The sequence below is a fragment of the Pseudomonas sp. GW821-FHT09E12 genome (assembly GCF_059416085.1).
Window position 1 is genome coordinate 24201 of the sequence record NZ_JBWKOM010000014.1, and the last position, 56666, is coordinate 80866.

The 56666-nt window shown below is 63.6% G+C and carries 50 protein-coding genes (1 of these 50 only partly in view); 19 read left to right on the top strand and 31 right to left on the bottom strand.

Going from position 1 to position 56666, the window contains the following annotated elements:
• Window positions 1-279 precede the first annotated feature (279 nt).
• From AC07PQ_RS30030 to aceK, 5 genes are all read right to left on the bottom strand, one after another.
• A complete protein-coding gene (locus tag AC07PQ_RS30030; RefSeq protein ID WP_007926855.1) occupies window positions 280-513 on the bottom strand; it encodes an anti-sigma factor family protein in 234 nt (77 codons plus the stop codon).
• On the bottom strand, window positions 507-1121 hold the full coding sequence (locus AC07PQ_RS30035) for an RNA polymerase sigma factor (protein ID WP_007926857.1): 615 nt from the start codon (window positions 1119-1121) through the stop codon (window positions 507-509). Before AC07PQ_RS30035 ends, AC07PQ_RS30030 begins: the two co-directional genes overlap by 7 nt.
• A 65-nt stretch (window positions 1122-1186) precedes the next feature.
• The gene (locus AC07PQ_RS30040) at window positions 1187-2308 is read right to left on the bottom strand and encodes a beta-ketoacyl-ACP synthase III (RefSeq protein ID WP_007926866.1); all 1122 of its coding nucleotides are present in this window, start codon (window positions 2306-2308) and stop codon (window positions 1187-1189) included.
• A 333-nt stretch (window positions 2309-2641) separates the two neighbouring features.
• Entirely contained in the window at window positions 2642-6553 is a 3912-nt protein-coding gene (hrpA, locus tag AC07PQ_RS30045) for an ATP-dependent RNA helicase HrpA (RefSeq protein ID WP_493186725.1), read from the bottom strand.
• Window positions 6554-6776: 223 nt separating this feature from the next.
• Window positions 6777-8498 (bottom strand): bifunctional isocitrate dehydrogenase kinase/phosphatase, encoded by a 1722-nt coding sequence (gene aceK, locus AC07PQ_RS30050; protein ID WP_007926870.1) that lies wholly within the window; start codon window positions 8496-8498, stop codon window positions 6777-6779.
• 199 nt (window positions 8499-8697) lie between these two features.
• Between aceK and AC07PQ_RS30055 the strand changes: the two genes are divergently transcribed.
• Window positions 8698-9612: a DMT family transporter gene (locus tag AC07PQ_RS30055; protein ID WP_007926872.1), complete on the top strand. Its 915-nt coding sequence runs from the start codon at window positions 8698-8700 to the stop codon at window positions 9610-9612.
• 711 nt (window positions 9613-10323) lie between these two features.
• A complete protein-coding gene (locus tag AC07PQ_RS30060; protein WP_495072397.1) occupies window positions 10324-14067 on the top strand; it encodes an autotransporter family protein in 3744 nt (1247 codons plus the stop codon).
• 179 nt (window positions 14068-14246) lie between these two features.
• Here the strand turns inward: AC07PQ_RS30060 and AC07PQ_RS30065 are convergent, their stop codons facing one another.
• From AC07PQ_RS30065 to cysK, 4 genes are all read right to left on the bottom strand, one after another.
• A complete protein-coding gene (locus tag AC07PQ_RS30065) occupies window positions 14247-14633 on the bottom strand; it encodes a type 1 fimbrial protein (protein ID WP_492569587.1) in 387 nt (128 codons plus the stop codon).
• A gap of 232 nt (window positions 14634-14865) precedes the next feature.
• The gene (locus AC07PQ_RS30070; protein ID WP_492569585.1) at window positions 14866-15729 is read right to left on the bottom strand and encodes a DMT family transporter; all 864 of its coding nucleotides are present in this window, start codon (window positions 15727-15729) and stop codon (window positions 14866-14868) included.
• Between the two features lie 345 nt (window positions 15730-16074).
• Window positions 16075-17013 carry an aspartyl/asparaginyl beta-hydroxylase domain-containing protein gene (locus AC07PQ_RS30075; protein WP_007926880.1) on the bottom strand — a complete coding sequence of 313 codons (939 nt, stop codon included), beginning with the start codon at window positions 17011-17013 and terminating at the stop codon, window positions 16075-16077.
• Between the two features lie 262 nt (window positions 17014-17275).
• Window positions 17276-18250 (bottom strand): cysteine synthase A, encoded by a 975-nt coding sequence (gene cysK, locus AC07PQ_RS30080; RefSeq protein ID WP_007926882.1) that lies wholly within the window; start codon window positions 18248-18250, stop codon window positions 17276-17278.
• Between the two features lie 133 nt (window positions 18251-18383).
• Between cysK and AC07PQ_RS30085 the strand changes: the two genes are divergently transcribed.
• From AC07PQ_RS30085 to AC07PQ_RS30095, 3 genes are all read left to right on the top strand, one after another.
• Window positions 18384-19457: a DUF748 domain-containing protein gene (locus AC07PQ_RS30085; protein WP_493186727.1), complete on the top strand. Its 1074-nt coding sequence runs from the start codon at window positions 18384-18386 to the stop codon at window positions 19455-19457.
• A gap of 143 nt (window positions 19458-19600) precedes the next feature.
• Window positions 19601-20446: an AAA family ATPase gene (locus AC07PQ_RS30090; protein WP_007926885.1), complete on the top strand. Its 846-nt coding sequence runs from the start codon at window positions 19601-19603 to the stop codon at window positions 20444-20446.
• 12 nt (window positions 20447-20458) lie between these two features.
• Window positions 20459-21637 (top strand): vWA domain-containing protein, encoded by a 1179-nt coding sequence (locus AC07PQ_RS30095; RefSeq protein ID WP_007926886.1) that lies wholly within the window; start codon window positions 20459-20461, stop codon window positions 21635-21637.
• Window positions 21638-21691: 54 nt separating this feature from the next.
• Here AC07PQ_RS30095 and AC07PQ_RS30100 read toward each other — a convergent pair whose 3' ends face one another.
• The 4 genes from AC07PQ_RS30100 to AC07PQ_RS30115 all read right to left on the bottom strand — a co-directional run bounded on the left by AC07PQ_RS30100 (window position 21692) and on the right by AC07PQ_RS30115 (window position 25414).
• Window positions 21692-22609, bottom strand: coding sequence for a 5-oxoprolinase subunit C family protein (locus AC07PQ_RS30100; protein ID WP_007926887.1), 918 nt, complete (start codon window positions 22607-22609; stop codon window positions 21692-21694).
• Entirely contained in the window at window positions 22606-23313 is a 708-nt protein-coding gene (locus tag AC07PQ_RS30105) for a 5-oxoprolinase subunit B family protein (RefSeq protein ID WP_493186728.1), read from the bottom strand. The genes AC07PQ_RS30100 and AC07PQ_RS30105 overlap by 4 nt, the downstream gene beginning before the upstream one ends.
• The gene (locus AC07PQ_RS30110) at window positions 23310-24059 is read right to left on the bottom strand and encodes a 5-oxoprolinase subunit PxpA (RefSeq protein ID WP_007926891.1); all 750 of its coding nucleotides are present in this window, start codon (window positions 24057-24059) and stop codon (window positions 23310-23312) included. Before AC07PQ_RS30110 ends, AC07PQ_RS30105 begins: the two co-directional genes overlap by 4 nt.
• Window positions 24060-24127: 68 nt before the next feature.
• Entirely contained in the window at window positions 24128-25414 is a 1287-nt protein-coding gene (locus AC07PQ_RS30115) for an MFS transporter (RefSeq protein WP_007926893.1), read from the bottom strand.
• A 134-nt stretch (window positions 25415-25548) separates the two neighbouring features.
• Here AC07PQ_RS30115 and AC07PQ_RS30120 point away from each other — a divergent pair, with 134 nt between their 5' ends.
• Entirely contained in the window at window positions 25549-26463 is a 915-nt protein-coding gene (locus AC07PQ_RS30120) for a LysR family transcriptional regulator (protein ID WP_007926895.1), read from the top strand.
• A gap of 141 nt (window positions 26464-26604) precedes the next feature.
• Here the strand turns inward: AC07PQ_RS30120 and AC07PQ_RS30125 are convergent, their stop codons facing one another.
• From AC07PQ_RS30125 to AC07PQ_RS30135, 3 genes are read right to left on the bottom strand one after another with little or no spacing between them, the layout of a single operon-like run.
• Window positions 26605-27147, bottom strand: a complete 543-nt coding sequence (locus tag AC07PQ_RS30125; RefSeq protein ID WP_007926897.1) for a DUF2937 family protein — start codon at window positions 27145-27147, stop codon at window positions 26605-26607.
• Between the two features lie 10 nt (window positions 27148-27157).
• A complete protein-coding gene (locus AC07PQ_RS30130) occupies window positions 27158-27934 on the bottom strand; it encodes a class II glutamine amidotransferase (RefSeq protein WP_007926899.1) in 777 nt (258 codons plus the stop codon).
• Window positions 27935-27959: 25 nt separating this feature from the next.
• On the bottom strand, window positions 27960-28454 hold the full coding sequence (locus AC07PQ_RS30135) for a hypothetical protein (RefSeq protein WP_007926901.1): 495 nt from the start codon (window positions 28452-28454) through the stop codon (window positions 27960-27962).
• A gap of 101 nt (window positions 28455-28555) precedes the next feature.
• Between AC07PQ_RS30135 and AC07PQ_RS30140 the strand changes: the two genes are divergently transcribed.
• Together AC07PQ_RS30140 and AC07PQ_RS30145 are read left to right on the top strand one after the other, a co-directional pair.
• Window positions 28556-30610, top strand: coding sequence for a S9 family peptidase (locus AC07PQ_RS30140; protein ID WP_101337106.1), 2055 nt, complete (start codon window positions 28556-28558; stop codon window positions 30608-30610).
• Window positions 30611-30713: 103 nt separating this feature from the next.
• Complete coding sequence (locus AC07PQ_RS30145) at window positions 30714-31187, top strand: cyclic nucleotide-binding domain-containing protein (protein ID WP_007926904.1); 474 nt, start codon at window positions 30714-30716, stop codon at window positions 31185-31187.
• Here AC07PQ_RS30145 and AC07PQ_RS30150 read toward each other — a convergent pair.
• Entirely contained in the window at window positions 31184-31489 is a 306-nt protein-coding gene (locus AC07PQ_RS30150; protein ID WP_493186729.1) for a hypothetical protein, read from the bottom strand. The genes AC07PQ_RS30145 and AC07PQ_RS30150 overlap by 4 nt on opposite strands.
• A gap of 75 nt (window positions 31490-31564) precedes the next feature.
• Between AC07PQ_RS30150 and AC07PQ_RS30155 the strand changes: the two genes are divergently transcribed.
• From AC07PQ_RS30155 to AC07PQ_RS30170, 4 genes are all read left to right on the top strand, one after another.
• On the top strand, window positions 31565-32251 hold the full coding sequence (locus AC07PQ_RS30155) for a spermine/spermidine synthase domain-containing protein (RefSeq protein WP_493186730.1): 687 nt from the start codon (window positions 31565-31567) through the stop codon (window positions 32249-32251).
• A 49-nt stretch (window positions 32252-32300) separates the two neighbouring features.
• Window positions 32301-32666, top strand: a complete 366-nt coding sequence (locus tag AC07PQ_RS30160; protein WP_007926907.1) for a YajD family HNH nuclease — start codon at window positions 32301-32303, stop codon at window positions 32664-32666.
• 184 nt (window positions 32667-32850) lie between these two features.
• Window positions 32851-33318, top strand: a complete 468-nt coding sequence (locus tag AC07PQ_RS30165) for an RNA methyltransferase (RefSeq protein WP_007926908.1) — start codon at window positions 32851-32853, stop codon at window positions 33316-33318.
• An 88-nt stretch (window positions 33319-33406) separates the two neighbouring features.
• Window positions 33407-33784: a YgaP family membrane protein gene (locus AC07PQ_RS30170; protein ID WP_007926910.1), complete on the top strand. Its 378-nt coding sequence runs from the start codon at window positions 33407-33409 to the stop codon at window positions 33782-33784.
• Between the two features lie 125 nt (window positions 33785-33909).
• On the opposite strand, the gene AC07PQ_RS30175 is transcribed toward AC07PQ_RS30170, so the two are convergent.
• Both AC07PQ_RS30175 and AC07PQ_RS30180 read right to left on the bottom strand, forming a co-directional pair.
• A complete protein-coding gene (locus tag AC07PQ_RS30175) occupies window positions 33910-35148 on the bottom strand; it encodes a hypothetical protein (RefSeq protein ID WP_007926911.1) in 1239 nt (412 codons plus the stop codon).
• A gap of 46 nt (window positions 35149-35194) precedes the next feature.
• Window positions 35195-35644, bottom strand: coding sequence for a YcgN family cysteine cluster protein (locus tag AC07PQ_RS30180; RefSeq protein WP_007926912.1), 450 nt, complete (start codon window positions 35642-35644; stop codon window positions 35195-35197).
• A gap of 279 nt (window positions 35645-35923) precedes the next feature.
• Here AC07PQ_RS30180 and AC07PQ_RS30185 point away from each other — a divergent pair, with 279 nt between their 5' ends.
• Window positions 35924-36517, top strand: a complete 594-nt coding sequence (locus tag AC07PQ_RS30185) for a nitroreductase family protein (RefSeq protein ID WP_007926913.1) — start codon at window positions 35924-35926, stop codon at window positions 36515-36517.
• A gap of 127 nt (window positions 36518-36644) precedes the next feature.
• Here AC07PQ_RS30185 and AC07PQ_RS30190 read toward each other — a convergent pair whose 3' ends face one another.
• From AC07PQ_RS30190 to AC07PQ_RS30210, 5 genes are all read right to left on the bottom strand, one after another.
• Window positions 36645-37577 carry a D-2-hydroxyacid dehydrogenase gene (locus AC07PQ_RS30190; protein WP_007926914.1) on the bottom strand — a complete coding sequence of 311 codons (933 nt, stop codon included), beginning with the start codon at window positions 37575-37577 and terminating at the stop codon, window positions 36645-36647.
• Window positions 37578-37704: 127 nt separating this feature from the next.
• The gene (locus AC07PQ_RS30195) at window positions 37705-37998 is read right to left on the bottom strand and encodes a YcgL domain-containing protein (protein ID WP_007926915.1); all 294 of its coding nucleotides are present in this window, start codon (window positions 37996-37998) and stop codon (window positions 37705-37707) included.
• On the bottom strand, window positions 37995-39128 hold the full coding sequence (gene rnd, locus AC07PQ_RS30200) for a ribonuclease D (protein ID WP_007926916.1): 1134 nt from the start codon (window positions 39126-39128) through the stop codon (window positions 37995-37997). Before rnd ends, AC07PQ_RS30195 begins: the two co-directional genes overlap by 4 nt.
• 123 nt (window positions 39129-39251) lie before the next feature.
• Complete coding sequence (locus AC07PQ_RS30205) at window positions 39252-39935, bottom strand: class I SAM-dependent methyltransferase (RefSeq protein WP_007926917.1); 684 nt, start codon at window positions 39933-39935, stop codon at window positions 39252-39254.
• Between the two features lie 84 nt (window positions 39936-40019).
• Window positions 40020-41669, bottom strand: a complete 1650-nt coding sequence (locus AC07PQ_RS30210; RefSeq protein ID WP_493186731.1) for a phosphoethanolamine transferase — start codon at window positions 41667-41669, stop codon at window positions 40020-40022.
• Window positions 41670-41931: 262 nt separating this feature from the next.
• On the opposite strand from AC07PQ_RS30210, the gene AC07PQ_RS30215 reads away from it, so the two are divergent.
• Window positions 41932-42714 carry a transporter substrate-binding domain-containing protein gene (locus tag AC07PQ_RS30215; protein ID WP_493186732.1) on the top strand — a complete coding sequence of 261 codons (783 nt, stop codon included), beginning with the start codon at window positions 41932-41934 and terminating at the stop codon, window positions 42712-42714.
• On the opposite strand, the gene cynR is transcribed toward AC07PQ_RS30215, so the two are convergent.
• Window positions 42687-43601 carry a transcriptional regulator CynR gene (gene cynR, locus AC07PQ_RS30220; RefSeq protein ID WP_007926920.1) on the bottom strand — a complete coding sequence of 305 codons (915 nt, stop codon included), beginning with the start codon at window positions 43599-43601 and terminating at the stop codon, window positions 42687-42689. The two genes, AC07PQ_RS30215 and cynR, sit on opposite strands and share 28 nt — an antisense overlap.
• Window positions 43602-43724: 123 nt before the next feature.
• Between cynR and AC07PQ_RS30225 the strand changes: the two genes are divergently transcribed.
• The 5 genes from AC07PQ_RS30225 (at window position 43725) to AC07PQ_RS30245 (ending at window position 48425) form a co-directional block, all read left to right on the top strand.
• Entirely contained in the window at window positions 43725-44384 is a 660-nt protein-coding gene (locus AC07PQ_RS30225) for a carbonic anhydrase (RefSeq protein ID WP_493186733.1), read from the top strand.
• Between the two features lie 74 nt (window positions 44385-44458).
• Window positions 44459-44929, top strand: a complete 471-nt coding sequence (gene cynS / locus AC07PQ_RS30230; RefSeq protein WP_009042607.1) for a cyanase — start codon at window positions 44459-44461, stop codon at window positions 44927-44929.
• A 260-nt stretch (window positions 44930-45189) separates the two neighbouring features.
• A complete protein-coding gene (locus AC07PQ_RS30235; protein ID WP_493186734.1) occupies window positions 45190-46374 on the top strand; it encodes a cyanate transporter in 1185 nt (394 codons plus the stop codon).
• 16 nt (window positions 46375-46390) lie between these two features.
• The gene (locus AC07PQ_RS30240; protein ID WP_007928854.1) at window positions 46391-47302 is read left to right on the top strand and encodes a DMT family transporter; all 912 of its coding nucleotides are present in this window, start codon (window positions 46391-46393) and stop codon (window positions 47300-47302) included.
• A 184-nt stretch (window positions 47303-47486) separates the two neighbouring features.
• Complete coding sequence (locus AC07PQ_RS30245) at window positions 47487-48425, top strand: LysR family transcriptional regulator (RefSeq protein WP_007928853.1); 939 nt, start codon at window positions 47487-47489, stop codon at window positions 48423-48425.
• A 24-nt stretch (window positions 48426-48449) separates the two neighbouring features.
• Here AC07PQ_RS30245 and AC07PQ_RS30250 read toward each other — a convergent pair whose 3' ends face one another.
• The 6 genes from AC07PQ_RS30250 to AC07PQ_RS30275 all read right to left on the bottom strand — a co-directional run.
• Window positions 48450-48812 (bottom strand): 5-carboxymethyl-2-hydroxymuconate Delta-isomerase, encoded by a 363-nt coding sequence (locus tag AC07PQ_RS30250; protein ID WP_007928850.1) that lies wholly within the window; start codon window positions 48810-48812, stop codon window positions 48450-48452.
• Window positions 48813-48905: 93 nt separating this feature from the next.
• A complete protein-coding gene (locus AC07PQ_RS30255) occupies window positions 48906-49835 on the bottom strand; it encodes a LysR substrate-binding domain-containing protein (protein WP_007928849.1) in 930 nt (309 codons plus the stop codon).
• A 94-nt stretch (window positions 49836-49929) separates the two neighbouring features.
• Entirely contained in the window at window positions 49930-51165 is a 1236-nt protein-coding gene (locus AC07PQ_RS30260) for a fimbrial protein (protein WP_007928847.1), read from the bottom strand.
• Between the two features lie 123 nt (window positions 51166-51288).
• Window positions 51289-54324 (bottom strand): two-partner secretion domain-containing protein, encoded by a 3036-nt coding sequence (locus tag AC07PQ_RS30265; RefSeq protein ID WP_493186735.1) that lies wholly within the window; start codon window positions 54322-54324, stop codon window positions 51289-51291.
• A gap of 74 nt (window positions 54325-54398) precedes the next feature.
• A complete protein-coding gene (locus AC07PQ_RS30270; RefSeq protein WP_493186736.1) occupies window positions 54399-56084 on the bottom strand; it encodes a ShlB/FhaC/HecB family hemolysin secretion/activation protein in 1686 nt (561 codons plus the stop codon).
• A 79-nt stretch (window positions 56085-56163) separates the two neighbouring features.
• A protein-coding gene (locus AC07PQ_RS30275) for a fimbrial biogenesis chaperone (RefSeq protein ID WP_052034493.1) crosses the window boundary here: on the bottom strand, window positions 56164-56666 show its 3' portion. 277 nt of this gene lie beyond the right edge of the window; the window shows 503 of its 780 coding nt (coding positions 278-780); the start codon falls outside the window, past its right edge; the stop codon is at window positions 56164-56166.

Below are 56666 nucleotides of genomic sequence, written 5' to 3' on the forward strand. Positions count from 1 at the left end.
GGCCTTATCGCAGCCTGCGGCAGCGGCTACAGGAACTCGTACACCTTGCAGGCGTTGGTGTAGCCGCTGGCGAAGCCCGCGATCGGCCGAACGGCCGCAGTGACTTCAAGATTGCTGAAGGCCTTCGGCCTTATCGCAGCCTGCGGCAGCGGCTACAGGAACTCGTACACCTTGCAGGCGTTGGTGTAGCCGCTGGCGAAGCCTGCGATCGAGCGCGAAGCGGTCGCGCTCTTGAGGACCTTGAGGCTTCAGCGACTACGGGAGGATTGTCGGGTGAAATCAGGCGTTGCGCTTGCGCTCGGCGGCCAGGCGTTCGGCCAGCGCATCGATATCGGCGATGGGCGCTTGCGGCATCTTGCGCAAGGTGGCCTGCATCAGGCGCATCTGCCGCAGGAAACGCCGGCAATTGGGGCAGAACAACAGGTGATGGCGCTGGATCAGGCGCTGGCGAAAGCTCAGCTGACCATCAAGATAGTCGCTGGAACGTGCCACTTGTTCCTTGCAGGTCAGCATTGGCCGGTCTCCTCGAAGTGCTCCACCGTGGCAAAAATCTTCAGCCGCGCCCGGTGCAGCAGCACCCGGACATTGGAGAGGGAAATGTCCAGAAGATTACAGATCTCCTCCAGCTCCAGGCCCTGGCGCTCGCGCAGGGTCAACACGCTGCCTTGCAGTTCCGACAGGCTCAGCAAAGTGTGCTCCAGGCATTCGCGCAGTTCGGCCTCGGTAAGCAGGGCTTCCGGGGTGTCGGCGTGCCAGGCGAACGGCGCCACCAGCCAGTGCCCGTCAGAGGAAGAAAAACGCTCGTCGCCGATGGTGCCGTGGGGTGCCGGCAAGTCATCCAGCAGGACTTCCCGACGATTCTGTTTGTAGCGGCTTTTCGCCGAGTTGGCGGTGATGGTCAGCAGCCAGGTCTTGAGGCTGGAGCGCCCCTGGAAACCGGCCAGGTTGCGCACCACCGACAGCCAGGCATCCTGCACCACTTCGTCGGCGTGGCGCTGGCCGACAATGGCGTAGGCCACGGCGCGCATGGCGCTCTGGTAGGTGCCGACCAGTTCCTTGTAGGCCTTTTGCTCACCGGCCAACAGGCGTTCAAGCAGTTGCGTGTCGTCAGCTGCGGACATTCATGCCTCGTAATCGGAATCCAGGATCGCAACCGCTGAAGCAGCGGCTGCGATCCATAAGACTGTCAACGCTTGCGCAGAAGCACACTGCCAATCGAATAACCGGCGCCGAACGAGCTGAGCACCGCCAGCGAGCCGCTGCTCAGGTCGTCCTGATTCTTGTGGAACGCGATCACCGAACCGGCCGAACTGGTGTTGGCATAGGTGTCGAGAATCACCGGTGCTTCTTCTTCGGTGGCCTCGCGGCCCAGCAGCTTCTTGACGATCAGGTGGTTCATGCTGAGGTTGGCCTGGTGCAGCCAGAAACGCTTCACGTCGCTGACGTTCAGCTGGTTTTCCTGCAGGTGCTCGGCAATCAGTTCCGCCACCATCGGGCAGACGTCGCGGAACACCTTGCGGCCTTCCTGCACGAAGAGTTTGTCCGGCGCGCCGATACCCTCTTCCGCGGCGCGGTTGAGGAAGCCGAAGTTGTTGCGGATGTTGTTGGAGAACTTGGTCAGCAGCTTGGTGCTGATGATGTCGAACTGGTACGGCGAGGTGGCCAGGTCAGCCCGTTCGATGATCACCGCGGTGGCCGCGTCGCCGAAGATGAAGTGGCTGTCGCGGTCACGGAAGTTCAGGTGGCCGGTGCAGACTTCCGGGTTGACCATCAGGATCGCCCGGGCCTGGCCCAGTTGCACGCTGTTGCAGGCCGCCTGGATGCCGAAGGTGGCCGAGGAGCAGGCCACGTTCATGTCGAAACCGAAACCTTCGATGCCCAGGGCTTCCTGGACTTCGATGGCGATGGCCGGGTAGGCGCGTTGCAGGTTGGAGCAGGCGACGATCACCCCGTCGATGTCCGCGGCGGTCTTGCCGGCGCGTTGCAGGGCCTGCTCGGCGGCGCCGATGGCCATCTGGCAGAGCACCGACCATTCGTCGTTGGAACGCTCGGGCAGGCGCGGGGCCATGCGCTGCGGATCGAGGATGCCGTCCTTGTCCATGACAAAGCGGCTTTTGATGCCGGAGGCCTTCTCGATGAAGGCCGCGCTGGATTCGGTCAGGGCCTGAACGTCGCCGCGCTCGATCGCTTGCGCGTTGTCGGCGTTGAACTGATGCACGTAGGTGTTGAAAGACTCCACCAGCTCTTCGTTGGAGATGCTGTTGGCCGGGGTGTACAGGCCAGTGCCGCTGATGACGACGTTATGCACGGTCGTTCCTCTATTCTGTTCAGGCAGAAGGTATTGGCACCGTCGTACCAAACCGTAAATGGTCTATCCCGACTGGCGGAATAGGACCTGACATCGCTTTATTCCGCTTTGCCCGGGCGGCGAACGCTCAAAACCGCGGGGCCGGCATTTATAACGGCGAAGTTTGCCATAAACGCCGGCGTTTAGCCCCATCGGCAAGCGTAATCGCCCCCATCACAGATCGCTGTAGCCGCTGCCGCAGGCTGCGATCGACCTCGAAGAGGGTGTGCCCTTGAGATCGCGGGAAGGTCCTGCGGACCTTATCGCAGTCGGCGGCAGCGGCTATAGATCGCGTCAGGCTTCCACCTGGCTCCACTGCTTGTTCAGGCGCTTGTCGGAAATCGGCGCCTTGGTGCCCAATTGCTGGGCGAACAGCGACACCCGATACTCCTCCAGCCACCAGCGGTACAGCTCCAGCTGCGGGTCGCGCTTGCCTTCCTGGGCATGTTTGCTCGCCCGCGCCTGGTACTGGTTCCACAGGCCGGCCAGTTCGGTGCTCCAGACCCGGTCCTTCTGCACCTGGCTGCCGAGCTTCTCAAAGCGCAGCTCCACGGCCTTGAGGTAACGCGGCAGTTCCTTGAGCCACTGCGCCGGGGTCTCGCGGACAAACCCCGGGTACACCAGATGGCCGAGCTGCGACTTGATGTCGTTCAGCGCCACCGCCTGGGCCAGGTCGATCTTGCCCTTGAAGCGCTTTTGCAGGCCATGCCAGAGCTTGAGGATCTCCAGGGTCAGGCGCGCCAGGCGCTCGGCGTGCTCGGTCCAGCTGCCGCGCTTGCGCTCGGCCAGCGAGGCCAGGCCGGCGCCATCGCGCGGCAGGCTGTCCTCGCCTTCCAGCACGCAGCTGTCGAGGCTGGCCAGCAGGATGTCTTCTACCAGGGCATCGACGCGCCCCAGTTCGCGATACAGCAGGCCCAGCTCGGTCAGCCCCGGCAACTTGTTGCGCAGGAACTTGGCCGGCTCGGCCAGCTGTTGCAGCAACAGGCGCTGCAAGGCGCGGCGATGCTGGAATTCGGCTTCGGCCGGGGTCGAGAAACGCCCCTCCTTAACCGTGCCACCCTCTTCCACCAGCGCCGGATACACCGTCATCGACAGCCCGGCGATCTTCTGCTGGGTTTTCTCCGCCACCGCGGCGAACACCTTGGCTTCCACCGGCTGCTGGCTTTTCGCGGTTTGCGGCACGGCCAGGGCGGCCTGGCTGGCCTCGGCGAAACGCGCGGTCAGCTCGGCCAGGTCGCGGCCTTCGCCGAGAAACTTGCCCTGGGCATCGACGATTTCCAGGTTCATCCGCAGGTGGCCTTCCACCTGTTGCGCCGACTCGGCCCAGGCCTCGTCGCTGACCCGCGCCCCGGTCATGCGCAGCAGTTCGCGGCCCAGGGCCTGGGGCAGCGAGCCCTGGGCGAAATCGATACGTGCCAGGGCCGCCTTGACGAAGTCCGGCACCGGTACGAAGTTCTTGCGCAGCGCCTTGGGCAGGTTGCGCACCAGGGCGATGCACTTGGCCTCCACCAGCCCCGGCACCAGCCATTCCAGGCGCTCGGCAGGCAAGGCCGGCAGCAGCGGCGCCGGCACCCGCAGGGTCACGCCGTCCCGTGGATGGTTGGGCTCGAAGTGGTAACTCAGGGCCAGTTCCAGATCGCCGATCTGCAAGGTGTCCGGGTACTGCATGGCGGTGACTTCGCTGGCCTCGCGGGCCAGCACGTCTTCCTCGCGCATGATCAGCAACTGCGGGTCTTTCTGGCTATGCACCCGGTACCAGCTGTCGAAGGTCGCGGTCTGGTGGATCTCCGCCAGCAGGCGCGCGTCGTAGAAGGCGAACAGGGTTTCCTCGTCGGCGAGGATGTCGCGGCGCCGGGCCTTGGCTTCCAGTTCGTCGAGCTGCTCCAGCAGCCGCGTATTAGCGCTCAGGCACTTGGCTTTCGACTGGATTTCGCCACGCACCAGGCCCTCGCGGATAAACAGCTCGCGCGACACCAGCGGGTCCACCGGGCCGTAATGCACCGGGCGACGACCGACCACGATCAGGCCGAACAGGGTGATCTGCTCGTAGGCCACCACCTGCCCGCGCTTCTTCTCCCAATGGGGTTCGAAGTGATTTTTCTTGATCAGGTGCCCGGCTAGCGGCTCGATCCAGTCGGCGTCGATCTTCGCCACCATGCGCGCGTAGAGCTTGGTGGTTTCCACCAGTTCGGCGGTCATCAGCCATTGCGGGCGCTTCTTGCCGATCCCCGACGACGGGTGAATCCAGAAGCGCCGCTGGCGGGCGCCGAGGTAATCGCCTTCCTCGGTCTTCTGGCCGATCTGGCTCAACAGGCCGACCAGCACTGCCTTGTGCAGCTTCGGGTAATCGGCCGGCTCCTTGTTCAGGCTCAGCTGCAGATCTCGGCAGATCAGGCTCAGTTGGCGATGGGAGTCGCGCCACTCGCGCAGGCGCAAGTAGTTGAGGAAATTCTTGCGGCACCAGTTACGCAACGGGCTGGCGGTCAGCGCCTGGCGCTGCTCTTCGAAGCCGCGCCACAGATTGACCAGCCCGGCGAAATCCGAGTCGGCGTCTTTCCATTGCGCGTGGGCCTGGTCGGCCGCCTGCTGGCGCTCCGGCGGCCGCTCGCGCGGGTCCTGGATCGACATGGCGCTGGCGACGATCAGCACTTCCTGCAGGCTGCCCAGCTTTGCCGCTTCCAGCAGCATGCGGCCCATGCGCGGGTCCACCGGCAGCCGTGCCAACTGGCGGCCCAGCGGCGTCAGTTGGCTGTTGCGGTCCACCGCCGAGAGTTCTTGCAACAGGTTGAAACCGTCGCTGATGGCCTTGCCATCCGGCGGTTCGATAAAGGGGAACGCGGTGATTTCACCGAGACGCAGATGGAGCATCTGCAGAATCACCGCCGCCAGGTTGGTGCGCAGGATTTCCGGGTCGGTGAATTCCGGACGGCCGTTGAAATCCTCTTCGCTGTACAGGCGCACGCAGATGCCCGGCTCGACCCGGCCGCAGCGGCCTTTGCGCTGGTTGGCGCTGGCCTGGGAAATCGCCTCGATGGGCAGGCGCTGGACCTTGGCCCGGTAGCTGTAGCGGCTGATGCGCGCGGTGCCGCTGTCGATCACGTAGCGGATGCCCGGCACGGTCAGCGAGGTCTCGGCGACGTTGGTCGCCAGCACTACCCTGCGGCCCGGATGCGACTGGAAAATCCGCTGCTGCTCGGCCGGCGACAGGCGCGCGTACAGCGGCAGGATCTCGGTGTGCTTGAGCTGGGCCTTGCGCAGCATTTCGGCGGCGTCGCGAATCTCCCGCTCGCCCGGCAGGAACACCAGCACGTCACCCGGGCTGCGGCGCTCGCTGCGCTCATGGGCGGCGATTTCATCGAGGGTGGCGAGGATCGCCTGGTCCACCGTCAGGTCGTCCTCGACCCGGTTGCCCTCTTCGTCCTGCTCCAGGGTCAGCGGGCGATACCAGGTTTCCACCGGGAAGGTACGGCCGGAGACCTCGACGATCGGCGCGTCGTCGAAGTGCTTGGAGAAGCGCTCCAGGTCGATGGTCGCCGAAGTGATGATGACCTTGAGGTCCGGACGCCGCGGCAGCAGGGTCTTCAGGTAGCCCAACAGGAAGTCGATGTTCAGGCTGCGCTCGTGGGCTTCGTCGACGATGATCGTGTCGTAGCGTTCCAGGTAGCGGTCGTTCTGGGTTTCCGCCAGCAGGATGCCGTCGGTCATCAGCTTGATCAGGGTGTTGGAATCGCTCTGATCTTCGAAGCGCACCTGATACCCCACCAGGGCACCCAGCGGCGTCGCCAGCTCTTCGGCGACCCGGCTGGCCACGCTGCGCGCGGCGATCCGCCGGGGCTGGGTGTGACCGATCAGGCCGTGCTGGCCGCGACCGATTTCCAGGCAGATCTTCGGCAACTGGGTGGTTTTGCCCGAGCCGGTTTCGCCAGCGATGATCAGCACCTGGTGCTTTTGCAGCGCCGCCTTGATCTCGTCGCGCTTGGCGGCGATCGGCAGGCTGTCGTCGTAGCGAATCGACGGCACGCTGGCGCGCCGCGTCAGCACCTGGGCGCAGGACGCCTGCATGCGCTCGACCCACTGCACAAGCTTGGCCTCGTCGGGCTTCTTGCGCAGCTCAAGCAGCTGCCGACGCAACCGGTGGCGGTCGGCAAGCATGGCGTGGTCGAGGTTTTTCAGCAGTTGGTCGATTGCAGGCGATTCGGAAGTCATCGGGTACGCAAGGGTCGTCTTAATTTATGCAGGGGGCGGATTGTCGCAGATTTAACGAGCGAACGAGATCCTTGTAGCCGCTGGCGTAGCCTGCGTTCGGCTGCGAAGCAGTCGTAAAACCTGCTTCCCGAGTATTGCTGATGTACCGCGAGCAGCGGTTTTGCGAGGACTTCGTCCTCGGACGCAGGCTTCGCCAGCGGCTACAGAGGCGCGCGGTGCAGGCTTATTCGTTGTCCCGGTCCTTGCGCCGGTACGGGAACACATCGATCACCTTGCCGGCGCGAATGGCGTCCTGCAGGCCTTTCCAGTAATCGGCGTTGTACAACTCGCCGTGCAACTGGTCGAACAGCTTGCGCTGCCCGGCGTCGGCGAACAGGAACGGTGGGAACTCCTCGGGGAACACGTCCAGCGGGCCGATGGAATACCAGGGCTCGGAGGCCATCTCGTCCTCCGGGGTTCGCGGCGCCGGGATGTGGCGGAAGTTGGCTTCGGTGAGGAAGCAGATCTCGTCGTAGTCGTAGAACACCACCCGGCCATGGCGGGTGACGCCGAAGTTCTTCAGCAGCATGTCGCCGGGAAAGATGTTGGCCGCGGCCAGTTGCTTGATCGCCAGGCCGTAGTCCTCCAGCGCCTCGCGCACCTGGGCCGGGTTGGCGTGGTCCAGGTAAAGGTTGAGCGGGGTCATGCGCCGCTCCGTCCAGCAGTGGCGGATCAGCACCGTATCGCCTTCCACCGACACCGTGGACGGCGCGACTTCCAACAGTTCCTCCAGGCACGCGGGGTCGAACTTGCCCAGGGGAAAGCGGAAATCGGCGAACTCCTGGGTATCGGCCATGCGCCCGACCCGGTCGACGCTTTTCACCAGGCGGTACTTCTCGATCACCGTGGCGCGGTCGACGTTTTTCGACGGCGAGAAGCGGTCCTTGATGATCTTGAACACGGTGTTGAAACCCGGCAGGGTGAACACGCTCATGACCATGCCGCGCACGCCCGGGGCCATGATGAACTGATCGTCGGTGTTGGCCAGGTGGTTGATCAGCGCCCGGTAGAACTCGGACTTGCCGTGCTTGTAGAAACCGATGGAGGTGTACAGCTCGGCGATGTGCTTGCCCGGCAGGATGCGCTTGAGGAAACCGATGAACTCCGCCGGCACCGGCACGTCGACCATGAAATAGGAGCGGGTGAAGGAAAAGATGATCGACACATCGGCTTCGTCGGTGATCAGCGCGTCGATCTGGATGCCCCGCCCTTCGCGGTGCAGCAGCGGAATCACCAGCGGCCACTGCTCGTCGTGGGTGTAGATGCGGCCCACCAGGTAGGCGCCCTTGTTGCGGTACAACACCGAGGAAAACAACTCCACCGCCAGCTCCGGGTCCTTGCACACCCAGTCCGGCAGGTTCTCCCGCAGCTGCGACTCCAGGCGCCGCAGGTCGCCAGGCAGATCGGCATAGGCCTCGCTGAAGCTGTAGTCGACGAAGATCTGTTCGAGCATCGTCGACAGATGACCTTGCGGCCGGTAGGTGCGGGTCTGCGCGGCCCGGGCGCGGCGCAGGCTCGGCCGCGTGGTGTGGATGAACATGCAGCCGTCGCTGATCAGGTCATGGCTGAACAGGCCGCAGAAGGCCGAGTTGTACCAGGTCTCGGACAGCTCATCGTCGAAGCGCAGGTCGATCAGGCTGATATAGGCGCTTTTCACCAGCGGCCACTGATTGACGTCGAGCAGGGTCTCCAGGTCGAAGGTCGTACGCAGCCGCTGCACGGTCTCGCTGACCTTTTCCTCGTACAGGTTGATCCGTGCCGCCGAGGCGGTCTGCGCCTCCTGCCACTGCGCCTGCTCGAAGCGCGCCCGGGCACCGTCGGTGATCTGGCGAAAGTGCTCGCGGTAATCGTCGAAGCCATCGAGGATCGTTCGAGCGATATCGGCGGCGGGCCATTTCTGCGGCATGGTGAGACCTCTGCGGGAATTCGGAAAGGCCTGAGCTTAGCCAGTGAACCGGGTGCAGGAGAAGTGCAATTTTCCACAGATAGCGAAGGCGGCCGCCAATTCAACCGCAAGATAGCGATTGCCCGCGCCCCGTCTCTCGGCAACACTCTCGCCCTGCTGAAAAAAGGGCCGTTGAACGGCCTATTAAAGGAGTTGCGCCGTGAGACTTGTCGATACCCTGCGTTTGTTGTCCCTGGCCGCGATCTGGGGCGCGAGTTTTCTGTTCATGCGCATCATCGCTCCTGTGATCGGCAGCATTCCCACGGCCTTCTTTCGTGTCTCCATCGCCGCCACCGGCCTGCTGGTGATCCTCGCGCTGATGCGCATCAGCTGGGACTTCCAGGGCAAGTTCAAGACCGTGCTGCTGCTCGGGGTAATCAACTCCGGCATCCCCGCCACTATGTATTCGGTGGCGGCCCTGGTGCTGCCGGCCGGTTATTCGGCGATCTTCAATGCCACCACGCCGTTGATGGGCGTACTGATCGGCGGGCTGTTCTTCCATGAAAAACTGACCCCGCCAAAAATCGCCGGGGTCAGCCTGGGCCTGTTCGGCGTGGGTATCCTGACCCGCGCCGGCCCCATGGCATTCGACCTGGAACTGCTGCTGGGCGCGCTGGCCTGCCTGCTCGCCACCACCTGCTACGGCTTCGCCGGCTTCCTCGCGCGACGCTGGCTGGACCAGGCCGGCGGCCTCGACAGTCGCCTCTCGGCCCTGGGCAGCATGCTCGGTGCCAGCCTGTTCCTGCTGCCGGTCTTCGCCTACAGCGCCATCAGCCAGCCGCCCGCCAGCTGGGGCGGCTGGAACGTCTGGCTGTCGTTGCTGGGCCTGGGCCTGGCCTGCACCGCCTTCGCCTACATCCTGTATTTCCGCCTGCTGAGCTCGATCGGCCCGGTCAAGTCCATGACCGTGACCTTCATGATCCCGCCGTTCGGGGTGCTGTGGGGCGCGTTGCTGCTGGACGAGCCGCTGTCCATGGCTCACCTGTATGGCGGCGTGCTGATCGCCGCGGCCTTGTGGCTGGTCCTCAAGCCAGGGGCCCGGGTCGCCTCGCCCCGGGAACTGGCGGATCGCTGATCGCGTCGATTCCCCGGCATTGCGAGCGGTCCTGAAACATGGGCGCGCTCGCCACTTGCATGACAGTCTCGATCAGGCTTGAGCGGAATCGAACTGCCTATCGGACACCGTAACTTCCGCCCTTCGGCAAAAGAACTTAAAACAATAAAAATCATCTCCTTCTAAAAACAAATACTGCTCTCTCAACAAAAACATCCCCTCAAGAAAAAAATCATTAGCCCGCCGTCTTTATTTTTTGCCCCCCTTCTTTCACCCCCTCGTCAAAACCCCATAAAACTTGAACACAATTCGCAAAAGAAGCCCGCGCCAGACAGTTCCACTGATAACAACAACGAACTAACCATAACCAACAAAGATTATTCTCGATCACCATAAAGATATTTCTGAAAAGCTTCAAAAAAGTTCCAAACCTCTCTCCCCACGTATATTCCCGCCTTCTTCTTTATTAAGTTACCGGCCCGCTCACAACTTCCCCGGACAACTTGATCAGTTATTCAACGCTTATGAACAGATCACTCAGGCCGCACTGTTACAGCACCGGCCCTACTGCACTTCATAGCCAGAAAACTCCTCTCCCGGCCAAAAGGCGCTTCGCGCTTCCGTGCGGCCATCGAACGCTTTCAACCCCCGGCGCGCGCCGCTGATCCATAGCGCACTCAACGCCATCTCCACCCCTCCGACCACACAGGCACCGCCTTGGAAAAGAAAACCATGACACCCCACAGCTTCAGACCCTCCAGCACCGCGCTCGCCGTCGCCCTGGCGTTGAGCTCCTTCGCCCCGGCCGTACTCGCTACGACGAACTGGACCGGAGACGCCCATCACATTGCCTATGACCAGGACGGCAACCCCTATCGCGTCGACGACAGCAACGCCTGGGAAAACAGTGGCAACTGGAGCAACGGCGCTCCTGCCAGCGATGAGGCGGTCAACATCGACCGGCCGCTCGCCGGGCGCAACAACCAGGTCGCGCAACTGGACAGTGCACGAACGGTCGGCAGCCTGAACGTCGGCACCGCCAACAATGGCCTGGGCCAGTTGAATGTCGGCGCCAACGGCAAGCTGAACATCGGTGACAGCTTCACCCTGGGCACCGTCCAAGGCGCCACGGGCAAGGCCACCTTCAACAACGGCGCGACAGTGAACACCGGCGGCGACCTGATCGTCGGCAAAGGCGGATCGGCCGACCTGACCCTCAAAGACGGCTCCAAGGCCCGCTCCCAGGGCGATACCCTGATTGGCGCAGACCGCGGTGCCTCCGGCACCTTTATCGTCGACAGCGGCTCGACGCTGACCAGCGACAAGCGGCTGGTAGTCGGCGGTGCCGGCAACGGCACCCTGCAAATCAAGAACGGCGGCCAGGTCACCAGCCAGGACAGCATCATCGCCGCCGACCTGGGCTCCAATGGCAGCGCCAGCCTCGATGGCGCCGACAGCCTGTGGAAGACCCTCGGCGACATGATCGTCGGCCAGTCCGGCAACGGCTCGCTGTCGCTCACCAACGGGGCCAAGGTGCAGAACGGTGGCAACACCGTCCTCGGCGCACTCCGGGGCGGCAGCGGTACGGTCAGCGTCGACAACGGCACGCTGTCCACCGACAAGACCCTGATCGTCGGCGGCGCCGGCAACGGCACCCTGCAAATCAAGAACGGCGGCCAGGTCACCAGCCAGGACAGCATCATCGCCGCCGACCTGGGCTCCAATGGCAGCGCCAGCCTCGATGGCGCCGACAGCCTGTGGAAGACCCTCGGCGACATGATCGTCGGCCAGTCCGGCAACGGCTCGCTGTCGCTCACCAACGGGGCCAAGGTGCAGAACGGTGGCAACACCGTCCTCGGCGCACACAAAGGCTCAAGCGGTACGCTCAGCGTCGACAACGGCACGCTGTCCACCGACAAGACACTGATCGTCGGCAGCGCCGGCAACGGCACCCTGGAGATCAAGAATGGCGGTCAGGTAAACAGCCAGGACGGCATCATCGGTGCCAACCAGGGCGCCAATGGCAGCGCCAGCATCGACGGCGCGGGCAGCCTCTGGGAAACCCTCGGCGACCTGACCGTGGGCCAGGGCGGTAACGCCAGCCTGGTGCTCGCCAACCAGGGCGTGGCCAAAGTCGGTAGCGGCACCCTACGGATCGCCGCCGACAGCACCTCCAATGCCGCTCTTTATGTGGGAGCGACCAGCGACAAAGCCGCCGACGCCAAGGGCGCGGGCAAGCTGGAAGCCAAACGCGTGGTCTTCGGCCAGGGCCAGGGCCTGGTCCAGTTCAACCACAACGACCGTGACTACCAATTCGATGCCGGATTCGAAGGTCAGGGCCGCATCAATCACATCGCCGGGCAGACCGTGTTCAACGGTGACTCCAGCCGCTTCACCGGCCAGTTGAATGTCAAAGGCGGCGAACTGCTGCTGAACAACGTCATGGCCGGGCAAGTACAGGTCGACAAGAACGCCAGCCTGCACATCGGTGCCTTCAACGGCAGCCAAGGCGAAGTGCTCAGCGATATCGGCAACGATGGCCAGGTGGTGCTCGATCGCAACAACCAGTACCAGTACGACCACGTCATCTACGGCAGCGGCTCGGTCGAGCAGCGCGGCACGGGGACCACCGTGCTCACCGGCGAAAACACCTACAAGGGCGGCACGCTGATCAGCAACGGCACCCTGCAACTGGGTGCCGGCGCGAACGGCGGCAACAGCGGCTCGATTCTTGGCGACGTGCAGATCGACGCGCCCGGCAGCCTGGTGTTCAACCGTGCCAACGGCTACACCTTCGGCGGCGCCCTCTCCGGCACTGGTACGCTCTATAAGCGCGGCGCCGGGCGCACCGAGCTGAGCGGCGACAGTTCTGCCTTCCACGGCCGCAGCCTCGTCGAATCGGGCATCCTCGCCGTCAACGGCAAGCTCGGCGGCTCGACCGACGTGTATGACGGCGCAACCCTGGCCGGCAACGGCCAGGTCGGCAACGTCACCCTGCACAAAGGCGCGACCATCGCCCCCGGCAACTCCATCGGCACCCTGACCCTGGCCGGCGACCTCGACCAGCACAGCGGTTCGACCTTCCATGCCGAACTGCTGAGTACCGGGGCCAACGACCGGCTGCTGGTGAACGGCGCGGCGCGGCTCGAGGACGGCAGCATCATCAAGGCGGACAAACTCGACAGCAAACGCTACGAGCTGGACCGTCGCTACCTGGTGCTGGCGACCGAGAAAGGCCTGAGCGGGCGCTACAAGCTGACGGGCGATACCTGGGTCTCGACCTTCTATGACCTGGTGGACAACTACGACAGCCACAACGCCTACCTGGATGTGCAACAGACGCGCCTGTTCCAGGAAGCCGCCTTCACCCCCAACCAACGGGCCACGGCCACCGCGGCACAAAGCCTGAAAGGCGCGGCCGTGCCGGCGCTGACGCCACCGGTGCACAACAAGCTGTTCGAGGCCATCGCCTATCTGCCCGATGACCACCAGGCTCGCGATGCCTTCGATCAACTGTCCGGCGAGTTCCACAACTCCACCCGTTCGGCGCTGGTCCAGGACAGCCGCCTGGTTCGCGACGCGGCGAACACCCGCCTGCGCTCGGCGAGCGCCGCCCAGGCCCATGACACCGCGAGCGACACTCACTCCGGCCTGACCCCGTGGATCACCACGCTGGGCAACTGGGGCGAAGTCAAGGGCGACAGCAATACCGCCAACCTGCGCAGCGACACCAAGGGCTTGCTCACCGGGGTCGATACCGCGGTCGGCGACCGCGGCCACGTCGGCGTGCTGACCGGCTACAGCCGCACCGAACTGAAGAGCTCGTCACGCGACTCCTCGAGCGACAACGACAACATCCACCTGGGTGTCTATGGCGGAACACAGGTCAGCGGCTTCGACCTGCGCGGCGGCATGGCGTACACCTGGAGCCGGATCGACGCCAAGCGTTCGGTGAACTTCGCCGGCTACAGCGACCACCTGAAGTCCAAGCATGACGCCAACACCCTGCAAGCCTTCGGCGAACTGGGCCGGCGCTTCGACCTCAGCCCTTCGGTACAGCTGGAACCCTTCGCCAACCTGGCCTATGTGCAGGTCAAGAGCGAAGGCTTCAAGGAAAGTGGCGGCCCCGCGGCCCTGCGCGCCAAGCACGCGTCGGACGAGCAGACCTTCTCCACCCTGGGTCTGCGCGCCAGCGCCGACAAGCAGCTGGACAACGGCAAGTTGCTCAGCGTGTTCGGCAGCGCCGGCTGGAAACACGCCCTGAACGGCATCACACCGTCCAACACCTACCGTTTCGACGGCAGCGATGCGTTCCGTATCGAAGGTGCGGCCTACTCGCGTAATAGTGCAGTGGTCGAAGCCGGAGTGGAAACCCGGGTGACTCCCGAGCTGAGCCTGGGCGCAGCCTACAACGGGCAACTGGGCAGCGGTGCCAGCGAACATGGCCTGAGCCTGAACGCCAGCTACCGCTTCTAACCCCGCCCTGATCACGCAGCGGCGGCCCCGCCGCTGCGTGTTGTGGATTGACCGGCAAGGTACACTTGCCGGTCTTTTTTTTGCCTTTCGTCAAGGCATGCCTCCAGCAACAACGGAGGCATCCGTGACGGTCATTCAATACCCGGCGCTCTAGCGCCGGGCATTGGCCTATACCTGACTTATGGCGACGTCAAGGTAATCAGGTACATCCCCGAGTTGACCGGTTTGCCCGCCTCATCGACCAACGCATATTGCTGATCGTAGTAGCGCCCTTCCTTGCCGCTGTCCGTGACCAGCTTGACGTTGACTGGCGATTTGCCGATGGCCGTCACCGAGCTCGATGGGCCGACGCCGTGTACACGAATGTCGTTGCTGCGGGAAAACTGCGGGCACTGGCGAAGACTCAACGCAGCCCCGCCTTGGGCAGTCGAGCTTGGCGTGCAAGGCTCCTCGACGATGCTGCCGTGAAAATAAATCGTTCCCTGGATGCTTTGAGGGGCTGCGGAACAGATTCCACTCAAGCCTAGAAACATGCCGACACCTGCCAAAACCAGCTTGGTACTCATTCTGACTTTCTCCATTGGGCCTGAAGAGTATGTCGTCAGTGTAGAAGAAATCTTTAATTTTTAAGGTTTGTCCTATTCCCAAATAACCAATAAATAGTGTAAAAGCGAATACAAATTAATGGCAATGAGCCATCATAGCTATCGGCCAGCCCTGGCCAATCTGAAGGGTCCGCCCAGGCAAAAAAAGGCGCAGCCCTCGCTCAAGTCGAAAGCTGCGCCCGGCCCTCATGAATCAGCCGTTTTTGCGGAACACGAACACCAACCCGATGATGATCAACAGCATGCCGAGCACGCTCAGCAGCGCCAGCCGATTACCGAAGAACAGGTAGTCCATCACGGCCGTCACCGCCGGCACCAGGTAGAACAGGCTGGTGACATTCACCAGATTGCCGCGAGCGATCAGCCGGTACAGCAGCAAGGTCGCCAGCACCGAGACCACCAGCCCCATCCACAGCGCCGGGACGATAAAGCCGACACTGTGCTCGAAGTGAAACGGCTGGAACGGCACGAACAGCGCGCACAGCAACAGCCCGGCCAGGTACTGCACCGGCAGGGTGCCCAGCGGGTTGTCGCTGATGCGCTTCTGCATGATCGAGCCCAGGGTCATGCTCACCAGAGCCAGCAGGCCGAAGAGCATCCCGGCCAGCGACATGCCGGCCAGGCCGATGCCCTGATAGACCACCATGATCAACCCGGCCAAACCCAGCGCCAGACCGAACATCCGGCTCCAGGAGCGTTGACGCTCCATGATCACCACGGTGAGGATGGGTTGTACTCCCATGATGGTGGCCATCACTCCGGGGGTGACCTTCAGGTCCAGGGCCAGCAGGTAGAAGATCTGGTATGCCCCCAGCAACACCAGCCCGGTGGCCACCGCGTACAACATCGGCTTGCGTCCGCGGGGCAAACGCAGCTTGAGCAGGGGAATCAACAGCACCAGCCCGCACAGGGCGATGGCAAAACGGAACAACAGGAAGGCAAAGGGCGAGGCATGGGCCAGCCCCCATTTGGAGAAGATCGCCCCACTGCTCCAGAGCAGGACGAACAGGCTCGTGGAAGCCGCCGCAAGCGCGGACTTTTTCGATATGAACAACATGAATACCACCTGTAATCAGGCAAATAGCCAACTCAGCCGAGGCTGAAATTCAGTAGTTTTTTCTGGCGGGCGCGGGCAACAGCAGAGGTTGCTGATCAGCCCCGTACGACGACGCCCGGCGGTGATACGACGGCGCACACCGGCGTGCTACTGACAGGTGGGGGGTAATGACTGATCTGCACAGGCTGCGGGTTCCCGCACGGCACGACGCCAGCGTTGACCGCTGAATCGACTACCGTGTTGATGAGGGAATGAGGCATGTGCTGATCTTTCTGAAGTGGAAGGTGAATCTTCTGATACACCGGGCGCCGACTATAACCAGCGCCCGATATTCATTGCAACGCCTTATCCGAACAACCAGTAACCCAGGGCGGTCAGGACCACCACCGCCAGCACCGGACGCATGACGCGGTAGAGCTTCGGATTGCGGCGTTTCCATTGCTTGACCACGCCACTGATGCGATCGCTGAAGCGCTTGCTCCAGGCATAGGCCTGGTTGATCCCGCCGACGCGCTCGTCGTCGAGGTTCTGCGGCGCGGTGGCACGCCCCAGCCAGGCGCTGATCCAGCGGTTGATGCGGGTCATCAGCGGGTTGCTCAGCGGACGCTCGATGTCGCAGAACAGAATGACCCGGGTCTTGTCGGTCTCGTTTTTGACCCAGTGCACATAGGTTTCATCGAACATCACGTCTTCGCCATCGCGCCAGGCGTAGACCTGGCCGTCGACGAAAATCCGGCAGTCGTCGGTGTTCGGCGTGGACAGGCCCAGGTGATAGCGCAGGGAACCGGCGAACGGATCGCGGTGCGGGTTCAGATGGCTGCCACCGGGCAGCAGGGCGAACATCGCGCCCTTGACGTTGGGAATGCGGCTGACCAGTTCAACGGTCTTCGGGCACAGCAACTCGGCCGACGGCAGCGGTTTGTCGTACCACTTGAGGTAGAAACGCTTCCAGCCCTTCTTGAAGAACGAACCGAAACCGGCGTCGTTGTTCTTCTCGGCGGCGCGGATGTAGCCCTCGTCGAACAAATGCATGGCTTCGTCGCGGATCACTTCCCAGTTGTCCTTGAGCACATCCAGCTCGGGGAACTTGCTGCGGTCCAGATAGGGCTTGGAAGGCACGCCGGAAAACAGGTACATCAAGGCGTTATAAGGAGCGAACAGCGCCGAATGGTTGACGAACTGACGCAGCACCGGCAGTCGAGCCTTGCCGCGCAAATGCACGTAGAGAGTGCTGCCGATGAATAGCAGCAACACCGCGGACTTGGCGGCAAACGAAAGGCTCATGCAATATCTCCTTGAAATAATTACCGGCGGGGCAGCATTCATCCGGCATGGCAGTCGGCCATGATAAACACTCCTGGCCCCTGGAAAAACCCGCACAAACCGACAATCAGTGTTAACAGTCATGCAATAAAATGCTGATTAACACACGCCAGCTGAACGCCAGCTGATGCAGGTCAGTACCCATGCAACATGCCCTGCAACGCCTTCGATCGCCGGCAAGCGGGCTCCTGCGGAGCCTGCCGGCGATCACCTTCCCACTGCCTTACTGCTGGTTCTCCTGCTCGGTGAACAGGTCGCTGAACAGCATGCTCGACAGATAACGTTCACCCGAATCCGGCAGCACCACCACTATGGTCTTGCCTTGCATCTCGGGGGTTTCCGCCAGGCGCACCGCCACCGCCATCGCCGCACCGCAGGAGATGCCACAGAGGATCCCCTCCTCCTGCATCAGGCGCAGGGCCATGGCCTTGGATTCCTCGTCGCTCGCCAGCTCGACCCGGTCGACCATCGACAGGTCGAGATTGCTCGGCACAAAACCGGCACCGATACCCTGGATCTTGTGCGGGCTGGGCTTGATCTCTTCGCCGGCCAGCTTCTGGGTGATCACCGGCGAGACGCTCGGCTCCACCGCCACCGACAGGATAGGTTTGCCCTGGGTCTTCTTGATGTAGCGGGAAACCCCGGTGATGGTGCCGCCGGTGCCGACGCCCGCCACCAGCACGTCCACCGCGCCATCGGTGTCATTCCAGATTTCCGGACCGGTGGTTTTCTCGTGGATAGCCGGGTTGGCCGGGTTATCGAACTGCTGCGGCATGAAGTATTTGTCAGGATCGCTGGCGAGGATTTGCGCGGCTTTCTCGATCGCCCCTTTCATGCCCTTGGCCGGCTCGGTCAGCACCAGTTCGGCCCCCAGGGCCTTGAGCACCTTGCGTCGCTCGATGCTCATCGACGCCGGCATGGTCAGGACCAGCTTATAGCCACGGGCCGCGGCGACGAACGCCAGGCCGATGCCGGTGTTACCCGAGGTCGGCTCGATGATGGTCATGCCCGGCTTGAGTTTGCCGCTGCTTTCCGCGTCCCAGATCATGTTCGCGCCGATCCGGCACTTCACCGAATAACCCGGGTTGCGCCCTTCGATCTTGGCCAGGATGGTGACGCCGCGGGGCGCGATGCGGTTGATCTGCACCAGCGGCGTATTGCCGATGGAATGGGCGTTGTCAACGAAAATGCGGCTCATGGCTGGGTCCTTGTACAGCGTGAAAGGAAGTCTTCAAGGGTATGCCTAGCCCCCATGAGCGTCCAGTCGGGACGAACGTCTGCGATGCCGGGGAGTCAATCGCTATAAGGCACATGGCTGGAGACTCAAGCTCATGAAACGTCGCTACAGTTGGCCCCTGTGGACCCTCGCCGGGGTGCTGGTGCTGCTGGTTGCCCTGCACATCGCCCTGCCCTATCTGGTGCGCGATTACCTCAATGACCGGCTCGCCAACATGGGCGACTACCGTGGCCAGATCGCCGATGTCGACCTGGCCCTGTGGCGCGGTGCCTACCGGATCAACGGCCTGAAAATCGTCAAGGTCGACGGCAAGGTGCCGGTGCCGTTCGTCAATGCACCGCTGGTCGATCTGTCAGTGAGCTGGCGCTCCCTGTGGTACGACCATGCGGTGGTGGCCGAAGTGCAATTCGTCGGGCCGCAGGTCAACTTCGTCGACGGTGCCACCAAAAAGAACTCGCAAACCGGTGAAGGCACCGACTGGCGGGCCCAGCTGAACAAACTGCTGCCCATCACCCTCAACGAAGTACAGGTCAGCGACGGCAAGATCAGTTTCCGCAACTTCAACTCCAAACCGCCGGTGAACATGAGCGCCACCCAGGTCAACGCCAGCGCCTACAACCTGACCAACGTGGTCGACACCCAAGGCAAACGCGACGCCCGCCTCGAAGGCAAGGCCCTGCTGCTGGGGCATGCGCCGCTGGAAACCAACGCCACCTTCGACCCACTGAGCGACTTCCAGGACTTCGAGTTCCGCCTGCGCGTGCGGGATATCGAACTCAAGCGCTTGAACGACTTCGCCGCCGCCTATGGCAAATTCGACTTCAACGCCGGCCACGGCGACCTGGTGATCGAAGCCGAAGCCAACAAGGGCCAGCTCACCGGCTATATCAAGCCGCTGCTGCGCGATGTCGATGTGTTCAATTGGCAACAGGATGTCGAGAACAAGGACAAAGGGATATTCCGTTCGATCTGGGAAGCCCTGGTGGGGGTCAGCGAAACCGTGCTGAAAAACCAGGGGAAAAACCAGTTCGCCACCCGGGTCGAACTCAAAGGCAACGTACATCAGCGTGATATCAGCGCATTCCATGCTTTTTTGCAGATTTTACGCAATGGTTTCATCGAAGCCTTCAATGCCCAGTATGAGCGTCCCAAGCCGTCCACTGACTGAGTCACCACGTGACGCCCCATTCAGAGACTGAATGGGGCGTCTGCGTTCACAGTCGGCCGGGCGGCGCGCTATAGTCGGCCATTCGTGTTTTATTCTTCCGACCTGCTCGATGCACGTCGGCGTTACCGTTCGAGGAATTGCAGATGAAGTTCGAAGGCACCAGCGCGTACGTCGCCACCGATGACCTGAAGCTGGCAGTCAATGCCGCCATCACCCTGGAGCGGCCGCTGCTGGTCAAGGGCGAACCGGGCACCGGCAAGACCATGCTCGCCGAGCAACTGGCCGAGTCCTTCGGTGCCAGGCTGATCACCTGGCACATCAAGTCCACCACCAAGGCTCACCAGGGCCTGTACGAATACGACGCGGTGAGCCGCCTGCGAGACTCGCAGCTGGGCGTGGACAAGGTGCATGACATCCGCAACTACCTGAAGAAGGGCAAGCTGTGGGAGGCCTTCGAATCCGAGGAGCGGGTGATCCTGCTGATCGACGAGATCGACAAGGCCGACATCGAGTTCCCCAACGACCTGTTGCAGGAACTCGACAAGATGGAGTTCTACGTCTACGAAATCGACGAGACCATCAAGGCCAAACAGCGCCCGATCATCATCATTACCTCCAACAACGAGAAAGAGCTGCCGGACGCTTTCCTGCGCCGCTGCTTCTTCCACTACATCGCCTTCCCCGACCGCACCACCCTGCAGAAAATCGTCGACGTGCACTACCCGGACATCAAGAAGGACCTGGTCAGCGAAGCGTTGGATGTGTTCTTCGACGTGCGCAAAGTGCCGGGCCTGAAGAAGAAGCCTTCGACCTCCGAGCTGGTGGACTGGCTCAAGCTGCTGATGGCCGACAACATCGGCGAAGCGGTGCTGCGCGAACGCGATCCGACCAAGGCCATCCCGCCGCTGGCCGGTGCCCTGGTGAAGAACGAGCAGGATGTACAGCTGCTCGAACGCCTGGCATTCATGAGCCGTCGCGGCAGTCGTTAAGAGGCTGATGCCATGTTGCTCAACCTGTTCAATGAAATGCGCGCCGCCAAGGTTCCGGTGTCGGTGCGCGAGCTGCTCGACCTGATCAACGCGCTCAAGCAGCGCGTGACCTTCGCCGACATGGACGAGTTCTATTACCTGTCCCGGGCGATCCTGGTGAAGGACGAACGGCACTTCGACAAGTTCGACCGCGCGTTCGGCGCCTACTTCAACGGCCTGGAAAAACTCGACGACCACCTGCAGGCGCTGATCCCCGAGGATTGGCTGCGCAAGGAGTTCGAACGCTCGCTGAGCGATGAGGAACGGGCGCAGATCCAGTCCCTCGGCGGCCTGGACAAGCTGATCGAAGAGTTCAAGAAGCGCCTGGAAGAACAGAAGGAACGCCATGCCGGCGGCAACAAGTGGATCGGCACCGGCGGCACCAGCCCCTTCGGCTCCGGCGGTTTCAACCCGGAAGGCATCCGCGTCGGCGATGCCGGCAAGCGCCAGGGCAAGGCGGTCAAGGTCTGGGACCAGCGCGAGTACAAGAATCTCGACGACTCGGTGGAACTGGGCACGCGCAATATCAAGGTGGCCCTGCGCCGCCTGCGCAAGTTCGCCCGCCAGGGCGCGGCGGACGAGCTGGACATCGACGGCACCATCGATCACACCGCCCGCGACGCCGGCTTGCTGAACATCCAGATGCGCCCGGAACGGCGCAACAGCATCAAGCTGCTGTTGCTGTTCGATATCGGCGGTTCCATGGATGCCCACGTGAAGATCTGCGAAGAGCTGTTCTCGGCCTGCAAGACCGAGTTCAAGCACCTGGAGTACTACTACTTCCACAACTTCATCTATGAATCGGTGTGGAAGAACAACCTGCGCCGCGGCTCGGAACGCACCTCGACCCAGGACGTGCTGCACAAGTACGGCGCCGACTACAAAGTGATCTTCGTCGGCGACGCCGCCATGGCGCCCTACGAAATCACCCAGGCCGGCGGCAGCGTCGAGCACTGGAACGAAGAAGCCGGTTATGTGTGGATGCAGCGCTTCATGGAGAAGTACAAGAAGCTCATCTGGATCAACCCCTACCCGAAAGACACCTGGGGCTACACCGCCTCGACCAACATCGTGCGCGAACTGATCGAAGACCAGATGTACCCGCTGACCTTGCGCGGCCTGGAAGAAGGGATGCGGTTTCTCTCCAAATAGGATCCCATCCAACGCGATCCCTGTAGCCGCAGCCTGCGGCAGCGGCTACAGGGATCAGGCGAAGCGCCGCAGAAACTCGATCTGCTGCTGATACGCCGTCTCCTGCACCACCGGCGTCAGGCGTACCTCGCTGCCCGGCAGGCATTGCGCCAGCCGCGCCAGCGCCAGGGGCGTCAAGGCTCCCAGCCGCGGATACCCGCCAATGGTCTGCCGGTCGTTGAGCAGCACGATCGGCTGGCCGTCCGGCGGCACCTGGATCGCGCCCAGGGGAATGCCCTCGGAGATCATCGGCGCCCCCTGATAACGCAGTGACGGCCCCAGCAGGCGCATGCCCATGCGGTCGGCGCGACTGTCCAGGGCCCAGGCGCTGTTGAAGGCATCGAACAGGCTCTGCCCGCTGAACTGCCCAATCTGCGCCCCGAGAATCACCTCCAGCGGCGCCTTCGATTGCAGGTCCGGCAGTTGCTTGCCCGACAGCACCTTGAGGTTCACCCCTGCCCCGCAATACTCCAGCCGCGCGCCCGCGGCCAGTGGCCGGCCGAAGCCGTCGAGCCCGCCCAGTTCCTCGCGGACCACACTGGCGCAACTGCCCAGCACCTTGGGCGCATTGAAACCGCCGGGCGCCGCCAGATAGGCCCGCGCCCCCAGGTACGGCTGGGTGAAACGCAACCGCTGGCCTTTTTGCAGGATAAAGCTGCGCCCCGGGCTGAGCGGACGCTCGTCGATACAGGCCCCCAGGTCGGCGCCCGCCAGTGCCAGCAGGCACAACTCCTCGGCGACCACGCTGAAACCGCCCAGGGTGATCTCGATCACCGGCGCATCCAGGGCGTTGCCCAGCAACCAGTTGGCCCAGGACATCGACACCCAGTCCAGCGCGCCGCCCTGGGTCACGCCCAGGTGCCGCACGCCAAAGCGACCGGCATCCTGCAACAGGCACAAGGGCGTGCTGGCTTCGATCGTCAGGCGGCTCATGCCAGTGCCTCCGGAAGTGGCGTGTCGTCACCGCCCAGGCGGATGAATTCGGCGTGGTCCACCGCGGCGAAACGCACGCTGTCGCCCGGTTGCATCAGGCTGTAGCCATCGCGCTCGCGATCGAACAGGCGGCTCGGTGTGCGCCCGATCAGGTTCCAGCCTCCCGGCGACACCACCGGATAAGCCGCGGTCTGCCGTTCGGCAATGCCCACGCTGCCCGCCGCCACCCGCTTGCGCGGGGTATCCAGGCGCGGCGCGGCCAGCACTTCGTCCACCAGCCCCATAAAGGTGAAACCCGGGGCGAAACCCAGGGCGAACACCTGGTATTCACGCTCGCTGTGGCAACGGATCACCTCGTTCACCGACAGGCCGCTGCGCCGCGACAACAGGCTCAGCTCCGGGCCGACGCTGAGGTCGTACCAGACCGGCAGCACATGGCGCTGGCCGCCGGTGCGCGAATCGGGGGTCAGGTCGGTCAGGGCCAGATCGATCAGTTCCCGCGCCTGGGACGGGCTCAGGGCCCGCAGGTCGTAGTGCACCATCAGCGTGGTATAGGACGGCACCAGATCGATCAACTGCCCACCGAAGGCCGTCCGCAGGCGCTCGCTGGCAGCGAGCATCCACGGCATGTTGGCCTCGGCGATGGCATCGAACAGGCGCACCATCAGGCAGTCGATGGCCACCACTTCAAGGCGTATTTTCATGCTGGCAACTGCGCAAGGGCCGCGCGGATACGCTGCACGGCGGCCACCGAGCTGGCGTTATCGCCGTGCACGCACAGGGTATTGGCCTGCAGGTGCAAGGCGCTGCCGTCGCTGGCCAGCAGCGCGTCGCCGCGGGCGATGGTCAGCGCCTGGGCGATGATCTTTTCCGGGTCGTGATGCACCGCCCCCGGCAGTTGCCGCGACACCAGATGGCCGGCGTTGTCGTAGGCACGGTCGGCGAAGGCTTCGAACCACAGGGTCACGCCGAACTCGTCGCCCAGGGCCTGGGCCGCGCCGTTGTCACGGGTGGCCATCAACATCAGTGGCAGTGTCTTGTCGTAGGCGGCAACCGCCTGGATCACCGCGCGCAGCTGCGCCGGGTTGGCCATCATGTCGTTGTACATGGCGCCATGGGGTTTGACGTAGCTCACCCGAGTGCCCTGGGCCCGGCAGATGCCGTCGAGGGCGCCGATCTGGTAGTGCAGCAGGTCCTGCAGTTCCTGGGCGCCGTAGGCCATGGAACGGCGGCCGAAACCGGCCAGGTCCTGGTACGCCGGGTGCGCACCGATGCGCACGCCATTGGCCAGGGCCAGGCTGACGGTCTTGCGCATGATGCTCGGGTCGCCGGCGTGGAAACCGCAGGCGATGTTGGCGCAATCGATGAACGGCATCACCTCGGCATCCAGGCCCATGGTCCAGTTGCCAAAGCTTTCGCCGATGTCGCAATTCAATAACAGGCGGCTCACGGTCAGTGCTCCTGTAGCGTTTGTCATGTTGGCTGCGGGAATCGCGCGGGATGCCCACAGATTATCAGTTAGCGCGCTTCGAGTTGTTTGCCACGGGTTTCCGGCAGGCTCAGGGCCGCCAGGACCACGATGCCGTAGGACACAGCGGCGAAGGTGCCGATGGCCGCGCCCAGCGGGATGTGCTGGCTGAGCAGCCCGATCAGCAGCGGGAACAGGGCCGCCAGCGCCCGGCCGCTGTTGTAGCAGAAGCCCTGGCCCGATCCGCGGATCCGCGTGGGGAACAGCTCCGTCAGGAAGGCGCCCATGCCGCTGAAGATCCCCGAAGCGAAGAAGCCCAGGGGAAAGCCCAGCCACAGCATCACCGCGTTGCTCACCGGCATTTGCGTGTACAGCAGGACGATGGTGAACGAGCCGGCGGCGAACAGGACGAAGTTCTTCTTGCGCCCGAGAATGTCGGTCAGATAGGCGCTGATCACATAACCCACATAGGAGCCGAAGATCACCATCGCCAGGTAGCCGCCGGTGCTCAGCACGCTCAAGCCCCGCTCGGTCTTGAGGAAGGTCGGCAGCCAAAACGTAATGGCGTAGTAGCCGCCCTGGGCGCCGGCCGCGAGCAGCGACGCGCGCAGGGTGGTGCTGAGAATGCCGGGAGCGAAAATCTCGTAGAAGCGCGAGGGGTTGTCCGGCACTTCCCGGGCGCGGGTTTGCCGGTAGATCTCCGGGTCCTTGACCAGGCGGCGGACGAAAATCACGAAGATCGCCGGCAGGATGCCCAGCAGGAACAAGGCGCGCCAGGCGTCTTCCGGCGGCAGCAGGGAATACATCAGCGCATAGAGCAGTGCCGTGATGCCCCAGCCCAAGGCCCAGCCGGACTGCACCATGCCCACCGCCTTGCCGCGGTTTTCCGCGCGGATCACTTCGCCGATCAGCACCGCGCCGGCGGTCCACTCGCCGCCGAAGCCGAAACCCATCAAGGTCCGGGCGATCAGCAGTTGCTCGTAGTTCTGCGCCAGGCCACACAGGAAGGTGAAGAAGGCGAACCAGAGCACAGTCAATTGCAGGGTGCGCACCCGGCCGATGCGATCGGACAGGATGCCGGCGATCCAGCCACCCAGGGCGGAAGCCAGCAAGGTGCTGGTGTGGATCAGGCCGGCCTCGGCGGAGCTGATGCCCCACAGCGCAATCAGGGTCGGGATGACGAAGCTGAGCATCTGGGTGTCCATGCCATCCAGGCCGTAACCGGCCTTGCAGCTCCAGAACGTGCGGCGCTCCTGCTGATTGATGTCGCGGTACCAGTCGAAGGGGCCGGCGCGGCCTTTGGCCTTGCTGGCGGCGAGCGTGTCGGGCGCACTCATGGCAAATCTCCACTTTATTAATATTGTTCTGGGTCCCGACGACGCTTATCGTGAGACGCAGCGATTTTTGGCGCCCGCGCCCTGCTCCGTCCAACTAATAAAAACCGCCTCCAGACATAAGAAAAGTTGATCGCATGAACCTCAAGTTTCTTGAAACCTTTGTCTGGGTGGCGCGCCTGAAAAGCTTTCGCCTGACCGCCGACAAACTCTTCACCACCCAGGCATCGATCTCCAGCCGCATCGCCGTGCTCGAGGGCGAACTGGGGGTCAAGCTGTTCCTGCGCGACTCGCGCGGCGTGACCCTGACCCCGGAAGGCCTCAAGGTACTCGACTATGCCGAGCAGATGATGGACACCATGCAGGCACTCAAGCAGTCGATCGAGACCCGTTCGAGCAAGGTCGGGCGGATTCGCATCGGTGTCATGGACACAGTGATCCACACCTGGCTCAGCCCCCTGGTGGCGCGGATGATGGACAGCTATCCCCAGGTGGAAATCGAGCTGGTGGCCGACACCTCGCTGAACCTCTGCGATCAGTTGCAGAAAGGCTTTCTCGACCTGGTGCTGCAAACCGACCTGCTGCGCCAGGAATCCATTCGCAGCCTGGAACTGGCCAGCCACCCGATGGGCTGGATAGTCGCCAGCCACTCGATCTACAACCGCGAGTACGCCAACCTGGCCGAGCTGGCCCGGGAACGCATCATCACCTACTCGAAGAACTCCCTGCCGCACCAGGAGGTGCTGAGCCTGATGCAGGCCAACGGGGTGACCGCGCCACGGCTCAACTGCGTGAACTCGGTGTCGGCCATTACCCGCCTGCTGCGCGACGGTTTCGGCATCGGCGCCTTGCCGCCGGTGCTGGTCAGCGAGGAACTGGCGCGCGGCGAACTGACCCTGCTGGCCATCGACCAGCGCCCGCCGAACCTGCAGGTGGTGGTGTCATGGCGGGTGGGGGTCGAACTGGTGGAAGAGGTGGTGGTGCTGTGCCAGCAAGTGCTGGAGCGTTATGCACAAAAGGTCGGCGAGAACTACATCGTCCTGGCGGGCTGATCCGCCGCGAATGCTTTTGTAGCCGCTGCCGCAGCTGCGATCGCGGGCGCAGCCTGCGTGAACCGGCTCGATGAGCATTTGTGATGCCAGCCATCTTTGCGGTTACTGCGCAACCGATCGCAGCCTGCGGCAGCGGCTACATCACAAGCCCTTCAAGTCACGCTCTTCGATCGGCCGGCTCTGGCGCAGGCGCTTGCCGCCGAGCACCACCCAGTCAATCAGGCGATACAGGCATTCCAGGCCGAACGACAGCAGCAAGGCGCCGCTCATGGCCCAGATCATCGCTTGCGGGGTCAGCAGGATCTGGTAGCTGTAGCCATTCCAGGTTTCCTGGCGGATATCCGGGTCGGCGGCCAGCACCACTTGCAGCAGGCGGATGTACCACGGGCCCTGCATGGCCTGGAACTGCTTGTCCAGGGCGCGCTGGCGAACCAGCAGATTGCCCAGGCTGTCGGCGTCGCTGCGGAACACCGGATCGTCGCTGGCCCGATAGTGGGCGACCAGCGCCTGCAGATCGCCCTTGAAGAACTGGTTGGCGGTGCCCTGGAACCCCTGAAGACTGGCCTGGGCCTCGATCAGGTGAGCCTCGACACGCTTGGCGTAATCGCCGATGAACCCCGGCACCTGGACGCCGACCAACAGGCCGGCCGCAAACAACACCAGCCGCAGATAACTGAGCAACATAGGGATGTCCTTATTCGGTCTGGCCGTGCAGGACGCATTCACCGCGCCGCCACAGGCTCCATTGGCCCGGCTCGTAGCGAGTCCAGGTTTCGTTTTCGGTCAAAGGTTCGGTGGCGATCACCGTCACCACGTCGTTGGGCGTGGTTTCCGCCTGGAAGTCGACGATCACATCGACGTCCTTCAGGCGGGCCGGGCCAAAGGGCGCGCGGCGGGTGATCTGCGCCAGCTTGGTCGAGCAATAGCAGAACAGCCAGTCGCCGTCACTGAGCAGGCAGTTGAACACGCCCTTGCCGCGATATTCGGCGCAGGCGGCCACCAGCGACGGTAGCAGTTCCTCGACTTCCACCGGCTCGGGAAAGGCTTCGCGCACCCGGTTGAGCAGGTCGCAGAAAGCCGCTTCGCTGTCGGTATCGCCCACCGGACGATAGAAGCTGGTGGGAGGCTGGAAGTCCGCCAGCTGGCCGTTGTGGGCGAAACACCAGTTGCGCCCCCACAGCTCGCGCACGAACGGATGAGTGTTGGACAGACAGACCTTGCCGACGTTGGCCTGTCGAATGTGGCCGATCACCACTTCGCTCTTGATCGGGTAGCGCTGCACCAGGTTGGCCACTTCCGACTCGCTGCTCGCCGCCGGGTCCTGGAACAGGCGCAGGCCGCGGCCCTCGTAGAAAGCGATGCCCCAGCCGTCGCGATGCGGGCCGGTGCGCCCGCCGCGCTGCATCAGCCCGGTAAAGCTGAACACGATATCGGTCGGTACATTGGCGCTCATGCCCAATAACTCACACATGCTCGGACTCTCGCTTCAATGCGTGTTACAGACGCGGCTCGATCCGCGAACGCTGGGGGTTGCTGGGCACTGGCGGGCGGCCGTAGCGATCGTCGCCGGCACCGCCGAAAGGCTGGTCGTCCGGCTCTTCGGCACGGGCCGCGGCCTTGGCGGCTTCGGCCTGTTCCTGGCGGGCCTTGGAGGCGCGCTCGATCGGCCAGCGGATCAGGACGAACACCAGGTAGATGCCGAAGGCGATCACGCCATACATGAACAGGTCGGAGACCGCGCGCCAGGCGTTGTTGCCGACCTTGAACAGCATGTCCAGGGCGGTGATGGCCACAGCCGGGGCGAACATTTCCTTGGCCGGGTCGACCACGGTCGGGCTGAACAGCAGCACCGCCACCAGCACTCGCAGCGGCTCGCGCAGCCAGCGCCACATCCAGCGGGTCAGGCGCATCCATACCAGCAGGCAGCCCAAGGCGGCGAAGGCGTAGAGCCCCCAAGCGATCAGATAGTCGTTCTCGGTCATGGTGTCCATGGCAAGGCAGGCAAAGAGGCGCTTATGATAACGGCTTTTCGCATGCCAGGCTGCACCGCCGTCTGCCGCGCCCTTAATTGTCACCGCCCCGAGAGCCCTTCATGCCCGTATCCGCCCACGTCACCAGCGCCCCGATCGCCCGCAAGGCCGAAGGCCCGGACCCGTACGCCTGGCTCCAGGAGCGCGACACCGATGCCGTGCTCGATTACCTGAAGGCCGAAAACAGCTACCAGGAAGCCGCCCTCGCCGACCAGGCGGCGCTGCGTGAAACCCTGTTCCAGGAAATCAAGGGCCGGATCCTCGAGACCGACCTGTCCCTGCCCTCCCCCTGGGGCCCGTACCTGTATTACACCCGCACCACCGCCGGCGACGAATACGCCCGGCACTACCGCTGCCCGCGCCCGGCCGACGACAGCCTGAGCGTCGACGAAAGCCAGGAACAACTGCTGCTGGACCCCAACGAGCTGGCCAAGGGTGGTTTCTTCTCCCTCGGCGCCTTCAGCATCAGCCCCGACCACCAGCGCCTGGCCTACAGCCTCGATACCAGCGGCGAAGAGGTCTACACCCTGTTCGTCAAGGAGCTGTCCAGCGGCAAGGTCAGCGAACTGGCGTTCGCCGATTGCGACGGCAGCATGACCTGGGCCAACGACAGCCTGACCCTGTTCTTCGGTGAGCTGGACGACACCCACCGCCCGCACAAACTGTTCCGTTATCGCCTGGACGGCACCACCGCCGAAGAGGTGTTCCATGAGCCGGACGGGCGCTTTTTCCTGCATTGCTACCGCTCAAGCTCGGAGAAACAGCTGCTGCTGTCCCTGGGCAGCAAGACCACCAGCGAGGTCTGGGTACTCGACGCGGCGCAGCCGCAGCAGGCCTTTACCTGCCTGGCGCCGCGGGTCGAACACCATGAATACGACGTCGACCACGGTTTGCTCGACGGCCAGTGGACCTGGTTTATCCGCAGCAACCGCGACGGCATCAACTTCGCCCTCTACCAGGCGCCGGACCAGGGCACGGTGCCGGGTGAAGCCGACTGGCAGAACCTGATCCCCCACAGCAATAGCGTGATGCTCGAAGGCCTGAGCCTGAACAGCTCGGCCATGACCCTGAGCCTGCGCGAAGGCGGCCTGCCGATCATCGAGGTGCACCCCGAGGGCCTGCCGGCCTATCGCGTGCAACTGCCGGATGCGGCCTACAGCCTGCATGTGCAAAACAGCCTGGAATTCGTCAGCCAGCGCATCCGCCTGCGCTACGAAGCGCTGAACCGTCCGGCGCAGATCCGCCAGCTGGATCTGGCCGGCGGCGCACAGAAAGTGCTCAAGGAAACCCCGGTGCTCGGCGTGTTCGACCCGGACGCCTATGTCAGCCAGCGCCTGTGGGCGACCGCGGCCGACGGCACCCAGGTGCCGATCAGCCTGGTGATCAAACGCGAAGCCCTGGGCCGGCCGGCACCGCTGTACCTCTACGGCTACGGCGCCTACGGCGAAAGCCTCGACCCGTGGTTCTCCCATGCGCGCCTGAGCCTGCTGGAGCGCGGCGTGGCCTTCGCCATTGCCCACGTGCGTGGCGGCGGCGAGCTGGGCGAAGCCTGGTACCGCGCCGGCAAGCAGGAACACAAGCAGAACACCTTCAGCGACTTCATCGCCTGCGCCGAACACCTGATCGCCCAGGGCCTGACCACTTCCGAGCAGCTGGCCATCAGCGGCGGCAGCGCCGGCGGACTGTTGATCGGCGCGGTGCTCAACCAGCGCCCGGAACTGTTCAAGGCGGCGATTGCCGAGGTGCCGTTCGTCGATGTGCTCAACACCATGCTCGATCCCGAGCTGCCGCTGACCGTCACCGAGTACGACGAATGGGGCAACCCGGAGGAGCCCGAGGTCTACGCGCGGATCAAGGCCTACGCGCCTTATGAAAATGTCGAGGCCAAGGCCTATCCGGCGACCCTGGTGATCGCCGGCTACAACGACAGCCGCGTGCAGTACTGGGAGGCGGCCAAGTGGGTGGCCCGGTTGCGCGCCACCAAGACCGACGACCACCTGCTGCTGCTCAAGACCGAGCTCGGCGCCGGCCACGGCGGGATGAGCGGGCGTTACCAGGGATTGCGTGACGTAGCGCTCGAATATGCATTTGTTTTCAAGATTCTGGGCATTGCCTGAGGAACTCCGGCCGGCGCTCCTGTCTTAACCCAGGACCGCCGGCCCCGAGCCATACCGCACCTGCCCGGGACCGCAACAGACACAAGAAAAAGACCGTGACGACATGCCAGAACCTACCTTGTTGAACAATGAAATCCGCGACTGGCTGATGGACTGCGGATTGTTCGATCAGCTCTTGCCGGCCGACTTCAATGCCGCCGCTGGCTACTTCAGCATCAGCAGCATCGCCCAGGGCCAGGAGATCTTCCGCGAAGGCGATGCCGGCAGCTTCATGTGCATCATCCATTCCGGCCAGGTGGCGGTGCAGAAGACCAACAGCGAAGGCGTGCGCGTGACCATCGCCACCCTGCGCAGCGGTCGGGCCTTTGGCGAGATGGCGGTGCTCGATGGCGAACGGCGTTCGGCCAGTTGCGTGGCCGCCAGCGATTGCCGGCTGCTCAACCTGGGCAAGGACTCGCTGGAGAAAATGCTCAACGACGCGCCGAAGATCGCCGCCAAGATCATCCGCGCCCTCGCCGTGTCACTGTCCAGGCGCCTGCGCATGGCCGACGGGCAGTTGCTGTCGCAACAGGTCTAGCTGCCCGGGGTCCTGGTTTTCGTCTCGTTCTGCTGCAACCCTGGCAAGGTCTGGTCCTTCGGCGGCTTGGGCATGTCGATCGGCGGCAGCAATGGCGCACCGCCATGGGCCGTGGCCTTGGGGGTGCTGGGGGGCGTGATTTGCGGATAAGGGGTCGGGGTCGCGGTGCCGGGCGAGCCGGCGGCGGGGACCGGAGTCACGGGCACCGCCTGCAGTTCCTCGGCGTTCACGGCGCTCATCGCGAGCGCCGCACTTAGCAAGAGCGCTGCGCGGGCAATGACCGTTAGAATAGTGCGCTTCATCAATGGCTCCATCGCTATTGTCAGCCCTCAGGCTACTCCCAACCGGGGCGGTTTGCCTTCCTCATTGAGACCCTCATGAAACGTTTCGTTCTGCTCGGCACCACCCCGATTCCCGAAAATGGCGGTGCCTTGTGCCTGTTCGAATACGGCGAGGATTTTGTCATCAAGATCCAGGGCGGCGACGGCGGGCAATTGATGAACACCCGCATGCACGGCTCCGAAGACGCCCTGGCGGAGATCCCCTGCCGCAAGGTCGCCGGGCGGCCGAATTCGCGGGTGCTGATCGGCGGCCTGGGCATGGGCTTCACCCTCGCCTCGGCCCTCAAGCACCTGGGCAAGGGCGCCGAAGTGGTGGTCGCCGAGCTGGTGCCGGGGGTGGTCGAATGGAACCGCGGACCGCTCGGGGAGAAATCCGGCCGGCCGCTGCTCGACCCGCGCACGGTGATCCGCCTGGAAGATGTGGCCAAGGTGCTGCAGGCCGAACCCCAGGGGTTCGACGCGATCATGCTCGACGTCGACAACGGCCCCGAAGGCCTGACCCAGAAGGCCAACAGCTGGCTGTACTCCGCCGCCGGGCTGGCGGCCTGCGCCAGGGCCCTGCGGCCCAAGGGTGTGCTGGCCGTGTGGTCGGCCAGTGCCGACAAGCAATACTCCGACAAGCTGCGCAAGGCCGGCTTCAAGGCCGAGCAAGTGCAGGTCTTCGCCCACGGCAACAAGGGCACCCGCCACACCATCTGGATTGCCGAGAAGCTCAAAGCCTGAGCTAAACTGGGCTCATTACCGTCATTAGTCTTTGCATAAAGGTGAACCCATGAGTTCGACCAACACCTCCAAGCTCGACCGCATCCTCGCCGACGCCCAGCGCGACCGCGAGATGGGCTACCGCGACAAGGCCCTGAAGATGTACCCGCACGTCTGTGGGCGCTGCGCCCGCGAGTTCTCCGGCAAGCGCCTGAGCGAGCTGACCGTGCACCACCGCGACCACAACCACGACAACAACCCGCAGGACGGTTCCAACTGGGAACTGCTGTGCCTGTACTGCCACGACAACGAACACTCGCGCTACACCGACCAGCAGTACTTCGGCGAAGGCTCCCTGAGCACGCCGAAAGTCGCCAAGGCCACCCACAACCCCTTCGCCGCGCTGGCGGGGTTGATGAAGAAAGACGACGAATAACGTCCCCACGGCTGTTTTGTCCGGTCCTTTCTTTCGCGAGCAAGCTCGCTCCTACAGCTCTTGCGTACCTCTGTAGAAGCGAGCTTGCTTGCGCTGGCGTCAGCCGGGACGCTGCTATCCACGAGCCTCACGCCCCTCGTCCAATCCCCGTATAATCGCGATTTTTCTCGAAGGCACCCCGCTCGTGGCAAACAAAAGGTACAGCTGCATTGGTTTGTATAACCCCAAGTCACCGGAGAACGTCGGTTCGGTGATGCGCGCCGCCGGTTGCTATGGCGTCGCGTCGGTGTTCTACACCGGCAAGCGCTATGAACGGGCCCGCGACTTCGTCACTGACACCAAGAAAGTCCATCAGGACATCCCGCTGATCGGCATCGACGACCTGAAGAAGATCCTGCCCCTGGGCTGCGTGCCGGTGGCGGTGGAACTGGTGGAAGGCGCCCGCTCGCTGCCGGAGTACACCCACCCGGATCGCGCGCTGTACATCTTCGGCCCGGAAGACGGCTCCCTGGACAAGGACATCCGCGACTGGTGCGAAGACGTGGTCTATATCCCGACCACCGGCTGCATGAACCTCGCCGCCACCGTCAACGTGGTGCTCTACGACCGCCTGGCCAAGGGCAACAACACCCGCTCCGGCCCCAAGTTCTGAGCACTGCTTCAAGTTCGCCGTACATTCGATGGAACAAGCGCCGCGCCAGCGCAGTCAGCTTTATATCCATCCCCCCTGGAGACAGATCATGAGCGACAGCAAACAACTGGAACCCATCGCAACCACCCCTTTCCAGAGCCCGGCGGAGCAGAACGTACAAGGCTGGGAGCGCATCGGCTCGCTGGCCGGCGGCGTGGTGATGGTCGGCAAGGGCCTGCGCCGTGGCGGTGTGTTCGGCCTGATCCAGGTGGCCATCGGCGGGGTCGCCCTGGCCCGTGGCATCACCGGCCACAGCTCGGCGAAAAGCCTGCTGGAGAAGAGCCGCCAGGATATGAATAACGTGCGGGCGAAGATCGAGCGTGCCGGCGCGGAGCTGAAAACCCTCAAGGCCAATGCCGAGGCGGCCACCCGTACCGCGACCGTAACCGGCAACGATTCGTTGAAATCGCCCAAGGCCGGGGTTTGATCGGCGGCCTCGAACGCCGCGTTGAATGAACCGGCGCTATCGCGAGCAAGCTCGCGCCTACAGGGGGTTGCGCAAAACCTGTAGGAGCGAGCTCGCTCGCGATGACCGCAAAGCGGTCGACCCCACTAGCGCAACAAATCGCTGTCGAGCACCTTCGACGAGCCGTCCAGCACGCTCTCGCTGAGCTGGATGAACTCTTTGGTGCTGACACGCTCCAGACGCATCACCGCCCGGGTCACGTCATCCAGCGAACGCTTGTTGCGGGTCTTCAGGCGGATCTCCCGATCCAGTTCCTGCAACAGCAGCACCGCCCTGGCCACCACCGGCGCGTCCACCTGTTCGCCACGCAGGCTGCTGACGCCGTGGCCGCTCTTGGCCAACCGGGTCTCCAGGGCCTGGTAACGCTCGTCGCTCATGCCGCCGGCGCGGCGCATCAACTCTATGGCGTAGTACTCCGCCAGCCCCTCGCCGATCCAGTCGCTGCGCTCGCTGTCATTGATCCGGGCAAAGACCTGGATCACTTCGCGCAGCAGCGGGCTGGTGCCGCTCTCGCTGACCAGCGGCAGGCGGCTGTGCAAGAACAGCGAATCGTGCCCGGCCAGGCTGCCGCGCCACATCGGGTCGGCCGCGCCGACGATCAGCAACTTGGTTGGATGACGGGGAAAGGTTGCCTGGATCTGCGGCCAGACGAAGGTCAGCAGGGTCAGCACATCCATGCGCCGCATGCCCTGCCCTTGCGGCGAGGCCACCGTGACTTCAGTCTCCCCCAGCCGGGTGCGACGACTGCCCAGGGCACCGGCCAGCACCCAGCCGGTGGGCCGGTCGAACAGGCGCGCGGGATTATCGATACGGAAACGGTTCTTGCCGATCCGCGGCCAGGCGGTTTCCACGCTTTTCCAGCCCGCGGGCAACTCGAACTCCAGGCGCGACACCAGCTCGATGCCGTCCTGCTGGTCGAGCTTCGCCGCCGGCACCAGCGTGTCGCCACGCAACAAGGCCCAGTGCGGGGTCATGCGGCTGTCGAAGCTGTCCTTCTTCAGGCTGTGGCTGATCCGCACCCGGTAGCTCAGGCTGGCCTTGCCGCCGGCCGGGCGCCATACGCCGCGCTGTACCGCGGGAGGCTTGGCCGCGCCGGACTGCCATTGGCCGTCGGCCTTGAAGTCGCTGTAATCGCCATGCGTGCCCAGGTCGAAATCCAGGCTGCGCACCGCCGCGCCGTCCGCCAGGGTCAGGCGCACCTCGGCCTGATCGCTCTGCGGCAACAGGCGCACGTGGTAATCCAGATCGACTTTTTTCGCCGCCCACCCCGGCGCACTGAGCACCAGCAGCCAGCCGGCCAGCGCCAGCCTTGCCCCCACAGCCATACACACTCCTTCGTGAAACAACCTTGAACGCGAGCGCGGCGTACCCTCAGCCGGCGCGGAAAATCAGATGATCTTCCCAGTCTTCCTCGGCCACGCTGCCTTCGGCGAGCATCCGTCCGGATTGGGAAATGCGCTCATGGTGCACCGCGTCGCGGTCACCGCACACCAGATGGTGCCAGAGCGGCAGGTCCTTGCCCTCGCTGACCAGGCGATAACCGCAGGTCGGCGGCAGCCATTTGAACTCATCGGCCTTACCCGGGGTGAGCTGGATACAATCCGGCACCGAGGCCCGGCGGTTGGCGTAGTCGCTGCACTGACAGGTCTTCAGGTCCAGCAGTTTGCAGGCGATGCGGGTGTAGTAGACGCTGTTGTCTTCTTCATCCTCGAGCTTCTGCAGGCAGCACAGGCCACAACCGTCGCACAACGACTCCCACTCCTCCTGATCGAGTTGTTCAAGGGTTTTGCGGATCCAGAAGGGTTCAACTTTGGCGGCCATGGCTCAGGTAATCGGTATCGGACAGGGAAAAGGCCGCCAGTCTAGTGCCCAAGGCCCCGCGGGCCAAGCGCTGGCGACTGTCGGTAAGGCACTACTTGTCAGGCCGCATGCCGCGCAGTAGCTTTGCCTGTCGCAAAGCCCTATGTCCGCGTGCCATTAACGCTCGACCGCGTCGCACCGGTGAATCGCCCAGGGTCAGGAAAAACCCCGTTGCTCAGTTCAACTGCGCTTGCCGGTTTATCCACCTTTCATTCTCAAACGTAGCCAGGAATCCCTGTCATGAGCGCCAATCCCCGCGTTGCCGAGTACGCCATCCACCCGCAGTTCACCGAGCGCTGGTCGCCGCGCGCCTTCACCGGCGAAGCCATTCCCGAGGAAACCCTGCTGAGCTTCTTCGAAGCCGCGCGCTGGGCGCCGTCGGCCTACAACTCGCAGCCGTGGCGCTTCCTGTATGCGCGCCGCGACACGCCGAACTGGGAACGTTTCCTCGGCCTGCTCAACGAGTTCAACCGTGGCTGGGCGCAGCACGCCTCGGCATTGGTGATCGTGATCTCGAAAACCACCTTCACCGCGCCTGGCGCCAGCGAGGAAACCCCGGCCCTGTGGCACACCTTCGACACCGGTTCGGCCTGGGGCCACTTGGCGCTGCAAGCCAGCATCAGCGGCTGGCACACCCACGGCATGGCCGGGTTCGACCAGGAGCTGACCCGCAAGGAGCTGAAGATTCCAGAAGGTTATGCCCTGCATGCCGCCGTGGCCGTCGGCAAGCTGGGTGACAAGGCGAGCCTCGCCGAATACTTGCAGGCCCGCGAAGAGCCAAGCCCGCGTCGCCCGCTGAGCGAAACCGCGGCCGAAGGCGATTTCAGCCTGTAAACCAGCAACCTGTAGCCGCTGCCGCAGGCTGCGATCGCCCACAACGTGGGCGCAGGATCTTGAGATCGCTGAAGTCCTTCGGACTTATCGCAGCCTTCGGCAGCGGCTACAGAGTCTGTGATTCCCCTCAATACCCGCGGGTGAAATCCACTTCGCCACGCAACGCCGTGTCGGCCTGATAGGCCCGCAGGTTGTCGATGAACAGCTGCGCCATCAGGGTCGGCGAGGTCGGCGCCGAACTGTGACCGGTCAGCAACAGGCCCCAGGCGGTCCAGAACGGATGGCGCTGCGGCAGCGGTTCCTGGCGGCAGACGTCGATCACCGCCCCCGCCAAATGCCCTTCCTTCAAGGCTTCCACCAGATCCGCATCGACCACCGCGACCCCGCGACCGACGTTGATGAACAGGCCGGTCGGCTTGAAACACTTGAACAGCGCCGCGTCGTACAGGTCATGGGTGTGCGGGGTGTTGGGCAGCAGGTTGACCACATAATCCACCTCACCGACCAAACGTCCCAGGTCCGCCAAGGCCGCGACTTCGACAAACGGCGCCTGCTCCCGGGCTTCACTGGCGATGCCGTACAGTTCGACGCCGAACGGCAAGAGAAACTGCGCCACGCTCTGGCCGATATCGCCCGCGCCGACGATCAGCACCTTGCGCCCGGCCAGGCTCTGGCCCGTGCGGTTATCCCACTTGCGCTCGACCTGGCTGACCAGGCGCGCCAAGACTTCGCGCTCGTGACCGAGCATGTAGGTGAGCACGTATTCGGCCATGACCTGGCCGAAGATCCCCACGGCGCGGGTCAGCCGGTAATGGCGTGGCAGGCCGTCGGCGAGCAGCGGCGTGATGCCGGCCCAGGTCGATTGCAGCCACTGCGGCTGGTGGCCCTGGCGCAACAGGGTGGCCAGCAGGTCCGGCTGGCCGAGCCAGACCGGGCAGTCGGCGGCCAGCTTCGACAGCTCGGCGGAATCGCCGCTGGTGAGCACTTCCAGGTCAGGTGCCAGCTGACGCAACAAACGGGCATAAATAGCGTGATCGTGTTCGGCAATCAGAACGCGCATGGTTCAAACCTTACAAAACGGTGCAGGCAGCCACCGACGGAGTATCGCTCCATCGATCGCGGCAGCCGCCAGATAGAATCAGTTCCATTTTCAACGATGCCCCGGACAGGGCATCTACAGGTGTCCGTCAGACCGGATCATTACGGCGCAGCAGCTCTTCGGGCAAGTGCTCGATGTACTCGTCCTCGGCCGGTGGCATCTGCAGGTGGTAACCCTGCTTCTCAAGGTTCTCCAGCACCTGGTGGATGTCCTCGCGCGACAGCTTGCGCTCCGGGCTCAGCACCAGGTCGAAGGCGTGCTGCGGCTTGCCGAACGCCGCCAGCAGGTTTTCCGGCACGCGCTCCAGGGCATCGCTCTTGAGCACATAGAGGTACATCTCGTTCTTGCGCGGGCTTTTGTAGATCGAGCAGATACGTTTCATGGCTGTTCTCCGGCGGTGGCCAGGCTGTCGAGCAGCGCCTGGCCCATCAATTCGCGGCGCCAGCCACGCAGCGAATCGGGCAATTGGTAGGGTCCGTTGGGGAAGCCGCTCTTGAGCAGGCTTTCCAGGGTTTTCTTGCGCAGCATCAGTTCCGGGGCGATGCCCAGGCGCTCGGCTTCGGCCTGGCCCACGGCGCGTAGGCGCTTGAGCAGGGCCGAGGCTTCCATCGGCAACGGCTCGGGGACGGCCGGCGGCCACTGGTCGGGGCTGACGCTGGCGGCACGCTTGATCAGGCCCAGCAGGAACTCGCCGTCCTGACGCACGGTGCGCGGGTGCATGTCTTCGATTTTCGCCAGGGCGCCGAGGTTGTCCGGCTGGCTCTTGGCCAACGGCCACAGCGAGTGCTCGCGCACGATCCGGTTGCGCGGCAGGTCCCGTGCCCGTGCCTCACGCTCGCGCCAGGCGCAAAGTTCACGCAGCACCGCCAGTTGCGCGCGGGACAGTTTCCAGGCCAGCTTGGCCTCGCGGTAGACCTCATAGGGATCGACTTCGCGGCGCAGGTTGGCCACCAGCTCGGCGCCGTCTTCCAGCACCCAGTTGTATTTGTCCTCGGACAGTTTCGGCCGCAGCCGGGTGAAGACCTCCGCCAGGTGCACGGCGTCTTCGGCGGCGTAGCTGACCTGGGTTTCCGACAGCGGGCGTTGCAGCCAGTCGGAGCGGGTCTCGCCCTTGGGTAACTCGATGCCCAGCACTTCCTGGACCAACCGCGAGTAGCCCATGGAGAAACCCAGGTTCAGGTAGGCGGCCGCCAGTTGCGTGTCGAACAACGGTGCCGGCAGGCTGCCGGTCAGGCGCAGCAGGACTTCGAGGTCCTCGCTACAGGCGTGCACCACCTTGACCACCGCGCTGTTCTCCAGCAAGGCCGCCAGCGGCTGCCAGTCGTCGATGGTCAAGGGGTCGATGAGGTAAGCGCGCTGGCCATCGCCGACCTGCAACAGGCCGGCGATCGGATAGAAGGTGTCGACCCGCATGAATTCGGTGTCGAGGGCGACGAATGGCAGCTTCTGCCACTCGGTGCAGAATTGACCGAGGCTATCGTTGTCGCGAATCCAGTGAATATCGATGGCCACACGGCTCTCCCTTGAAGAATGGCGCGCAGTATATATCGCCCTCGGCGATTTCTGAGCATTCACTCGACAAGAGCCTGCGCGAAATCGGCGCCCGGGCCACAAGAATAGTCCGAACGCCGTCGACTACCCCTGTTTGCGCAGGACGTAAACCCGCCAGGCGGCGCAGCCGGGAATGAAATCCTGGTGGCTGAGCACTTCGAACCCCGCCCCCTTGAACTCGGCCTCGACCCGCGCCCGGCTGACGTCCATGCGTGGAGCACGCTGCAATTGCAGGGTGTCGTTGCCCTCCAGCCGGTCGCGCATGACTTTCAAGCGACTGTCGATGCGCACCGCGAGGATCACCGAGTCGCGACTGACCCGATGGAATTCGCCCAGCAACGCCAGGCGCGCCTCGCTGCTGGCGACATGGGGGAACAGTTGCAGGCAGACGATGCAGTCCACCGCATTGGCCGACAGGCCGATGCTGAACGACGAACTCTGGAAAGTCCTGACCCGCCTGAGCAGGCTCGCCGGGTGATGGGTCTGGGCGTGGTTGAGCATGTCCTGGGACGGGTCCGCCGCCAGGATCACCCGATTACTGTGCTCGCCCAGCACCGGCCAGAAACGCCCCGCGCCGCACGCAAGATCGAGAATCAGCCCCGGCTCGCCCGCCACCTTCAACGCGCGGCGAACCAGCCACTCGTCGCGCCACAACGACAGGCGCCGCCCCAGCCCGAGCGGGCGCTCGTCGCCACAGACGCGCGCGTGCGCCTGGTCATAACGCCTGGCGAACTCGAGCTCGAGGGGGGATGGAGGGTGCGCGGACATGGATCTGCTGGCTCTTGTAAGTATTGGATGAAAAACAGGTTACCGCCCCGATCGTGAAAAAAAGGTCGAACGCCGATCAAGGCTTCATTGCCGCGCCAGCACGCCGTCGACCACGCTTCCCCGGCAGCCGGCGAACAGGTCCAGGTCAGGCTGGTAGACCCGGCTGTCGACTTCCAGCAGACCGAGCATCGAGTGGAACAGGTTGTCCTGGCTCAGCGGTTTTTCCCGGCTCAGTTGCAGGCAATGGGTGTCCACCGAGAAGGCCTTCTGATAGCTGTCCGAGAACCAGGCCAGCATCGCCACATGTTTTTGCTGCGACGGCGCGAGCATGTAGGGCGTGCCATGCAGGAACAGGTTGTATTCGCCCAGGGACTCGCCGTGGTCCGACAGATAGAGCATGGCGGTATCGACCTTGTCCTGGTTGCTGCGCAACAGGTCGATCAGGGTCGCCAGCACGTGGTCGGTGTACAGCAGCGTATTGTCGTAGCCATTGACGATGCTCTCGCGGCTGCAATTGTTCAGGGCGTTGCTCTGGCACACCGGGGTGAAGCGCTCGTATTGCTTGGGGTAACGCTTGAAGTATTCCGGCCCGTGGCTGCCCATCTGGTGCAGGACCAGCACAGTGTCCTTGTCCAGGGTATCGATGAAGTGCTGCAGGCCCTGGAGCAGGATCTCGTCGCGGCATTCGCTGTTGGCACAGAGCGCCGGATCCTTGAGGTTGCTGACATCGTCCAGGGTCACCCGGTCGCAGGTGCCCTTGCAGCCGGACTGGTTGTCCCGCCAGATCACCTCGAGCCCGGCGCGCTTGAGCACGTCCAGCAGCCCTTCCTCGTTCTTCGCCTTGCTGGCGTCGTAGTTCTTGCGCCCCATGTTGGAGAACATGCAGGGCACCGAGACCGCGGTCTCGGTGCCGCAGGACGACACATCGGTAAAGGCGATCAGGCCGTTTTCCTGGCTGAGTTTCGGCGTGGTGTCGCGCTCGTAGCCCAGCACGCCGAAGTTCTCGGCCCGGGCACTTTCGCCAACCACCAGCACCGTCAGCGACTTGCGCGCATGGTTTTGCCAGGTCGGATTGCGCTGGGCATCTTCCCCGATCTTGACGAAGGGCTGGCGCGCCGAAACCACTTGCTCGCGCAGGTAACCGATGGAGGCGCCCACGTAGTTGCTCGGCACTATCATCAGGCGCAATTCATGGTGATTGCGAAACAGCGAGGCCAGCCCCTGATAGTTGACCAGGGCTACCCCACCAATGGCCGCCGCGCACATAACGGATACCAGCAACTTGCTCAATAACTCGCGGTGCCAGCGACGATAATTGATCGGGGCTTTCCACAGTAACCAGGAAGGCAATACACCCAGCAACAGAATATAAACAAGCAACTTCAGGGAGAGTAAGTCACGCACTTCCGTTGCATTGGTTTCGGCGAAGTTGCGAAACATTCCGGCATCTATCAGCACTCCGTACTGGCTCATGAAATAAGCCACGCCGGCACTGACCATAAACAATAAAACCAGCACCGGCTTAAATATCCGGCGAAACGCCAGCCAGGTCAGGATAAGGTTGAAGGCACAGAAGATCATCACCCCGAAAGCCACGCGCATGGCAATGCCGCGGGTGTCCGAGGCGGTAATGCTAAACAGGTGCTGCCAGAGCACAAAGTTGCAGCCAAGCAATAAAAAGGCGCAGGCAATCAGCGTCACCCATTCGGGACGCAGGGGCTTGATGTTCAGCATGACGATCGACTTGTTCCTTGAAAGAAGTGCGGCGTCAGGCCTGTTATTCAATGACGGCCCACGACAGCACGAACTTTAGGTAGCCGACCATCAACGTTTCGTGAAAAAGAAGCCAACAAATAGTTGGCATAGCCCTTTGCCAAAACTTTTTCGGCAAAAACAATCCGCAACGCCCTGGCGAGCGATGCGCCTTGCCCCGTTCGAGCCTGGCGCAAATAATGAGCCGCCCTCGGCCACTCCCTCGTCATCAAGGATCGACCGCATGAAAGCACGCCTTCTGCTCTGCTCGCTGCTGACCCTCAGCGCCCCGGCCTTTGCCGCGCCAAGCACCTCGCACCTGGATCAGGTCATCGAACGCGGACACCTGAACGTCTGCACCACCGGCGACTACAAGCCCTACACCTACCTGCGCGCGGACGGTGCCTACGAAGGCATCGACATTTCGATGGCGCAGTCCCTGGCGCAAAGCCTGGGGGTCGAGGTGAAGTGGGTGAAGACCACCTGGAAAACCCTGATGCCGGACTTCCTGGCGAATCAGTGCGACATCGCCGTGGGCGGTATTTCCGTGTCCCTGGAGCGACAGAAGAAAGCCTTCTTCAGCGACACCCTGGGCGTCGACGGGAAAATCCCCCTGGTGCGGTGCGCCGACAAGCAGCGCTACCAGACCGTCGAGCAGATCAACCTGCCTTCGGTGCGCCTGATCGAACCGCCGGGAGGCACCAACGAAATCTTCGCCCGGGCCCACCTGCCCAAGGCCAGCCTGACCCTGTTCGCCGACAACGTGACCATTTTCGAGCAACTGCTGGAGAACAAGGCCGACGTGATGATCACCGATGCTTCCGAAGCGCGCTTCCAGCAGAAACTCAAGCCGGGGCTGTGCGCGGTGAACCCCGAGCAGTACCTGCAATACAGTGAAAAAGCCTTCCTGTTGCCACGGGACGACGTCGCCTGGAAAAGCTATGTCGACCAGTGGCTGCACCTGAGCAAGGCCACCGGTTTCTACAGCGGCGTGGTCAATCAGTGGCTGGCGGCGCCCACGCCCTGAGCCGTCAGCCGCTCGCGAAAAGCAGTCGTCAGCAGCTTGCGAAAAGCCTGGCACGCGGCGCTGCGATAAGCGCCCTTGCGCCCCAGCAGCGCCACGCTGCGGGGCGCCAGGGGCGGTTGCAGGATCACCGGCCTCAGGCCCGGCTGCTCCTGGGTGATGGCCAGCGGCAGGATGGTCGCCAGTTGTCCGCGGCGAACGATTTCGACAATGGCGCCGATGGAGTTGGCTTCGATGGCGATGCGCGGCGTCATGCCCTGCTCGCGGCAATAACGGTCGATATGCTGGCGGGTGGCGAAATCGCCGCTGAGCAGCACCAGCGGCTGCCGCTCCAGCTCGGCCGCCGTCAGTTCCCGCGGTAGCTCGGGCTGCTGCTCGCGGCTGACCATCAGGCTCAGGCTCTCCTCGAACAACAGCTGGCTGTCGATATCCGGCAGGTGCTGTCCGGCAAAGGCAATGCCCAGGTCCAGGCGGTCTTCGGCCAGGGCCGCTTCCAGTCGGTCCTGGGTCATCTCTTCGAGGCTCAGGGCGATCCCCGGATACCGCTGGTTGAAACGGGTCAACAGCGGCCCCGCCAGGTAAGTGATGAAGGTTGGGGTCATGCCCAGGCGCAACGAGCCGCGCCGCAGATCCTGCACATCATGCATGGCGCGCCTGGCAGCCTCCAGGTCCTGCAGGGCCAGCCGCGCATAACGCACATAGGCCTCGCCGGCGTCGGTCAGGCGCACGGTGCGCCCCGAGCGGTCGAACAGCGGCGCGCCGAGGCTGTCCTCCAGTTGCCTGATCTGTTGCGACAGCGTCGGCTGGGACACGTGCAAGGCTTCGGCGGCGCGGGTGAAGTTGCCGTGCTCGGCGACGGCCAGCAGGTAACGGATATGACGTAGCAGCATGGTGTCTCCAGGCCAGGACCGCCAACTATAGGCAGTACTTATGGCCAGCATAACAAGCCAGTCTTGGACGCTATAGCTGAAATTTCCCATCCTTGCGCCATCAGCGATGCAAGGAGAACCACCATGCGGCACATCATCGACGGCTTCCTCAAGTTCCAGCGCGAAGCCTTCCCGAAACGCAGCGAGCTGTTCAAGCAACTGGCCACCACCCAGAACCCCGGCACCCTGTTCGTCACCTGCTCCGACAGCCGGGTAGTGCCGGAACTGCTGACCCAGCAGGAGCCAGGCGATTTGTTCGTGATCCGCAACGCCGGCAATATCGTGCCCTCCTACGGGCCGGAACCGGGCGGTGTGTCGGCCACGGTGGAGTACGCGGTGGCCGTGCTCGGGGTCAGCGACATCGTGATCTGCGGGCATTCGGACTGCGGCGCCATGACCGCCATCTCCACCTGCAAATGCCTGGACCATCTGCCGGCGGTGGCCAACTGGCTGCGCCATGCCGAGTCGGCCAAGGTGGTCAATGCCGCCCGCAGCCATGCCTCGGACGAAGCCCGCCTGGATGCCCTGGTGCGGGAAAACGTGATCGCCCAGTTGGCTAACCTGAAGACCCATCCCGCGGTCGCCCTGGCCCTGGAGCAGGGCCGGCTGAACCTGCATGGCTGGGTCTATGACATTGCCAGCGGCGCCATTGCCGCGCTGGATGGCCCAAGCCAGGGCTTCGTGTCCCTGGCCGAACACCCCGACGCCTGCGCCTTGGCCGGCAAACCGCGACACGCGGCGTGAGTGCTCTCTTTTCACAAGCCTTTTTCAACGGCTCGCTCAACAACCGTTTCACCATCCCCAACGAGGAACTCGACATGCTGCAATCCCAATTCGCCCAAGCCCCACGCCTGGCCCTGGCCGACACCATCATCGACGCCAAGGCGCGCAAGAACCTGTCGTGGCAACAGCTCACCGACGGCACCGGCCTGAGCCTGGCGTTCGTCACCGCCGCCCTGCTCGGCCAGCACGCCTTGCCGGCCGCGGCCGCCGACCTGGTCTGCAGCAAGCTCGACCTGGACCAGGACGCCAGCCGCCTGCTGCAAAGCATTCCGTCGCGCGGCAGCATCCCCGGCGGCATCCCCACCGACCCGACCGTGTACCGCTTCTATGAAATGCTCCAGGTCTACGGTTCGACCCTCAAGGCACTGGTCCACGAGCAGTTCGGCGACGGCATCATCAGCGCCATCAACTTCAAGCTCGACATCAAGAAAGTCGAAGACCCGGAGGGCGGTTCCCGCGCGGTGATCACCCTGGATGGCAAGTACCTGCCGACCAAGCCGTTCTGATCGCCCGAGGCCCGCGCACCGTCGCGGGCCCCTGTAGCCGCTGCCGCAGGCTGCGATCCAGGCCGCAGGACTGGCCCGGGCAACGTGGTGCTTCCGGCAGACCGCGTGCGCAGGTTTGGGGGCTGCTTCGCAGCCCAGCGCAGCCTGCGGCAGCGGCTACAGGTGTTATTTGATTTCTAGATAGTCCTGCACACTTTCTGATTTGCTCCGACCACGCCCCTCCCCGCCTAATCAGCGCCTGAATTGTTCAAGGTCTGGTTATGGAAAACGTTCGCGCGACAACCCGCCCCGTCTTCTGGCTGATGCTCAGCGTGACGCTGGTGGCCTTGAACCTGCGGCCGTCGATGGCCGCCGTCGGCCCCCTGCTGTCCGGCATCCGTGGCGATATCGCCCTGAGTTTCAGCGGCGCCGCGCTGCTGACCATGCTGCCGGTCATGGCCATGGGCCTGGCGATGTTCTTCGGCGTGCGCATCGGCCAGCGCCTGGGCGACCACCGTAGTGTGGTGATTTCGCTGCTGGTCATTGGCCTGGCCACCCTGTCGCGGCTGTTCCTCGATTCGGCCGCCGAACTGATCCTCAGCGCCGTGCTCGCCGGCCTCGGCATCGCCCTGATCCAGTCGCTGATGCCGGCACTGATCAAGTCGCGCTTTCCCGACAATGTCTCGCTGTTCATGGGCCTGTACGTCACCTCGATCATGGGGGGCGCGGCGGTCGCGGCGTCCTTTGCCCCGCTGGTGATGAGCCGCACCGGCAGCTGGCGGCTGGGCCTGGCGATCTGGGCGGCGCTGGCGGTCCTGGCGCTGCTGTTCTGGTACGCGCAACGGGCGGCCATGCCGAAACTGCCAGGCGCCGTGACGCACCACAAATCTTTTGCCGGCAACCGTCGCGCCTGGCTGCTGGCGATCTTCTTCGGCCTGGGCACGGCGTCCTACACCTGCGTCCTGGCGTGGCTGGCCCCCTATTACGTGGAACAGGGCTGGAGCGAACAGGACGCCGGCCTGCTGCTGGGATTTCTCACCGCCATGGAAGTGGTCTCGGGCCTGGTGACACCGGCCATCGCCAACCGCAGCCAAGACCGCCGCCAGGTGCTGGTGGCCTTGCTGGTACTGATCATCGCCGGCTTCTGCGGGCTGATCCTCAGCCCCCGGAACCTGAGCCTGCTCTGGCCGTGCCTGCTTGGCCTGGGTATCGGCGGGTTGTTTCCCATGAGCCTGATCGTGTCCCTCGACCATCTGGACCATCCGCGGCGTGCCGGTGGCCTGACGGCCTTCGTGCAAGGCATCGGCTACCTGATCGCCGGCCTGTCGCCACTGCTCGCCGGGATCATCCGCGACCGCCTGGGCAGTTTCGAGTGGGCCTGGTGGTCGCTGACCGCGGTCATGGCGCTGATGATCCTGATGGTCCTGCGCTTCGATCCGCGGCACTACCTTCGCCATTTCCAATGACCCGGGAAACGCTCCGATGAAACCCGCCAGCTTGCTCAACGCCCATCTCGGCATGCTGCTGTGGGCGGTGCTGATCGCCGCCTCGTTTTTTGCCGCGGCCCGGGTCAGCCAGGCCGTCGACCCGCTGTTGCTGACAGGTCTGCGCCTGCTGCTGTCGGCCTTGATGTTCGTGCCGGCGCTGTGGCTCAACGGCGCGTTCCGGATCAACCGCGCCGGGCTGCGGGCGCATGGGATGCTGGGCCTGTTGCTGGCGATCTATTTCGCTTCGCTGTTCGAGGCGCTGCGGCATACCTCGGCGGTCAATACCGGCATCCTGTTCGCCCTGGTACCGCTGCTGACCCTGCTGTTCGAGGGCCTCCTGCTGAGCGACAACCCAGCAAAAAACCGCCTGTTGCCGGTGCTGCTGGCGGCCACCGGGGCCACGCTGCTGACCTTCAGGGGCTCGGGCCCCGAGGGCATGCCGTCGCTCTACGCGGTCGGCGTGTATGGGGTCGGTTGCCTGGCCATGGCCGGTTATTCGCCGCTGAGCCAACGGCTGAAAACCACCAGCCTGAAAGATCGCAGCCCGGCCGCCATGACCTTCTGGAACATGTTGTTCGGCGCGCTGTTCCTGTTCGCCTTCTGCCTGCCGGGCGGTGGTTGGCGCAGCGCCGTCCTGCTCACTCTCAACGACGGCCTGTGGCTGCTGTACCTGGCCTTGTTCGCCACCCTGGCGACTTTTTGGCTGCTGCACCGGGCCATCGGGGTGATCGCACCGGCCACGGTCATTTCCTACATCTACCTGAGCACCCTGTTCATCACCCTCTTCCACTGGTTCGTGCTGGGCCGGCCTCCCTTGCCGGGCGAGCTGCTCGGCGCGCTGCTGGTGGGCCTGGGCATGCTCGCCCTGATCCTCGGCAGCCGCCGGCCAGTCCCGGTGCCCGGTTGAAGGCTCAACACCAAGGGACAAGCCGCTACGCGCCGCGCCATACCGCACAGGTCGTGTTCTCGGAATTAATTGTCCCTTCGCTATCCGTGAAACCCCGGGGCAAGGATTCAATTAGGACGATCGTTCCGTTAGCATCAGGCAGGTTTGCGCACGACCGCGCGAGGTGCTCAACGAGACGGAACTGATGCTGAACAGTAACTTGCTTAGAAAGCTCGATATGCAGGACCTGATGGTGTTCGTCGCCGTGTACGAGCAAAGCAGCGTGACCGGGGTCTCGGAAACCCTGTGCGTGAGTCAGTCGACCGTCAGCTACTGCCTGAAAAAACTGCGCACCGGCTTCGAGGACGAACTGTTCATCAATACCCGCACCGGCATGCGTCCGACCTACAAAGCCAGCACCATGTACAGTCATGTGCTGAAGATTCTCGAGAGCATCAACCTGTGCCATTCCGGGGTCCAGGCTTTCGACCCGACCCGCCAGGCCGTCACCTTCAATGTCTGCGCGCCGGAATATTTCGAACTGCTGATCCTGCCGCGGCTGCTCAAGGGATTCGACTTCGCCGACCTGCCGGTGACGGTCAACGTGCACAAGCTGGAAACCGATATCCCCGCCGAGGAACTGCGCGACGGCAGCCTGGACCTGGTGGTCTGCTTCGGTCCGAACTTTCACCACAACCACCCCGACCTCAAGTCGCAGGTGCTGCTCGAGGATGACCTGGTGTGTGTCTTCGACAAGCGCGCGACGCCGCCGCTGGAGCCGCGCTTCAGCCTGCAGTCGTTCGTCGAGCGCCGGCACGTCTACCCCACGCCCTGGACCTCGACCACCAACATGGTCGATGGCTGGCTGGCCCGCCAGGCCCACCGGCGGCAGATCGTCGCGCGCTCCAACAGCTACAGCGCGGCGCTGAAAATGATCACCGGCACCGACTTCATCCTGACCCTGCCACGGCGCATCCAGGCGCTGCTGACCAACGACGCGGTGTTCAGCCATTGCGAAGCGCCCAACGGCTTGCCGGGCTTTACCCTGGACATGCAATGGAGCGCGCACACCGACCAGGACAGCGCCAACACCTGGTTCCGCGAGCAAGTGGTCAAGGTCTGCGCGCAACAGGGCCTATTGTAGGGCCAGGCCCTGTGGCATTCCGGCTCAGTGGCCGATGCTGAGCTTGCCGTAGGACTCGCGGTCGATATCCAGGATCTCCACCGCCAGTTGCAACTCGACGCCAGCCGGCCATTCACAGAGTTCCTGCAGCACCGCCAGCAGGCTTTGCGAAAGCTGCTTCTTGATCTCTGGCGAACGCCCGCTGAGCAACGACAGCTTCACATGCACGAACGCCCGCTCGCCGAGGCCGGTGCCGACGCGAAACGTCTCGACCTTGCGCGCGCGGCTCTTGATGTCGTATTCAGCGAACTGCCCGGACGCCACCAACGCGTTGTTGAACCGCAGCAAGGCCTTGTCGGCATCCAGTTGCGGCAGGTTGGCGGTGTATTCCATATGCAGATGAGGCATGGCGGATCTCCCTGAAAGGTGGGGGTGAAAAGGCGCTCCATACTACACGCCTCGCGACCGCCTGCCTGAGTCCTCTACAAAGGGATAAGAGATTCAACGCGCCTTGAGCGGCGCCAGGTCGCGGTCGCTCATGAACGCCTCCAGCCGCGAACGCAGCCAGCGTTCGGCCGGGTCGGTGTCGACATGGCTGAGCCAGACCATGGACAGGTCCAGGGTCGGGGTCTTGAACGGAAACGGCTCCTGGAACAACTGCCCCGACGCGGCCATGGCCGCCGCCGTGTAGTCCGGCAGGCTGGCGATCATGTCGGTCCCCGCCAGCAACGCCGGCAGCGAACTGTACTGCGGCACCGACAACACCACATGGCGCTGTCGACCGATCTCGGCCAGCCATTCATCGGCAAAGCCGCTGACATTGGCCGTGTGCGACACCAGCACATGCGGACGGGAACAGTATTCGTCGAGGGTCAGTGGCGTGTCGCTGGCATCGGCGCGCAGCACGCTGGGCTGGATATGCCGCAGCAGCTTGCGCTTGGCATTGGCCGGCAGCCCGCGGGTCTGGCTGATGCCCACGGTGATGTCGCCGGCGGCCAGCAGGTCCGGGATCCGCCAGTAGTCCGCGTGCTGCACCACGAACACCACCTTCGGCGCTTCCTGGCGCAAGGTCCGCAGCAGCGGCGGCAACAGGCCGAACTCGACGTCGTCGGACAAGCCGATGCGAAAGGTCATGGTGCTGCTGGCGGGATCGAAATCGTGGGTCAGGCTCAAGGCCGAGGACAAGGCATCCAGCGCCGGCGACAGGTGCTGGATCAGCTCCTCGGCGCGGGCGGTCGGCTCCATCCTGTGGCCCACACGAATGAACAGCGGATCGTTGAAGATCGCGCGCAAGCGATTGAGCGCCGAACTGATGGTCGGCTGGCCGAGAAACAGCTTCTCCGCCGCCCGGGTCACATTGCGCTCGAGCATCAGGGTTTCGAACACCACCATCAGGTTGATATCGGCCTTGCGCAGTTCGTTGCGATTCATCCGCGTGCTCCATCCCCAGGTCGGAGCCCAGTGTAGAAAGGCCCCGCAACGGCGTCTATCGCCATCGAAGGGGCTTGGTTCAACCCTGAATGACTCAGGGGAAGGTAAAGGTGAACTCCGCCGCGCCATCGGCGTCGCCGACCTTGACCTCGGCATCGCTGCCGGTGCGGATGTAGCCGGCCCGCAGCGGGATGATCGCGCTGTCGCCCACCCGTTGCATGTCGTAGCGGGTGCCGTCGTATTTGACCCGCTGCCCGTTCAGGTCGTTGATCATGATGATGCCGAAGCCCTTGGCGCTGTTGGGCGAAGCCGCAAGGTTGAGTACCGACGGGTCGGTGTGAGCGGCAACTTTGTCGGTGAAGGTGATCTGCGGCCTGGCATTCAATGCGCACTGGCTCAGCTCGATGCGAAACGGTACCGGCGACGAGGTCGAACCCACCTTGGGAAAATTGGCCAGGGAGAAACGCCCGAGCTTCACCGGGATGGTCCTGTACGACTCCACCACGCAGGTGTTGGGAACGGTGATCCCGCCTCCCCCGCCCATATTGATGATGGCGGGGCCCATCAACGAGTAGGGCTTGCGGCAGATGCCGATGGGCATGTTGTCGCTCGGGATGGTGACCTCCCCTCCCAGGCTGGCCACCCCCTTGAGCAGGTCGACCGCATACAGCATCAGCCCCGAGCTGCCGGCGACACGGTCGATCACCAGCTCGCCGCTGGGCAACTGGCTGGGGGGCACCGTGAGGATCAGCGATTGCAGATAGTTGGTCACCATCAGCGAGCGCTGGTTCTGGCCTGCGCTGGGGTCATAGATAACCTGGTTCTTTTCCAGCGCTACGGGTTTGGACACCTGGGTGATATTCCTGAGGACGCCGTCGGAGGAGTTCACCGCGATCTTGAAACCGATGCCGTCGATGTTGGTCGGGGCGATGGCGTCGGGCAGCGGTGTACCCGCGGTCCAGTATCCGGCAGAGACCAGCTCATGGGCCTTGTTCCCCGTAGCCCCGCCATATCGGTAGTTGGTGATCAGGGCCACCGGTCGTTGCCACAGGACGGAGCCTACCGGCGTGGTGCTGGTCAACGGCGTCACTTCCACCCAGGGCCGGCCGGCGCCGTTACTGAACGAGCAGTCGATCGCCTGGCTTTCCACCAAGGCGGCCTGGGCCGTCGCGCCGATCAAGCCCGGGAGCAGACAAGCCAGTACCTGGGCACTGCGGTAGAACCGACGTACGTGGCCGGCGGGCCTCAACGCCAATAGGTGGGTCATGGGGCCATTCTCCATGCTCTGCTTGAGCCCGGCCGTGTTGGCCGACCGGGTTTCGTTGCTCATGGAAGACCCGCATCGCGGGTCATCCTGAAAGAGGTGATGAATCCTGAAAAACCGATACGCCATGCCGCGGCATGACGTATCGGGAACCCGCGATACCTGGGTATCAGCGGGTGGTGCCGAGGGTTACTGGATGATTCCCAGGTTCATGCCGGAAAGCGGTACCTGGGCAGCCTCGCCCAGTGCCGAGTTGTATTTCATCTCGCCATAGTTGACGCCGACCAGGCCGCCGTAAGTCTGGTAGCTCGGGTAATTGGCGTTGATCTTGCCACTGGCCACCGATTGACGAACTTTGCCCATGTTCAGCCCCACCAGGCCGCCGAGCCTTGTGTAGTAACCGCCGCTCACCGAGCCCAGGGCCAGGGAGTTGGAGATCTGGCCATGGTTCTGCCCCACCAACCCACCGATGTTACTGTCCCGATCACCGTAGACAGTGCCCTTGGCCGTAGCGGTTTCGATAGTCGAGCCCAGGGTGCGACCGTTGGTACCCACCAGGCCACCCACGAAGCTGTTGCTCCCGGCCCGGACTTCACCACTGGCTTCGACCGAACTCAGGTCACCGTCGTTGTTGCCGATCAACCCGCCGACATTGCTGTTGCTGCCTGCCACGACCTTGCCGCGGGCCACGACGTGGCTGACAGTACCGCCGTAGTTGCTGCCGATCAGCCCGCCGGTATTGCTGTTGGCGCCCGCGGTGACATTGGCCAAGACCTCGGCGGTGTCTATTTTGCCGTAGAAGTTCTGGCCGACCAGGCCACCGACATTAGTGCCCGAAGTGTCGTAGACCGTACCGCTGGTCTTGACGTCGTTCAGCGTGCTGTTCTGGTTGTAACCGATCAGCCCGCCTGCCGAGGCACTGCCGTAACCGTTGACCTTACCGCTGAAGCTGGACTCTCTGACCGCACTGTTGGTGTTGAACCCGATCAGGCCGCCAATGTTGCTGGCGCTGTGACCCTGCACCGTTGCCGAGGAGCTGGACCGCTCGACCGTGCCTGCCTGGTTGTAACCGATCAGCCCGCCTATATTCGTACCCACATAACTGTACGAGTAGTTACCGACTGAACCGCTGCTGGAAGAGTCGGCGATATAACCGCCCCTGTTGGTACCGACCAGGCCGCCCGCACCACCAGCGAAGTTGCGCGCCAGGTACCCGCCGATGGCGACATTCGCCAAACTGTTGGTAATACTCGCGGAACCCGCACCCCCTGAAACGTTTTCACCGACCAGGCCACCCACCGACGTGGTATAGCTGTTGCCATTCACGTAGGAGTTGCCCCCCACCGATGCGCGATCGATCGCACCGCCAGCATTGAGCCCGACCAAACCACCCACGACGTTGGTGTTCGAGGCGTTGGCGTTGACGCGCAGGCCAGTGGCGCTGACGTTGGTCAGGGTCCCGGTGTTCACCCCCACCAGGCCGCCGATATAGCTGAAGCCCACTCCGGAGGTAGTGCCATTGACGGTCATGTTGGCCAGTTTCAGGTTACTGATACTGCCCGAGTTGCCGGCGAACAGACCAACCATAGGCCCGGTATTGGTCACCGTGAAACCGCTGACGGTATTGCCCAGGCCATCGAAGACGCCAGAGAAGGTGCCATTGCCACCAATGGACTTGAAGTTGCCGTACCCCTTGATGTCGGTCCCCAGGACATACAAGCCATTGAGGTTGTTATTGACCGCCTGCAACTGGGCGGTGTTTTGAATGACATCGTAAAGCGCGCCGTTCGAATCGAACGAGGCCCCGGTACCGGACAGAGTGACCTTCGCGTCCTGCCCCAGGGCATAGCCGCTGCCATGGTTCATCCCGAGGCTGGCATTGGCACCACTGAGGGTCACGTTGCCGTTGAGCCGGATGGCTTTATCAGCATTCATCTCGACCCGGGCCTTGATACCGGTGCTGGCCAGTCCGCCATTGACCTCAATGTCGCGCTTGGAAGACAGCTTCAGCTGATTGCCACTGTTCCAGGTGACGGGACCACCCACCACCACATCGCCGGCACTGCTGGCCAGTTCGATATTGGTGGTCGCCAGGTTGTTCGACAAGGTATCGGCGTAGGCGGTGTCGCTGCCCGATGCCGCTGTCGGATTGACCTTGACCTCGCGCGAGGTGATCTTCCAACTGCCGGTCTGGCCGTTGCTGGCCTGGGTATTGACCCGGGTCGCCAGTTGCACCTCGGTATTCGCGCCTTTGGTCTCGATCACACCGCCGTTACCCACGGCGCCGATGGCACTGGCGGTCATCGCCCCGCCTACCAGCACCTTGCCCATATCGCCGCCATCGAGGGTGATCTTGCCGGCTGTGCCACGCAGGGTATTGGCCTCGATGGTGCCCTGGTTGTTGACCACAGTCCGCAACATGTCGCCGGCACTCTTGGCGGTCATCAGCACCTGGCCGCCGTCAGCCTTGAGCAGGCCACCGTTTTTCACCAGGGCATCCACTGCGGCACCATCGACTTGCAGGTTGAGCAGGTTGTTGCCGTCGAAGTTCACGGTGAACTTGTCCCCCGCCCCCAGTACCACCCGCCCCATTTGCGCCTGGATCACCCCATCGTTGCGAACGTTGGTCCCCAGCAGCGCCACGTTGCCGCCCTGGTCGGCAATGATGTCGCCGTTGTTGATGATCTCCGCCGACGAGTTGCCCGAGAAATTGTATTTGCCGGCCTTGAAGTCATCGTCGCTGATGCTTCGGGTCGAAGCCACCAGACCACCCACGTTGACCTGGGCGCCCTGGCCGAACACTACGCCGTTGGGGTTGACCAGAAACACCTGGCCATTGGCATTGATCCGGCCCTGGATGTTACTGGCATTGGTTCCGATGACGCGGTTCAGCGCAACCGAGCTTTTACCGGGCTGGTTGAAGGTAACCCTCTCGCCCTTTGCGACGCTGAAGTCGTTCCAGTTGGTGATCAGCTTGTCGGTATGCTGGTTGATCGACATTTCCTTGTTATTGTCGAAGACCAGAATATCGCCCGTACCGTGCACCACGGTTCCCCCCGTCGGCAGGGCGAATGCCGAGGACATGGCGCCCGCTCCCAGCAGGCTGACAGCCGCCACGACCATCCCCTTGCGCGCACCCGACTTGCGCCGGCGACGTGCCCCTTCATGAGCCACATTCCAGCATGCCAGGGCCTGGTTCCAAACCAGTGCATACATTTTGTTCACGGTAACGCCCTCTTCACTAAAGAACGTTCTGCAAACCATTTGCAGAACGACACCACTCCTGCTACGAGCAGGTACTAGAAATATTGCGTCGCGTTCATCCAGACCTGGGGGCGGCGCTCCGGCTTGTCCCGGATCTTGCCGTTGTCATGCAGCGGCCAGGCGAGCGTCAGGTTGACTTGCTGCGAAGGCCCCGCCCAGCTGGCACCGATACCAGTCGCCGTGATCCGGCGGGTATTGTTTTCGGAGGTCCAGGGTTGGCGGTTGACCTTGACCGTGCCCGTGTCGGCGAAAGCGCTGAGCTGCCAGCGTGGGGCCAGGGCGTAGCGCAGTTCGGTACTGGCCTGCCAGCCCTGGTCGCCGCTGCCGGCACCCAATGGATAGCCACGCACACCGTAGGGACCGCCAAGGCCGAGCTTTTCCGAGCTGTCCAGGTTGCTGTTGGTCCATTGCGCACTCAGCCGGGTATAGAGCTGGAAGCGGTCGCTCAGGCGCTGCAGGCGCGCAGCATTGAGATTGAGCTTGGCGAACCCGCCCGAAGTACCCGCGGTACGCCTGTCCCCGACCTCTTTCTCGCGGTCGCCGAAACGCAGGCGTCCGCTGCCGTAGGACAGATCGAAGAAGTTCTGGCCTCCCCCGAAAACGCGATCGTGGCCGTTGCCATTGAGGCTCAGGGTCCACAGGCCGATCCGTTTGCGGTTGCTGTCCTCGTAGAGGTCGATGTCGTCGCGCAGTCGTTTGTCTTCGTATTGCAGTTGCGCAGTGAGGTCGAAGGTGCGGCTGCGCACCAGCGGCTGGGCGACGAAGAGACTGCGGAAGCTGGCGGTACCGTGGTAGTCGAGGACCTCGAAGTCCCGGCCCACGTGGTAGCTCATTTGCGAGTACGCACCGCCGACGCGGGTCGACCAGGGACCGACCGGTAACTGGTAGGCCGCACGGTAATAACGCTGCGACTCGTCGCTGCGCATCGCCCGCAGGCTGAGCTGGTCGCCGAGGCGCAAGGGGTTGTTGAGGTTGAGGCTGCCGCCCAGGCGGTATTCGCCGGTGTAGTAGCCACCGAAGTTGTCCGCCTCCAGGGTGCCGTTCAGCAGCGGCCCGGGCTCGGCGTCGATCACCAGGTCGGTGGTCCCGTACTCCTGGCCAGGACGCAAGGTGCCGCGGGCCTGGACCCCGGGCAGGTCGCTCAACAGCAAGAGGCTGCGCTCCAGGTCCGCGTCGTATACCGCCTCGCCGCTGTTCAGCGCCGACAACGGCGCATGCACCACCTGATCCAGGGCGCGCGAACGGTTCTGCACTTCGATGCGTCCGTAACGCCCCTCCACCACGGCGATCCGCACCAGGCCGTTTTCAATGTCCTGGGGCGGCAGGAAAGCGCGGGCCAGTACATAACCCCGCTTCTGGTAGTAGTCGGTAATACACTGCGCGGCTGCGCGCAAACCGTTCAGGTCCAGCTCCTGGCCCTGCAGGTCGGCCAGCAGCGGCTGCAGGCGCTCGGTGGCGAAAACCTGGTTGCCCTCGATGGCAAACGCCTGGACCTGCACCCGGATCCCAGAGGTGTCCGGGGCTGTTGGCGCGGTGGGTGTCTCGGCCTTGGGCAGATCCAACTCCAGCTCCGAAGGGACTGGCTGGACCGGCTGGACCGACTCGATGTCACGCATCGCCTGACCGGCGTTAGGTACCTGCAAGGCCAAGGCGATATCGGGCACCGCCAGGGGCAGCAGCGCCGCCAGCACGAAACACGACCCACGCCGCCCCAGACTCATGCCCACCGGTCGCGCACCCTCGGGCGCTCGACCGCAACCGCATGACGATGCACTCGCCGCGAATCTGTCCATCGCAAAACTACTGTTGTAACCGCGCACTTCCACTCAGCGTCTCCCCGCTGTCTATCGCCACCTGGTAACGAACGACCGTCGCATTGGCGACGGCTGCCTTTTTTGTTGCGGGCAGGGCGATACGTGTCGTGCCGAAAGGCTCGAGCGTGATCCCCTGCCAACTGATCGATTGAGCCCCGCTGCCCAGTTCCAACTGCGGGATGGACACGTAGTAAGGCGCCCGGCTGGTGGCCAGCAACGCCATCTGCCCGTCCGCTCCGGGTGCCTTGTCGAGGCTCCAGACCACTTGCCCGATTGCCTCGTCCGCCTTGCCGGCAAGGCCCGAAGGGCGGTACAGCAGCTTCATGCGCATGCGATAGGCCAGGCGCAGCACATTGCTGTCGCTGGTCGTCACCGGTGGCACTTCAAGGAAGTTGATCCAGAACACCGACTCGCGATCGCCGGGCAAGGGTTCGCCGGTGTAACGCACCACCAGGGCGCTACGCTGTTGCGGGTCAAGCCGTGAAATAG

Bases quoted from the DNA above. Each gene is read 5' to 3' on its own strand.
- AC07PQ_RS30210 (WP_493186731.1), bottom strand. From the start codon at position 41,669: ATGCTGAACATCAAGCCCCTGCGTCCCGAATGGGTGACGCTGATTGCC.
- AC07PQ_RS30190 (WP_007926914.1), bottom strand. From the start codon at position 37,577: ATGCGCGTTCTGATTGCCGAACACGATCACGCTATTTATGCCCGTTTG.
- AC07PQ_RS30225 (WP_493186733.1), top strand. From the start codon at position 43,725: ATGCGGCACATCATCGACGGCTTCCTCAAGTTCCAGCGCGAAGCCTTC.
- hrpA (WP_493186725.1), bottom strand. From the start codon at position 6,553: ATGACTTCCGAATCGCCTGCAATCGACCAACTGCTGAAAAACCTCGAC.
- AC07PQ_RS30100 (WP_007926887.1), bottom strand. From the start codon at position 22,609: ATGAGCCGCCTGACGATCGAAGCCAGCACGCCCTTGTGCCTGTTGCAG.
- cynS (WP_009042607.1), top strand. From the start codon at position 44,459: ATGCTGCAATCCCAATTCGCCCAAGCCCCACGCCTGGCCCTGGCCGAC.
- AC07PQ_RS30160 (WP_007926907.1), top strand. From the start codon at position 32,301: ATGAGTTCGACCAACACCTCCAAGCTCGACCGCATCCTCGCCGACGCC.
- AC07PQ_RS30195 (WP_007926915.1), bottom strand. From the start codon at position 37,998: ATGAAACGTATCTGCTCGATCTACAAAAGCCCGCGCAAGAACGAGATG.
- AC07PQ_RS30115 (WP_007926893.1), bottom strand. From the start codon at position 25,414: ATGAGTGCGCCCGACACGCTCGCCGCCAGCAAGGCCAAAGGCCGCGCC.
- AC07PQ_RS30145 (WP_007926904.1), top strand. From the start codon at position 30,714: ATGCCAGAACCTACCTTGTTGAACAATGAAATCCGCGACTGGCTGATG.
- aceK (WP_007926870.1), bottom strand. From the start codon at position 8,498: ATGCCGCAGAAATGGCCCGCCGCCGATATCGCTCGAACGATCCTCGAT.
- AC07PQ_RS30140 (WP_101337106.1), top strand. From the start codon at position 28,556: ATGCCCGTATCCGCCCACGTCACCAGCGCCCCGATCGCCCGCAAGGCC.
- AC07PQ_RS30260 (WP_007928847.1), bottom strand. From the start codon at position 51,165: ATGAGCAACGAAACCCGGTCGGCCAACACGGCCGGGCTCAAGCAGAGC.
- AC07PQ_RS30175 (WP_007926911.1), bottom strand. From the start codon at position 35,148: ATGGCTGTGGGGGCAAGGCTGGCGCTGGCCGGCTGGCTGCTGGTGCTC.
- AC07PQ_RS30130 (WP_007926899.1), bottom strand. From the start codon at position 27,934: ATGTGTGAGTTATTGGGCATGAGCGCCAATGTACCGACCGATATCGTG.
- AC07PQ_RS30185 (WP_007926913.1), top strand. From the start codon at position 35,924: ATGAGCGCCAATCCCCGCGTTGCCGAGTACGCCATCCACCCGCAGTTC.
- AC07PQ_RS30255 (WP_007928849.1), bottom strand. From the start codon at position 49,835: ATGAATCGCAACGAACTGCGCAAGGCCGATATCAACCTGATGGTGGTG.
- AC07PQ_RS30205 (WP_007926917.1), bottom strand. From the start codon at position 39,935: ATGTCCGCGCACCCTCCATCCCCCCTCGAGCTCGAGTTCGCCAGGCGT.
- AC07PQ_RS30150 (WP_493186729.1), bottom strand. From the start codon at position 31,489: ATGAAGCGCACTATTCTAACGGTCATTGCCCGCGCAGCGCTCTTGCTA.
- AC07PQ_RS30095 (WP_007926886.1), top strand. From the start codon at position 20,459: ATGTTGCTCAACCTGTTCAATGAAATGCGCGCCGCCAAGGTTCCGGTG.
- AC07PQ_RS30170 (WP_007926910.1), top strand. From the start codon at position 33,407: ATGAGCGACAGCAAACAACTGGAACCCATCGCAACCACCCCTTTCCAG.
- AC07PQ_RS30135 (WP_007926901.1), bottom strand. From the start codon at position 28,454: ATGGACACCATGACCGAGAACGACTATCTGATCGCTTGGGGGCTCTAC.
- AC07PQ_RS30235 (WP_493186734.1), top strand. From the start codon at position 45,190: ATGGAAAACGTTCGCGCGACAACCCGCCCCGTCTTCTGGCTGATGCTC.
- AC07PQ_RS30065 (WP_492569587.1), bottom strand. From the start codon at position 14,633: ATGAGTACCAAGCTGGTTTTGGCAGGTGTCGGCATGTTTCTAGGCTTG.
- AC07PQ_RS30270 (WP_493186736.1), bottom strand. From the start codon at position 56,084: ATGAGTCTGGGGCGGCGTGGGTCGTGTTTCGTGCTGGCGGCGCTGCTG.
- AC07PQ_RS30180 (WP_007926912.1), bottom strand. From the start codon at position 35,644: ATGGCCGCCAAAGTTGAACCCTTCTGGATCCGCAAAACCCTTGAACAA.
- AC07PQ_RS30125 (WP_007926897.1), bottom strand. From the start codon at position 27,147: ATGTTGCTCAGTTATCTGCGGCTGGTGTTGTTTGCGGCCGGCCTGTTG.
- AC07PQ_RS30240 (WP_007928854.1), top strand. From the start codon at position 46,391: ATGAAACCCGCCAGCTTGCTCAACGCCCATCTCGGCATGCTGCTGTGG.
- AC07PQ_RS30105 (WP_493186728.1), bottom strand. From the start codon at position 23,313: ATGAAAATACGCCTTGAAGTGGTGGCCATCGACTGCCTGATGGTGCGC.
- AC07PQ_RS30245 (WP_007928853.1), top strand. From the start codon at position 47,487: ATGCTGAACAGTAACTTGCTTAGAAAGCTCGATATGCAGGACCTGATG.
- AC07PQ_RS30035 (WP_007926857.1), bottom strand. From the start codon at position 1,121: ATGTCCGCAGCTGACGACACGCAACTGCTTGAACGCCTGTTGGCCGGT.
- cysK (WP_007926882.1), bottom strand. From the start codon at position 18,250: ATGAGCCGCATTTTCGTTGACAACGCCCATTCCATCGGCAATACGCCG.
- AC07PQ_RS30085 (WP_493186727.1), top strand. From the start codon at position 18,384: ATGAAACGTCGCTACAGTTGGCCCCTGTGGACCCTCGCCGGGGTGCTG.
- cynR (WP_007926920.1), bottom strand. From the start codon at position 43,601: ATGCTGCTACGTCATATCCGTTACCTGCTGGCCGTCGCCGAGCACGGC.
- AC07PQ_RS30120 (WP_007926895.1), top strand. From the start codon at position 25,549: ATGAACCTCAAGTTTCTTGAAACCTTTGTCTGGGTGGCGCGCCTGAAA.
- AC07PQ_RS30070 (WP_492569585.1), bottom strand. From the start codon at position 15,729: ATGTTGTTCATATCGAAAAAGTCCGCGCTTGCGGCGGCTTCCACGAGC.
- AC07PQ_RS30215 (WP_493186732.1), top strand. From the start codon at position 41,932: ATGAAAGCACGCCTTCTGCTCTGCTCGCTGCTGACCCTCAGCGCCCCG.
- AC07PQ_RS30060 (WP_495072397.1), top strand. From the start codon at position 10,324: ATGACACCCCACAGCTTCAGACCCTCCAGCACCGCGCTCGCCGTCGCC.
- AC07PQ_RS30075 (WP_007926880.1), bottom strand. From the start codon at position 17,013: ATGAGCCTTTCGTTTGCCGCCAAGTCCGCGGTGTTGCTGCTATTCATC.
- AC07PQ_RS30090 (WP_007926885.1), top strand. From the start codon at position 19,601: ATGAAGTTCGAAGGCACCAGCGCGTACGTCGCCACCGATGACCTGAAG.
- AC07PQ_RS30155 (WP_493186730.1), top strand. From the start codon at position 31,565: ATGAAACGTTTCGTTCTGCTCGGCACCACCCCGATTCCCGAAAATGGC.
- AC07PQ_RS30030 (WP_007926855.1), bottom strand. From the start codon at position 513: ATGCTGACCTGCAAGGAACAAGTGGCACGTTCCAGCGACTATCTTGAT.
- AC07PQ_RS30250 (WP_007928850.1), bottom strand. From the start codon at position 48,812: ATGCCTCATCTGCATATGGAATACACCGCCAACCTGCCGCAACTGGAT.